This window comes from Paraburkholderia heleia NBRC 101817 (genome assembly GCF_000739775.1).
Lineage (GTDB): Bacteria > Pseudomonadota > Gammaproteobacteria > Burkholderiales > Burkholderiaceae > Paraburkholderia > Paraburkholderia heleia.
The window spans coordinates 1-56,276 of sequence record NZ_BBJH01000054.1 but is presented as its reverse complement, the minus strand read 5'-3'; the positions used below and the strand labels follow the sequence as shown (position 1 = coordinate 56,276).

Here is a 56,276-nt window from a genome sequence, read left to right as displayed (position 1 = left end):
CTGCGCGAGCCAGGTGGGATACCAGAACGAGCGGATCTCGCGCTTTGCCTGGTAGCGCGAGCCCGCGCCACCGTCGAAACCGTCATACGACGGGGCCTGCAGAAACAGCGTTTTCATATTCCTCGTTTGTCCACGCAGTGTGGTGAAACCCGGTTTGCTATCGCGTGCGCCCGGTGGCTTGTCTCGTCGGCGCCCAGCGCCGCGCAAATGCCTCGAAACGCATTACGCAAAACATTCGATCGGCATACCGGTTCGCACGTTTGTTATCGAATTGAAGGACTAAGCGCCGCGGGTGAACCCTAGGATATTAAGCTGAAAATCCGATGCTGACCTTAAGCGCTTTCCCTTCTTCCGAAGTATTGAAACATGCCAAACCCCCAGTATGACAAATTGATATGACAGTTTTCATCGCAGCGCGCCAATTGATGTCCATTGGCATGACAATCGGCCACAAGTCTGGCATAACCCGCCCTCTTGCCCCCGAAAGTCGTGTCAATCGGCCAAAGCTAAGCAATTCGTGTGCCATCGGGTGCATATCGCTCGCGCATACCTCAGAGGAATCGCCCGGTGCGTTGGCATCGCTTCCGCCATATCGGACAAGTTTTCGCTGATCGCCGACATTGCGTAAAAACACCTCACAATCGGGTTACGATGCAGCAAACGGCGTGACTGCGGGTCCCCGCCGCGAATGTGCGAGCGATGCGGCGCGGCCAACGCTGCCCGGCAGGTCCGGACGACTGTCCGGGTTTTCATGCAGGCCAGGCACCCGGCGTGCGCCGCCTGCTCAACCAAGCGCCACCGTGAGCCGTCATTGTCCATGCGTATCCTCTTCGTCATCGGCAACCTGGGCGACTATCACGTCCCTCGCTACGAGGCTCTCGTCAGCGCGGCCTCCAGTCGCGGCCACCAGGTGGCACTGCTCGAGGTCTTTGCCCGCTCGGGCGTCTACGGCTTCCCTCAGGAACGCCGCGCCGCATTCTTCGCGAACCGGCCGCGCATGGCGGAAACGCTGGTGGAGAACGGTGCCGACAGCGACGGCCTCAGCGCGCGCGACACCGCACGCCTCATTGCGAAGGTGCGCAACTTCGAGCCCGACGTGGTCATCACGCTCGGCTACAACACTGGCTATTCGGCAGTGCTCTGTTTCCTCAGACATCTCACGCGGCGCTTCAAACTCATCTATATGTCGGACTCGAAGGCCGACGACGGACTGCGCCAGCGCACCAAAGAGCGGCTCAAGCGTTTCATCGTGAGCCGCTTCGACGGCGCGCTCGTCGCGGGCGAGAAGCATCGCCGCTACGCGCAATCGCTTGGCATACCGAAGGAACGATCCCGCATCGGTTTCGACGTGATCGACGTAGACTATTTCTCGGATCTCGCGCAGGCCGCGAGCGATAACCCCGAGGCCGTGCGATCCCGCTTCGGCCTGCCGCAGCGCTACGTGTTGTGCGTGAGCCGCTTCGTTGCGCGCAAAAACGTCGACGTGCTGATCGACGCCTATCGTAAATCCGGCGTGTACAACGAAAATATCGGCCTCGTTCTGGTGGGTCAGGGTCCGCTCGAAGGGCAACTGCGCGCGCGTATCGCGTCGCTCGGCCTGATGCCGCATGTGACGATACTCAATTCGCTCGCCAACCAGGACATGCCGAATCTCTACGCGCTCGCGGAATTCGTCGTGCTGGCGAGCGAATTCGATCAATGGGGCCTGTGCGTGAACGAAGCCTTCGCGGCCGGGTGCCCTGCCATCGTCACGCGCACATGCGGCGTGGCTGGCGAAGTGGTGATCGACGGCGTGAACGGTTTCGTGGTCGAACCGCGCGACGTCTCGACGCTCGCGCAGCGCATCGGCGAGCTGGGCGGCAAGCCCGCGCTGCGCGAGCGCCTCGCCGCCGGCGCGCAAAGCACGATCCGGCGCTGGACGCCCTTGCTCTTCGCCTCGAGCGCGCTGGAGCTTGCCGAGGTCACAACCCGCCGTACTAGCGACCCCGCACGGCACGAACTCGTGTAGCGCTCCCTTTAGCTCTATAGCGCACTACACGACGCCCCGCCGCTCAGAGATTGGGGGCGAACACGCGCCCGGGCGCAAACTTCCGCTTGAGCGTACGCATCAGCAAATAAACCGTGCCGTGGCGCTCGACGCCCAGCCGCTGCGTGAGCGTCGCGCCGAATCCGTTGAGGAAGCTGAATGTCGATGGGCTCGAAAAACCGTCGAAGTCGAAGGTGAGCTTGCGCTCCAGCGCGCGGCCAATGCCGGTCCACAGCAGCAGGCTGATCGAGCCGCTGTGCGCGTCCTGCGCGCGCGACGAAAGCAGGTAATACATCGCCTGATGGTCCCAAACGAGGCCCACCGCCGCCACGAGCTTCCCGCCTTGCCCATAGGCACCGAGCAACATCCCCGCCTTGCGCTCGACGAACGCGTTGACGAGGTCGCGCATGACCGCATCCCCGTAAGCATTGGTACGCGAACGCGCCGCAAGATTCGCGTCGTAGAACGCGATGAACTCGTCGGGCGTGATGTCCGGCACGATGGTCAATTCGCGTGAGGCACTGCGGATCACGTTGCGCGTCTTGCTGTTCAAACGCTTCCATGCCTCGTCGGCCGTGGTGTTCCAGTCAATGCGGAACGTGTAGCGCGCCGACACCGTGAAGCCGTGCAGTGCGAACGCAAGCGCGTCGTCGATGCGCGGGTCGAGCACCTGGAAAAAGCTGTCGCAGTCGGGCAACTGCTCGATCAGTTTTCCGGTGATGTCGAGTTCATGATGCAGTTGGCGAGCCTCGCTGCCCGTCACGGATTTGATGACCGGCCCGAGCGTGCGCGTGAGCGGCGGCAGGTGCGAGACACGCCACAGTCGCGTGCGCTGCATCGCGTACGGCATCTCGCCAATGACCTCGTCGTTCTGCTTCACCACCGCAAGCTTCCAGTCGCCTTGCGTGGCGATGTCGAGCCACCAGCGCTCATGAAAGATCGAAGGCGCTGCGCGTACCGGCACCGGCGTAGCAGCCGGTGCCTCGATAACGGGCAACGTCCGGTCGTTTATGGTCGTCATCGATCACCGGTATATTCTGACTGCAAGCGCCGCGGGGTCCCACATGCGCTCCACCTCCCCCAGCACCCATGCTCCTAAATGACTTCTCGTCGACGGGGCAACGGCATGTACTCAATATGCACATTTCACGCGGCGGGTTGCCTTTGTCCCTCCCGGGTCCTGCGACGCTACACACAAAATGGCGCTTCGAGCGCTTCTGTTTTCGTTTCCGGGATCACCTGCTCGCGCTGCGATGGATTGCGTAGTTCCGCGGCGGCGAACTGCCATTCGTACATCGACTCCAGTCTACGAACAGCAACCTGCCCGTTTACGCCAAAACCAAGACGCATGCGGATAGGTTATCTCCCTGGTCGTTTTTTTCCGATCATACTGCTCGATTTTGCAATGCAGCAATGCACGGACCTGCCGCACATTTGCATACTGATTATCTAACGCGAACGATTCGCGATCAGGCGTTTAGTTAGGAATCCATTCAACCTGATCAACCCCGCTCATCATCGTTCAAGCCAGTGGTTGTGTCGTCATGGCCCGCGTGAACCCGTGCATGGGGCGGCGCACCGCCACATCGAACGGGTTCGTTTGCGGCCCGATGATTCCGGCCTGCCGCTTGAGCAGTTCGACGATCGTCGGCAACCGGTCCTCCGTGAGACGCGCAGCCAGCGTACCTACGCTCAGCGCGCCCACGGCGCAGCCGTTGTGGTCCAGAATCGGCACGGCCACGCCCGCCATGCCTTCGAGCACGCCGGTATTGCGCCCCGCGTAGCCGAGCTTGCGCACACGCTCGATTTCCGTGCGCAAATACACCTCGTCCAGCACGCCGTAGCTGCGCAAACGCGGCACGTTGAAACGAATGATCTCTTCGCGCTCGGCCTCGGGCTGGAACGCGAGAATGGCAAGACTGCCCTGACCCACGCCCAGCGCTACGCGCCCGCCAATATCGCCCGTGAACGAGCGGATCGGAAACGGACCTTCGCACATGTCGAGGCAAACCGCGTCGAAGCTGCTCTTCACGAGCAGGAAAATGGTGTCGCCAAGGCTTGCGCACAGCCGCAGCAATGCGGGCCGGCATAGCGTGCGCATGCCGCTGGGATTGCCCGCCTGCGCCGCGAGCGCAAAAAAATCCACGCTCAGCCGATAGCGCCGCGTGCCTTCGTCCTGCTCGACCACGCCTTCGGCGATCAGCCCCTGCAGCAACCGATGCACGGTGGCCTGGGTCAACCCCACGGCCTTGGCGAGTGCCGTCACGCGGCTGCCTTCCGCCTGACTTGCCCCCAGCGCGCGGATCACCGCGAATGCGCGCTGCAACACGCCAGCGCTGCGTGCGTCGTCGGCCGGCGTTCCACTTTTCTCTTCCACTGACGTCATATCAACCTCGATTCATTCCATTCAGCGGAATACCCGCCGAGAGCTCGTACGAATTGGCACACTGATCGAAAGATCGAACTGCCACACCGCATTACCCTGTCGCTAGCCTGCTCAGGGATTTCCCGAGGTTCGCCGGGTGAAATAATCCATAAGCTAGGCCAGTCGCATATTCCGTTAAACGGAATATAAGACAGATTCCTATCGTATGATGGAATTTTAAATTGACGACCAAAAATTTGGCTAGCTACAGTCGGCTTCAACGCCCCGCACTGCAATTCGCTTAGCGGGTGCCGGCGCAACCCAAGCACTGGAAGGCCACACCATGTCGTTCCTCACCCTGACCGATGTATCGAAATCGTTTGGCGATCTGCAGGCGGTCGCGGGCGTCAGTTTGTCGGTGGAAAAAGGCGAGTTCGTCTCACTGCTCGGCCCCTCGGGCTGTGGAAAAACCACGACGCTGCAGATGATCGCCGGCTTCGTCGAAACCACGCGCGGGCGCATCACGCTCGATGGGCGCGACATCACGCATACGCCGCCGAACAAGCGCGGCCTCGGCATCGTGTTCCAGAGCTATGCGCTCTTTCCGCACATGAGCGTGGAGCAAAACGTGAGCTTCGGCCTCGAAATGCGCAGCGTGGACAAAGCCGAGCGCCGGGATCGCATTCGCGAAGCACTCGCGCTCGTGCGCCTCGACGCTTACGCGCAGCGCTTTCCGCGCGAGCTTTCGGGCGGCCAGCGCCAGCGCGTGGCGATTGCGCGCGCCATTGTGATCGCACCGCCCGTGCTGCTGCTCGACGAGCCGATGTCCAATCTCGACGCCAAGCTGCGCGAAGACATGCAGTTCGAACTGCGCGCCATCCAGCGCAAGATCGGCACGACCACGCTGATGGTCACGCACGACCAGTCCGAAGCGCTGTCGATCAGCGACCGCGTGGTCGTGATGGAAAGCGGCCGCATCACCCAGGTCGACACCCCTTATCGCGCGTATGAGCGGCCCGAGAACGACTTCGTCTCGCAGTTCATCGGCAAGGCCAACATGCTCGCGGGCCGCGTCGTCGCGCGCGAGGGCGACACGATCCGCGTGGACCTCGGCCACGATCTCGCGGAAACGGGCTCGACGGCGCAACTGCCCGAGCGCAGCCGCACGGTGGGGGTGGGCGACGCGATCACGCTGTGCATCCGCCCCGAAAAGCTCAAGCTGTGCGCAAGCGGCTCGGGCCGCCTCGCCGGGCGCGTGACGAGCCGCTTCTTCCTCGGCAGCCAGTGGCTCTACCGGCTCGACAGCCGCGCGGGCGAAATGCTCGTGTGCTGCCAGAACGAGGGCAAGGAGCCGCTTGCCGAAGGCGACCACGTGGGCATCGACTGGCATAGCGACGCCATCCGCTTCATCCATCAGGAGGGCGCCCATGTCTAGCACGCTCCGCGCTTCGCAGCCGGCCGCGCGCGCCACCCTGCGCGCCGGCTGGCAGGCTTACATGCCGCTCTGGCTCATGAGCGGACCCGCGCTCCTGCTGTTCGCCGCGCTCGTGCTCGTGCCGCTCGCCATGACCGTCGCGCTCACGTTCTACCGCTTCGATCCGATGAGCGGCCCCATTGCCGCATTCGATCTGCATAACTACGTAGAAGTGCTGGGCTCGTCGTACTTTCACACGATCTTCCTGCGCACCTTCGGCATTGCCGCCCTCACCACGCTGCTGTGCGTCGTGATCGGCACGCCCGAGGCGTACATCCTCTCGCGCATGCGCGACCCGTGGCGCTCGCTGTTCCTGCTCGTGATCCTCGCGCCGCTGCTGGTTTCCGTGGTGGTGCGCGCGTTCGGCTGGAGCATGCTGCTCAACATGAACGGCCTCGTGAACCAGTTCTTCGGCCTGTTCGGCATGGGACCCTTCAAGCTCGAATACACGACCTTCGCCATCGTCATCGCGCTCGTGCATGTGATGCTGCCGTTCATGGTGATTCCGGTGTGGACCGCACTGCAAAGGCTCGATCCGCAGACGGAAAACGCCGCGCTGTCGCTCATGGCCTCGCCCTTCACCACCATGCGCCGCATCGTGCTGCCGCAACTCATGCCGGGCATTCTCTCCGGCAGCCTCATGGTGTTCGGCCTGTCGGCGAGCGCCTTTGCGATTCCGGGCCTGCTGGGCGGCAGGCGCCTGAAGGTGGCGGCCACCGCGGTGTACGACCAGTTCCTGAGTTCAATGAACTGGCCGCTCGGCGCGACCATCGCCGTGGTCCTGCTCGTCGCCAATCTCGTGGTGATGCTTACCTACTACCGCGTGCTCGAACGGCGCTACGCGCGCAGCATGGGCTAGGCCCGTTATCCATGTGAACAGGCATCCAGGACACACCATCATGCACAAAAACGGACCGCTCGCCCTCACGTTCCATAGCTTCGTCATTCTGTTCGTGCTCGCGCCGCTCGTCATCGTCATACTCGTGGCCTTCACGCCCGACGAAACCTTGACGCTCCCGACGCACGCCCTCTCGCTGCGCTGGTTCCGCGCGATTCTCGACTATCCGGACTTCATTACCGCATTCCTCAACAGTCTCAAGCTCGCGTTCGCCTCGGCCACGCTCTCGCTCGTCATTGCATTGCCGGCGGGACTCGCAATCGGCCGTGCGCGCTTTCCGGGCCGCGGCTTTCTCAACGCGCTGCTGCTTTCGCCGCTCGTGATTCCGGGGCTCGTGCTGGGCATCGCGCTGCTGCGCTTCTTCGCGCTGATCGGCGCGACTGGCTCGTTCGCATGGCTGATCCTTGCGCACATGATCATCATCACACCGTTCGTCATGCGGCTCGTGCTCGCCTCAGTAAGCGGCCTCGACCGCAGCATCGAGCATGCAGCCGCGTCGCTCGGCGCGAGCGCGTGGACCACCTTCCGCCGCGTCACGCTGCCGATGATCGTGCCCGGCATCACGGGCGGCTGGCTGCTCGCGTTCATCAACAGCTTCGATGAACTGACGATGTCGATCTTCGTGACCTCGCCGCAAACCGTCACGCTGCCCGTGCGCATGTACATGTATGCGACCGAGTCGATCGACCCGATGATGGCTTCCGTTTCCGCGCTCGTTATTTTCATCACGGCAGGCGCGATGTTCCTGCTCGACCGCGTGTATGGACTCAACCGCATTCTGATCGGGCAGCATTGAACGCCGCCCGCCTCTTTCGATTCCTGTTGCCGCACCACCGACCTCCCATGAGCACCGTCACGCCGCTTCCCGTTGCCCAGTTCGTCCGCATTGCCGAAACCGCGCGCGCGAGCGTTTCCTTCGTTTTAGACGGCGTCGAACTCAAAGCGCTCGCGGGCGATACGCTGCTCACCGCGATCCTCATGCACCAGCAGCACGTGCGCCGCAGCGAGTTCAGCACGAAACCGCGCGCGGGCTTCTGCCTGATCGGCGCTTGCCAGGACTGCTGGGTGCGCAGCGAAGACGGTACGCGCCTGCGCGCCTGCTCCACGACACTGCGTGAAGGCATGCGTGTGCTGACACAACCCGTTTCGGATACCGAATCTTATGACGGAGGTGCGCGATGAGCACGGCCAGGCTCGATCGCATCGTGATCGTCGGCGCCGGACCAGCCGGCATTCGCGCCGCGCAAACGCTCGTGGCTGCGGGACTGCGCCCCACCGTGATCGACGAAAACGCGCGCTGGGGCGGCCAGATTTATCGCCAGCCCGCAGCCGATGCGGGCTTCTCGCGCACGAAAGCCGCACTCTACGGCTTCGAGGCGAAGAAAGCCGACGCGGTCCATCGCGCCATGGCCGAGCTGCTCGCGAAGGTCGACTATCGGCCCGACACGCTCGCGTGGTCGTGCGAGCCGGGCCGGCTCGATACTCTGCGCGAGGGCCGCGAAGCAAGCGTGCCCTGGTCGCGCCTGATCATCGCGAGCGGCGCGACCGACCGCATCGTGCCATTGCCTGGCTGGACGTTACCAGGCGTGTATACGCTCGGCGGCGCGCAGGTCGCGCTGAAGGCGCAGGGCTGCGCAATTGGCCGGCGCACCGTGTTCGCCGGCACCGGGCCGCTGCTTTACCTCGTCGCTTATCAGTATGCAAAAGCGGGCGCGCACGTGGCCGCCGTGCTCGACACGAGTCCGTTCGCGCGCCAGGCGGCCGCCGCGCCGAAGCTGCTCAACCAGCCGGGCACCTTCGTCAAGGGCGTGTATTACGTCGCGTGGCTCAAGGCGCATGGCGTGCGCATGGAGCATGGCGTTTCGCTCGCTGCGATCGAGGGAGACGAAGCGGTGCAATACGTCCGCTGGCACACAAGCGATGGAAAGGAGCACGCTCTCGCTTGCGATGCCGTCGGCCTCGGCTACGGCTTGCGGCCAGAAACCCAGCTCGCCGATCTCGCGGGCTGCCGCTTCGCCTTCGACACCCTCAACCGCTGCTGGCTGCCCGAGCGCGATGCGGCAGGCCGCAGTTCCGTGCCGGGCGTCTATCTGGCCGGCGACGGCGCGGGTATCGCAGGCGCCGATGCCGCCGAACTCGCGGGCCGCCGCGCAGCGCACGCGGTGCTCGAAGACATCGGCATCGAAGTACCAAAGCACGATGCCGATATGCCTGACGCGGCAACGCTCGAAAAGCGCCTCACGCGTATTGCGCGCTTTCGCGTGGGCATCGAGCAGGCGTTCGCCCCTCCGGCCAACTGCGCCGCCAGCTGGCCCGATGATCTGACCGTCTGCCGCTGCGAGGAAGTCGATGCAGGCACACTGCGCAGTTGCATACGCAACGGCCTCGTCACCGAAGTCAACCGGCTGAAGGCGCTCACGCGCATCGGCATGGGTCGCTGTCAGGGACGCATGTGCGGCGAGTCCGCCATGGCGCTGCTGAGCGCGGAGACCGGCAAACCGCTGCACGAGGTGGGCCGTTTGCGCAGCCAGGCGCCCATCAAGCCGATTCCCATTTCACCGATGCTGTTCGACGACGGCGTGCAGGTCGTCGAAGAGGAAGCCCACGATGAGTGACACGCGCCACTTCCAGGTTGTGGTTGCGGGCGGCGGGCTCGTCGGCGCATCGGCGGCGCTCGCGCTCGCGCGCAAGGGCGTGAGCGTCGGCTTGTTCGAGCGGCGCTTTTGCGGCGCCCAGGCGAGCGGCGTGAACTACGGCGGCGTGCGCACCCACGGCCGCAGCGCCGAGCAACTGCCGCTTGCGGTGCGCGCCCGGCGTGTGTGGAGCCGCTTGCCCGAGCTGATCGGCATCGACGGCGAATTCGTCGTCTCGGGGCACTTGCGCCTCGCGCGCCGCGACAGCGATCTCGAGGCGCTTCACGCATGGTCCGCCATGGCACGCGATTTCGGCGTGGAGTCGCGGGTCATGAGCGGCGAAGCGTTTCGCCGCCGCTACCCCTGGCTCGGCAAGGCCGCCATTGGCGGGGCGCTATGCGCGAGCGACGGCCAGGCGAATCCGCGTCTCGTCTCGCCCGGCTTCGCGGCGGCGGCGCGGCGCGCTGGCGCGCACGTGCAGGAGCAGACCGCGCTCGGCGACCTGAGCTTCGACGGCCGGCGCTTCCAGATGCGCGCGGGCGACGGGCGCATCAGCGCCGACTGGCTCATCAACGCGTCGGGCGCCTGGGCCAATACGGTGGCGGGCGCGTTCGGCGAAACTGTGCCGATGAAGCCGATCTACCCGAACATGTGGGTCACCGAGCCACTGCCGCGCTTTATCCGGCACAACCTGGGCGTGTATGGCGGCGGCGTCTACGCGCGCCAGGTCGAGCGCGGCAACTGCGTGATCGGCGGCGGGCGCGGACACGGCGACGGCGAGTACGCGCAGCCCTCCACCGCGACCACGCGCGCTGTCATGCGCGACGCCTGCGAACTGCTGCCCGGCCTGCGCGATGCACTGCTCATCCGCACATGGAGCGGCGTGGAAGGCGAAACACCGGACAGCAACCCCATCATCGGTTTCAGCAACACCACGCCGCGCCTCTTGCACGCTTTCGGCTTTTCCGGCGGCGGCTTCCTGCTGGCGCCCGGCGTCGGCGAAGTCCTCGCGGAACTCGTCACCGAAGGCACGACGAGCACGCCCATCGAAGCGTTCGCTATCGGCCGCTTCACGCAGTCTTCCGTTCATGCCGCTCTCCCAATCAAATAAGGAATCCGCAAGATGAAACTCACACGCCCCCTGGTCTCGCTAGCCGCGCTCGTTGCCTTGGGCGTCTCGCCCGGCGCCTGGTCGCAAACGAAGACGATCTACATCGGCATGAACGGCGGTCCGATGGAGAAGGCCTACACGAGCCAGGTCCTGCCCGACTTCGAGAAGGCCAACAACGTAAAGGTGGTGGTCGTGCCGGGCACGTCGTCCGACGTGCTCGCGAAGCTCCTCGCCAACCGCAACAGCCCGCAGATGCATGTTGCCTTTCTCGACGACGGCGTGATGGCGCGTGCCGTGAGCATGGGCGTGTGCGAGAAGCTCGACGATTCTCCGGTGCTCAAGGAGCTTTATCCGTTTGCGCGCATGAAAGGCGACGTGGGCGCAGGCGTGCAGCTCGGCATGACGGGCATTGGCTACAACACGAAGGTGTTCGCGGATAAAGGCTGGGCGCCGCCCACTTCGTGGCTCGATTTCGCCAATCCGAAATACAAGGGCAAGGTGGTGTTCCAGTCGGCTTCTAGCAGCACCTTCGGGCTGCATGGCTTTCTCGCCATCAACCGTCTGATGGGCGGCAGCGAGAGCAATGTCGAGCCAGGCTTCACGAAATGGGCGAGCACGGTGGGGCCGAACGTCGTCGAATACATACCGAATTCGGCCAAGCTCTCGGAAATGATCCAGACCGGCGAGGCCGGCATCTTCCCGCTCACGCCAACCGCTGTGGGCGACCTGAAGGACAAGGGCCTGCCCGTTGCCTATGCCAACCCGAAGGAAGGCGCCGTGCTGCTGCTCGTGGACCTGTGCGTGGTGAAGAACAATCCCGATCCGCAGATCGCACAAAAGCTCGCGCAGTTCCTGCTTTCGGCGCCTGCGCAGAGCAAGGCGGCCGTGGCCGGCAAGCAGATCCCGACCAACCAGAACGCGACCATGCCGGCCGACATGCAAAAGAGCCTGGGCAATCTCGACCAGCTCGTGAAGAAGGTGACGGTGGTGGACTGGGACGTGATCAACGAACACCGCGCGCAGTGGGATTCGCGCTGGAACCGGCAGATCGAGCAGTGATCGTTTGATTATTCGAAGCAGCGTGCCGTGCTGCGCCACACAGCGCTCGGCGATCAATTGCGCGCCGATGTGGCATGCAGGAACAGGCGCGTGTGATGCTTGAGCGGAAAAGCCCCGCTGAAGCGGAGTTTCGATCGGCACCCGGCGAACCCGCCCGCGAGTTCACCGGGGCTTTGCCATCTAGACCCACGCAGTCATGTCGCGGTCTGAAGCGATCAAGCGTGGTGGCGGATCGCACCGGCATTTGCAGATATCGAATTCAAGCGCTGTCTGCTTGCCCCCCCAAGATCGTCTTTAGGACGACTTCCAGATGGTGCGATAAAGCCGTCTGTCTTGCATACGAAGCATCGAACCTTCGCGAAAAGGTAGCTCAATTCTCTCCCCGGGCTTTCCGTACCCTCGATGCCCTCGATGCCCTCGAGCACGTACCCGCCATTAGTCGTGCTGTCCCCTTGCCGGATATAGGCGCGCTGCTGCATGTTATGCCCCGAGCCAATGCCACGTAGCGTATGGCACTTCGCTAACACCGTAACCTGGGTCGCGCGTGCGGCTTCGTGGCGTAGCGTGACTTCTTCTTCGGCGGCTTGTACGTCGCTATACGGCATCCCCCATGCGTAGGCTTCGCCATACGTCGTGTGGTCGGCAACCCAGTCCTTACCCCTTCGCACATGCTCGCTTTCGCGCTCAGCCTCGATTGGCATCCCTAGCGGTTCATCAGGGCTGAAACTGCGCACGACCTGACTCGCCGCCATCGTCGCACTGCGCGTAAGAAGCGACTTCACGAATTCCCTCCCGCTCGTGAGCAATCCGCCTGGTTCGTGATACGGTCGCTCGAATCGCTCCCGGTCTCGCGTGTACTTCGAGAAGTCATCCCCAAAGCGCACGCGGCCGCATAGCTTCCCTTCTTCACACGCGAACCAGATACCGCTTCGACGGCATAATCGCTGGATGAAGGTCAAGTCATCTTCGCCCCACTGCATCACGATTGGCCGCTTGCGGTACTGGCGATAAAGGTCGAATACGGCCTCCGCGAATATCTGGTTGAATTCGTGTTCCTTCAGAATCTGCTGGATGATTTCGGGGTCTTTCTTCTCCAGAAAGTGGCGATACCGCGGCGTATTGCGCAGAAGTGCCAGGCGCGATTCAAGCGTGACTTCGTATGTCGTTTGATCTGGCGAGCCGGGGAACTGCGCGAATGCCGTAATAACGCCTTGAACGCGGCGCGGTTCTTCGGGCTCGCTCCAGCGGGTAGGCGGCGGCTGGATGACGAACGCGGCCATGTGGTTGAGGAAGTCCGAGCGCGAGAGGTCGGGGTTTGGGTGAGTGAACTGGATCGTGTACATGTCCGGTTCGCCTATGGCGCGGTGGCCGGTGAAGGAAAAAATATCGGCTCTGGCAACTTCGGCCACGTGTGGCATGTCGAGGCTATAGAACTGGTGAACGTCGATGCCAGGACGCACCAGCGGGTCGCGTGAACTCAAGTAACGTTCCTCTTAATCTGCGGCGGTAAAATAGCCCAGATAGACTATCCACTTAGCCCGATCAGGCGATATTCAGGCGAGGCATCGACGCGCGATATGGGAATAATCCGAAAATGCCTGGCAATTCCGGGCATAACGATTCGCAGCGCATTTGAGTTCGCATTGATTTGACATTCGCCAAATTCTGGCCAACCTGGCGATTAACTTTGGTTGTCCGCCTCCCGCCTCGCCTGCACTGGCGGGTTTTCCTTCTTATCGCTTTGCACCACAGCCCGTCCTGTATCATCCACGGGTTGTCGAACCGCCCGCTCGCCCATGCGCTCCGCCCTCGATTCTTCCTTGCGCCTTTCCGTTTTCGTCCGCGCGCCGCGCGCCCGCATTCTCGCCCTGGCGCTAGCCGCTGCGTGCGTGCTGCCAGGCTGTGCAACCGGCCCAGCCTCGCAAAGTCAGGCCGGGCAAGCGCTCCCGCCCGATACGGTCACGCTCTTCCCGATCGGGCACTACGACCAGAACGTCGATCACTGGATCGATCCGGCCAGCGCCGATTACGACAAGCCTTTCCTTTCGCCCGAAGTCCAGCGCGCGCAATTCGATGCGCTCGTCGCGCGCTATTTCGGTGCGGGTCCAAACGATCCCTCGCCGTGGAATCGCGCGTTCGTCGAGCAGCGCGTGTACCGCGACGGCGGCAGCGATATCGCCGCGCTGCAAACGCGCCGCCTCGCCGAGTTCGACAACACCGGCAAGCCGCCGCGCCGCGTTGGCTACGGCATGAATTTCCGGCCGCACACCAAGGCGTGGATCGACGCGATCGAGCGCAACGCCAACGTCAACCAGTTCGAACAGACCAGCGGCTTCGACGCCACGCGTCGCGCCATTGCCACGACCGCGCTGTACGTGCGCGAGCTGCCCACTATCGACCCGTCGTTCTACTCACATCGCATCGCGGGCGAAGGCTATCCCTTCGACAACCTGCAGGTGAGCGCCGTGCGGCCGGGCACGCCGCTCTACGTGCTCGGCACGACCGCCGACGGCGCCTGGCGCTATGTGCAGACGCCGGACGTGCAGGGCTGGGTGCGCAGCGACGGCGTAGCGAGTGTCGACGATACCTTCGTTTCGACATGGCGCGCGGCGGCGCACCGCTCGCTCGGCGTCGTGGCCGTGGCCTCTGCCGCGCTGCGCGACGACGCCGGCGTGTTCCGCTTCGACGCGCCCGCCGGCACGCTGCTGCCGCTGCTGCCGGCTTCCGGCGCGACGCCTGGCGAAGTGCTCGTTCCTGCACGCGACATCGACGGCCGCGCGCAGATCCGCACGGCCCCGCTCGATTCGAACGCCATCGTGCCCGCGCCGCTCGCAGCCACGCCGCGCCATCTCGCGCAGTTGATGAAGGCGCTGATCGGCCGCCCCTACGGTTGGGGCAACACGAACTTCGACAACGACTGTTCGGCCGAACTGCAGAGCATTTTCGCGGCGTTCGGCGTGTGGCTGCCGCGCCATTCGTCCACGCAAATGAACGCCGGGGAGATGACCGATCTTTCGGCATCGACGCCCGCGCAACGCCTCGACTGGCTCGTCCAGCATGGCGCTCCGATGCGCACGCTCATCTATATCGGCGGCCATGTCATGCTCTATCTGGGCAACACCGAGCGCGGCGGCAAGACGGTGCCGCTCGTCTATCAGGACGTTTGGGGCCTGCGCCCCGCCGACAACAGCCGCCGCGCCGTGATCGGCGGCTCAGTCGTGTTCCCCTTGCTGCTCGCCTACCCCGAAGACCCAAGCCTCGAATCGCTCGCAGGCACGCCCGTGTTCCAGGTCAGCATTCTGGGCGCGCCTGCAGGGAGCGCGCCGCCGCAGGACGAGGAGAATCCGGCGGGGTAAGTCAGGCGCTCGCGCGCAAAGTCATGCACCGGATGCATCAAATCGATGCGTAAATGTGATCGTTTCTCCCAGGGTGACAAATTCCGCACGGTCGTACAAAAATAGCCTCCATCGAACGTAGCATTCCGTCAACGTTGCACACCTCTCATCAGGGGAGAAGCGATCGGTGAACGCGCATTCAGTCCGGCCCATGCCTTGCCGCAGGCCCACGATGATCACGCGCTCGTCCACGCTGCTCCTGCGCACGCGAGAAGACCCCGGCCGCCGCGCCAGACAGGACTACGCGCAGCACTCCGCGTAGCACTCCCAGCATTGCGTTTCGTGCGGTTCCGCGAGGAACCCGCCTCCCCTTTTGCCTGAAGCTTTTATCCGTGGCTTTGCCTGAAGCGTGCGCAGCACTCTGTCACACCAATCCCAATCCATAAATAACGCTAAGGATGACGAAATGTTACAACGCGATAACCTCGACATGAAATGGCTGCTTCGCTGCCTCGCGGCGGCCGGTTTGATGGGCGCAACGGGTGTCGCAAGCGCGCAGAGCAGCGTCACCTTGTATGGCATCGTCGACGGATCGATCCTCTACACGAGCCATACGTTGAACACGCAGACGGGCCAGAACGCCGGTCACCAGTTCTCCTTCACGGACAGCGGCATGTCCGGCTCGAACTTCGGCATGCGCGGCGCGGAGGACCTGGGTGGCGGGATGCGCGCGGTATTCGCGCTCGAAAGCGGCATTAGCATCGCGAACGGCCGGTTCAACAATTCCAACGGCAACTTCTTCGGGCGTCAGGCATGGGTCGGCATGGAAAGTCCTTACGGAACAGTCAAGGCTGGTCTGCAGTACTCACCGTTCTTCCTCTCGCTCTACCAGACGGACCCGCGCGGCATGTCGTACTTCGGCAGCGGCCTCGTGAGCTACGTGAACAACGTCTATGTGACCGGGCTCTTCAACAGCAACGCGCTCACGTACACGTCGCCGGAAATCGCCGGCATCCAGGCAATGGGCATGTTCGCCATGGGCGGCGCAGCCGGCAACTTCCAGGCTGGACGCCAGTATTCGGCGAGCCTGCGCTACCACATCGCAGGCTTGACGATCACGGGCGCGCTGTATAGCGGCAACGCCGGAGGCAGCGCTGCCTCGACGCCGGTGCCGAGCACCGTGGAGTTCGTGGGCCGCACGATCGGCGCGAGCTACCGCTTCCCGAACTCACTCACGATCTCCGCTTCATATGCGCTTTACAAGGTTGCGCAGTCGTTCGACAACAGCGTCTACTCCGGCGGACTCAGCTATATGATCGCGCCCTATCTCGACGTCGACGCGGGCGTCTGGTACACGCGCGACGGCAACGACGGCAGCAACCACTCGCTGATGGCTTCGAGCGGCGTGCAGTTCTTCCTCTCCAAGCGCACGACGCTCTATGGCCAGGTCGGCTACGTGAATAACCACGGGCGCATGGACACGGGCTTGTCGATCAACAACGCGCTCTTCGAAGTCTCCGGCTCGACGGTGGGCGCGAGCATCGGCATCCGGCATCTGTTCTGATACGCACGGGTGTTCCGCGGCGCGCGCGCAACGCGACGCGGAACGCGCGCTCGGGCCCGACCCTGCGTGCACCAGACCGCGCTCGACAGGTGCGAGCGAAGCGCCGACAATGAACGCCCTTTACGACGCGCGCGTCCCGCTCAGCGAGGCGAGGCGCGTACACGTTCGCGCCGCGGCGCACACGGGGCAATCCATGCAGGACACAAACGCAGGCAATCGACATTTCGATACGCTCATCGTCGGTGCGGGTTCGATGGGCATGGCGGCAGGCTATTATCTGAGCCGCCTCGGCAACAAGGTGCTGCTGCTCGACGCCGGCGATCCGCCGCATGATCAGGGTGCGCATCACGGGGCTACGCGCCTCATTCGCCACGCCTATGGCGAAGGCGCCGCCTACGTGCCGCTCGCCTTGCGCGCGCAGCAGCTTTGGGAAGACCTCGAGCAGCAAACGCAAACCGCCCTCTTCGTGCGCACGGGCGTCGTCAATATCGGCTCGCCCGACGACGCGTTCATGCGCGAAGTGCTGGTGAGCGCCGCCAGCCACGGCATCCCGCTGGAAACGCTCGACGCCGCCGCTGCCGGCAAACGCTGGCCAGCGTGGCGGCTGCGGCCGGAACAGATCGCGAACTTCGAACCCGGTGCGGGCGTGCTCTATTGCGAGCGCGCGATCGGCGCTTACCGCCAGCTCGCGACCTCGCTCGGCGCAACGCTGGGCACGAATACGCGCGTCAGGCGCATCGAGTGTCACGGGCGGGAAAGCGTCAACGTCTGGACCGACACGAACGACAAGTTCACCGTGCGCGACCTGATCGTGTGTGCAGGCAAATCGACTCGCGATCTGCTCGCGCCGCTGGGCCTCGAGATTCCGGTCACGCGCGTGCGCAAGAGTTTCGCGTGGTTCGGGAGCGCGCCCGGCCTCTTTGCACCGGAGCGCTTCCCGGGCTTTTTCGTTGCCTCGGAAATGGGCGGCTATTACGGGTTTCCCGATCTCGACGGCAACGGCCTGAAGCTGGGCCGCCACGACGCCGGCGAGCCTGTTGCAGCGGACGCACCGCTCGCGCCATTCGGCGCCAGGCCGGGCGATCTCGGCGATCTGCAAGCCTTCCTGCAACGCTATTTACCGGGCGCGGGGAAACTGCGCGTGGGTCGGGTCTGCGAATACGACATGACGCCGGACGAGCATTTCATCATCGACCGCGTGCCCACCTGCCCGAACGTGCACATCGCAACCGGCTTTTCCGGGCATGGTTTCAAGTTCGCCAGTGCGATTGGCGAGGCGCTCGCCGAGCGGATCACGCAAGGCGAAAGCCGCATCGACCTTGCGATGTTCGCGCGCAAGCGCTTTGCATGACAACTCGCTCAGGCCGCCCGGTCCATGACGCGCTGCATCACTTGATGCAGTTGACTGGTCGTTATCGGGTCGGGAATCAACCGTCCGCTCCCGGTCAGTCAGCCGCCAGATCCGGGATCAGCGAGGAACCGCGCTCGAAGGCATCTTCGAACCGGTCCAGCCCATTCGTGCCGCCGTTGACCAGTTGCCGTGCCATAGCCATGTTGCCCGCCAGCAAGGCTTTCTTGATCGCGAGTTCGCGGTCTGCGAGGAACAGCGCGAGCAGTTCCGCGGCGACAGTGGGATCGGAAGCGCGATCGGGATCGCTCACGAGGTCAATGGGCGTAGAGAGTTTCGGACCGTAGGTCTGGTAGTTGAGCCGCCCCGTCAGCTGAATGTATCCACGGCCCTTGAAGGCGGCGCCATCCGGCGCGCCGCGGTTTCCGAGGTCCTTGCGACTGTCGTAGAGGTCGAAGGGGTGTCCGGACGGTGAAGTGTTGAATCTCGACTCCCCCTCGGCAATCGGCTCGAAACACTCCACTTCGGCGCGCACTGTCGCGAGCGCCATCAAGACCATAGGCTTGTCGGAGATGTGCGACTGCACCAGCGCTGAGAGCACCGAGGGCAAGTTCGACTTGATGTTGCCTATCGGCGTAACGGGGAAAATCTGGCTGACGATCTGGACGCTCACCGCGGGAATGGCGCTCGGCAACGTGGTCGAATCGGCCAGACCGAGCGCCGAGAGCGTGCGCGGACCGGCTACGCCGTCGGGCAGCAGGCCCTCGCTCTTCTGGAACGCCATGACCGCTGCCACCGTTCCCTGTCCGAACAGGCCATCGATAGCGCCTGGACTGAACCCGTGTGTCGTCAAGGTTTGCTGTAACGTCTTCACATCATCGTTGTTGTCTCCCTGCTTCAACGGGCCCGCAATCATGACGGTCTCCTCAACATGGTTGCCATTCCTGGCGGCACGAAAATCGATGCTCGCGTCTCGCACCCATTCGTCTGCATCTCGCTCAGAGAGAGGGATCGAGAGGCGTGATTCTTGCGAGCATGACGGTGAATTCTTCCGCGGCGATCTGCCGGAACTTCATCTTGACCACGGCCATGCGCTGTTGGGGTGGATCGTCCGGGAGGAGCCGGTTCGCGGCATCTTCGAGCACGCTCCCGCTGTCGTCGACCTTCGGCATGTTCGCGGACGTTTCACCATCCTCAGCCTTCATCAGTAGCCAGATCGGCACGACGTCGGCGAGTCCGATGGGAATCAGCGACGCCGCGCTTTCGCCGAAGTGGCGGCGCACGATCGCCTGGGAACAGAGCCGGAGCGTGAAACGGAACGGGAAGCCGGTTCGGATGGAAAGAATCACAGGGTCCGCCGATGCGACCTGCTCGACGGAATTGATGCCTTCTGATTCAAATACGGAAACAATGGGAATGGTGACGCCGGTTAGCGAAAGCAGCTTGTCGGGCGGGTTCTCCGCTTTCTCGAACGGCGTGAGTTGAGGAAATCCGAAGCGGCGAACGATCTTGAGCAAGGCTTCAACGGGAAACGTGCCCAGTGCGAAGACGAGCGCCGCGCCAGTGCCGTCAGTTCCGCCCATCACCATGGCAAGCGGAGTCGCGAGGAACACGCGCAGCGCGTACCAGTACACATCCGAAACGTTCAATGCCCTACGGCGAATGCTGAGCACCGAGTCGCTCACGACGAACATCAGTGCGCCGCCGAAGGACGCGACCAACACCTGTTGCGTGATGCCGTAAACGCCGGTTCGTTCAGCCGCAATGCCGCTCTGCCCGAAGTCGTAATTGCAGCCGACAAGCGCCGCCGCGGCGTAGACCACACAGAGCATGATGACGAAAGGCGGCACGAACGCGGGCAAGCCGTATTGCTCGTGATAAATGCGGGCGAACAACCGGTCACACAGGTCGAGCCTCTGGTCCGCTGCCTCCCGCCATTTTTCGTCGCCGGGGAACAGGCCATCGGAAATGTTCGGGACTGCGCGCTCGGCGAGCAGCGCATGAATGAGGCGCTTGGACCAGTAGCGCTGCAGATAGGCTGACAGCGCCTTGCCTTTGAGGCTGTTTTCGAACTCGCGATAGCGCGCGTACCAACCAAGACACAAGAACGCGATTTGCGGTGCGCCAGTCAGGACGGTCACGAACGCCGCGAGCGTGACGGCCGTTTCGATCTGCGCCAACGTCCGGCCGGTCAGCTTCCAGAGAAAGACGCCACCCGCGATGTTGATGCCCACCAGCACCGCGCTCAATAAAAACGCACGCGAAAGCGCTCTGAGATGCCCCTCATTCGGCGTTCGCGCGATACGTCCGGGTAGTGTTCCTGCGACTGTGACCATGGCAAGACAAGCCTCCGCTAGCGGTATCGGAGCCAGCTTTGAACAGAACGCTTGCGCGAAATACGCCGACCGATTGCGCAAAATTCCCCGCATAGTTCGATATAAATGTGATTTTCCCTTGATGCGTCTGTGGGCTGGCAAACACTATCCGCTGCTTTTTCATGCGATAAAACCCGCACTGATTTTCGTGAAATTTGCTCTAATTTAAGGGCAGGCAGGCGAACCCTGGGGAGGCGATACATGAGCGACGAAAAGAGCCCTCAAGGTTGGTGGACCACGCTGCCCGGACTATTGACCGCCTCCGCGACGGCGATTACCGCTGTTGGCGGTCTGATCGCGATTCTTGGCCAGCAAGGTCTCTTTCACAAGCCAGCGCCCGCAACGCCTCCCGCCGTGGCCTCGGTGGCTTTGGCGCCGGAGGTCGCGTCAGCGCCGCAAATCGCGCCGCCGGTGAAGGACGTTGCGGATGCTCCCTTAACGCACCCACAGACTGAAAACGCCCCGCCGCTCGCTTCCGCCGTGCCGGCTTCCGCCTCTTCGACGCATGGCGACATCGGCAGCAACATGACTTACTTCGCCGGCAGCTGGCAGAACATCCATCCCGCGACGGCGGGAATCCTGAAGATCCAGATTCGCATAGCGGATTCCACGATGTTCGTGCATGCTTGGGGCAAGTGCCGCCCTACCAACTGCGATTTTGGCGAGGTGCAAGCGCAAGGAATCGGGAGCAACATGGACTCGCAGCCGGGCGCGGGCGTGCGTGAGGTCACAGCGCAATTCAGGAACAACGTCCGACAGCTCGCGCTCACCATCCGCCCGGCGCCGAACGATCATATCCGCGTGGAAGCCCTGACGAACTTTATCGATCAAAGCGGACGTGCGCCGCTAGCGAAAGTGCTTGTGTTTCAGCGCATGTGATGCCGACGGCTCGATGAGAACCATGCAGCGCCCCACCGGGCCTCATGCCGCGTCAGCGTTTATAGCTCGATCTGAACGTTGGCTGCCGGGCCGGTCCAATCGAGATTGATATAGCTCGTGAAAAGATTGGCGGGCCGATAAAGACCTGGCGCCCCGCCCTCTACCGGCACCGCGTTCGCAGCGAGACGCTGCATTACGTGCTGACTCAGTCCGAGGGCCGCGGGAAATTTGCGCAGGCCGGTCGCGAAAAGCGCGCCGGCCCATGGCCGATGCGAGATATCACACGCATTCGGCTGCCACGGCGCCGGGCGTTCGAACACGACCCCTGCCGCCGCGAGACGGTTCGCCATCCAGACAAGCGGACCATTCGACAGCCCCGATTCGCCGAGACCGTAGCCGCCGCCCACATCGGCATGCGCGCCGGGAAACAGGACCTGAACGACATTGGCGCGGGCATTCCACAGCGTCGGAGTGAAGTCGACGCGCTCCTCGTCCACCGCGAGCGCCTGGAACCCGTACTTGACGTGCGCGCTCAGGTCGTTGTTGCAGAACTGGAACGCATCGAGCCGCACGGGTGTGCCGTCGTCGTTGCGAATGGCCGGTATGCCGAGCGCACCGACCGTGTCCCACACGGCAACCGCCTCGACAGGCACATCGCTGACGAACTTCAACGGGGGCGACGGATGTAGCCCGAGTTCGACATAATCGGAAAACGAAGTCACGCTGTCCGCCAGTGCACGCAGGAGACCGGTTGCACTCGCGTGCATCGTCTGCTTGTATTCGTGCCACGCGGCAAGCCCCGCGCTATAGCTGGATTCGGACCCCGCCAGGAGTCCCATCGCGGTCCAGTCGAGCAAGCCCTTGTTCGTCACGAACCCCGCGAGCGAGCGCGCCGTGTAGGCGCCGCGGCTGAATCCGACGATATAGATCCTGTCGCCCGGTTGATACTGCCGCGACAGGTACGTATATCCGCGAACGATGCGCGCGATGAGTCCGAGCCCGACTGCGCCGCCTGCCACTTTATCGAGCGGGTTGTCCCCGTTTCCTACGCCGTGAATATATTTGGCGACCTGCGCGGGCCCGCCTGCGGATTCGGGGGCCGCGATTTCGAGCTCGTTGTCGTTCGGTCCGAGCGGCGCCGAGCCCTTCAGGTTTTCAAACAACTTTTCCACGTTCGTGGGAGTCAGACCGCCCGTTCGGTCCTGAGAGTTGGGACCGTTCCAGGTACCGTCGAGACACAACACAATATTCTTGCTCATCACGGGACTCCTCGCAGGTTCGAGTGCGCTTACTTCGATCCTCGAATCTAAGGTGTCCCACGTAAATCGCCATCAATATTCGAAAACCGAATGTGCGCTACCGAACATTTGTGGGGAATCCCATCGACGCACGTGCGCGATGGCGCCTCAAATCCGCAGATCCGAACTCAAGTGTCGCGAGCTGGAAATTCGGGAACGGCGTCGTCAATAGCGCGGCAGTATGGATGCCCATGGCATTCATCCCGATGCTGTTTATACGCGTGCGCAAAAGGCACCCGGACGCGGCGCGTCGAGCAGACCATCGAGCCGGTGCGTCAGTTCGCGGGAATCGTCACGACCGGCGCCTTGCTGCTCGTATCGGCCTCGGCGAGCGCCATGAGGTTCTGCAGGACAGTGAACGCGTATTTCGAGTCGAAGTCGGCACGTTCGACCCAGTACGCCGTGCCGTCGTAGTCGATTGCGACATAGGCGTCCGCGGGCGCCCTCGGCCCCTGGTGCACGATGATGATCGGCCGCGTTTCGCCACCAATCAGCCCGACCGTCGGTTTCGTCGCGCCGCTGTGCACCTGGGCGTCCGGCACCTGGACCTGCGCGCCGATATTCGTGAGAATGCCGAGCACCGAGCGCGTCACCATGGGAATGCGATTGCCGCCCTGCGCCGAGGGTCCGTAGACGATCTCGTAGGTGCGCGTGTCCGCCGCGAGATGGAGCAGTTCGCGCACGCGCGCGAGGTCCGCCGAAACTTGCGGCGACTGCGCGCTGTTCGTCGCGCCGAGGGCGAGATACACGCTGTTCATGCCGTTCTCGCTACGCGACTCCACGTTCAGTTCGCCGGCCAGCTGCAGACGCCGCAGCGTCTGCAACAACTGGAAGAAACCTGCCGAGCCCGCGCTGCCCTCTCCGCCGAGCGCGCTGCCGTTCTGCAGCCCGCCGATCGATTGCGCGCTGATACGCAGCAGCAAATCGACCGGTATGCCGCCTTCGGCGAGCGGCATCACGAGTTCCGGCGCGAGCGGCCGGATATACGCGTTAGCGAACGCTTCGCCCGTGGTCGGCGAGAACGTGAAGGTCGGGCGATTCGACCAGGAGACGCTACCGGTCGCAAGCGCATAATTCGGCTGCGAGCCCGAACCGACATTGCCGGTCGCGCCCGCTGTGGAATCGAATTGATACGCGGCGATGATCGAACTCACCGTGAGAAAGGCGGGCGCATCGCCGTAACGCAGCCCGACCACGGCCGCGAGTATTTCGCGCTTTTTTGCATCGCCGAGCGCTCTTGCATAATCGACCTGATCGGCGCGCAAGCGCGTTGGGCCGAGATGCACACACGCCGTGCCCAGCAAGGCCGAGCACGAAACCGCCAGAATCGTCGCTTTTGAAATCATCGGGAGCCTGCGCGCCGGGCCGCGCCAAGAGAATGGGTTCGCGCGCACAGGTAGCAAGCGTTGTGCCCCGATATTTCAGAAGCGCAGGCGTGACGCTTCCGGCGATGACGCTCTCAGGTGTGCGGCGCGCAAGATTGTGCCCGTGCCAGCAGCACTTCGCGGTCGCGCGCATTGTGCGTGAGCGCCGCCGCGCGCTCGAATTCCGCGCAGGCTTCGGCATGGCGCGCCAACTTTTCCAGCAGATCGCCGCGCGCGGCCGGCAGCCACGGATAGTGGCGCAGCGCGGGCTCCGCGCACAGCGCATCGACGAGATCAAGCGCCGCTTGCGGCCCCTGCACCATGCCCACCGCCACGGCGCGATTCAGGCGCACGACGGGCGAGGCATCGAGTGTGAGCAGCGCGTCGTAGATCGAGACCATCTCCGCCCAGTCGGTCGCCGCCGCACTCGGAGCGCGCGCATGGCAAGCCGCCAGCGCCGCCTGCAGCGCGTACGGCCCAGGTGCACCCGCACAGGCCGCACCGCGCGCGATCGCGGCAAGCCCGCGCCGGATCAGGAGCGCGTCCCAGCGGCTCCGGTCCTGGTCGGCGAGCAACACGGCGCGCCCGGCCCGGTCCACCCGCGCGGGCAGACGCGAAGCCTGCAGCTCCATCAACGCAACGAGGCCGTGCGCCTCGCCCTCGCGCGGAACGAGTTCCGCCAGTATGCGGCCCAGGCGCAGTGCTTCTTCACACAGCGCGGGCCGTGTCCAGTCCGGGCCCGCCGTGGCGGTATAGCCTTCGTTGAAGATCAGATAAATCACTTCGAACACCGAAGCAAGTCGCGGCTCGAGGTCGGCGCGGCGCGGCACTTCGAATGGAACTTTCGCGGCCGCGAGCGTGCGCCTCGCCCGCACGATGCGCTGCGCGACGGTTGCCTCGGGCACGAGGAACGCACGCGCGATCTCAGCCGTGGTGAGGCCGCCCAGCAGACGCAGCGTCAGCGCGGCACGCCCCTCCTTCGGCAGCACGGGATGGCACGCCACGAACACGAGCCGCAGCAAATCGTCGCCGATCTCGTCCTCGCGCGCGGCGTCGAGCGCCTCCACGAAGTCGGGCGCGAAGTGCGCTTCGAGCGCTTCGAGATCCGCGCCCATCGCCTCGTGCGCGCGCGCATGCGAGGCCGCGCGACGCAGCCGGTCGAGCGCGCGATGTTTCGCGGCGGTCATGAGCCAGGCTCCGGGGTTCTCGGGAATGCCGCTCGCCGGCCAACGCTCCAGCGCGGCGACGAACGCGTCCTGCGCGATTTCCTCGGCCACGCCCACGTCGCGCACGATGCGCGCGGCGTGGGCGATCACCTTCGCCGACTCGATGCGCCATACGGCCTCGACCGCGCGGCGCGTCGCCGTGACTGGGTCGTGAGGGTCGCGCGCTTGCGTCACGAGCCGTGTGCGCCTTTTTCAATCGCGGCCGGCGACATGTACATCAGTTCCCAGATGTGGCCATCGGGGTCTTCGAAGCTGCGGCCATACATGTCGGTGCCGCACTCCATCGGCGGGCGCCTGGACGTGCCGCCCGCCGCGAGCGCCTTGTCGACGAGAGCGTCCACTTCCTCGCGCGACACGCACGAGAGACAGGTCAGCACCTCGGTGCTTTCGCGAGCGTCCACGAGCGCCTTGTCGGTGAAGCCGCGCATGAAATCCGTGGTGAGCAGCATGGCGTACATGTTCTCGCCCAGCACCATGCAGGCAGCCTGGTCGTTGGTGAATCTGGGGTCGAACGCGAAGCCGAGCTGGCCGAAGAAGTCCATCGAGCGCTTCAGGTCGCGCACGCCCAGATTGACGAAAATGTGCTTATGCATGTTTGGAGCCTCATGGTTATCGAGTAAATACTCAGGATGCCTTATGTTGTTCCTGCAGCTGGCGAAAACGCTCGACGCCTTCGCACTGCGGAAGTTCGTCGAGTTCATAGAGCTGCCGCACTTCGACCTCGCCTTCGGCGTGCTTGCCGAAGGGCGACGGAAACCGGCGCGCCCATTCGAGCGCTTCGTCGCGCGAGCGGACCTGGATCAGCGTATAGCCGGCGATCAGCTCCTTCGTCTCGGCGAACGGACCGTCGAGGATCGTGGGCTTGCCGTTGGTGTAATGCACGCGAAAGCCACGCGAGCTGGGTTGCAGGCCCGAGGCGTCGAGCAGCACGCCGGCCTTCGCCAGCGCCTCGTGATAGCGGGCCATCTCGGCGAACACTTCCACGTCGTCGGGCGGCTCGCCCGCTTCGGTCAACGCGTTGGCGCGCACCATGATCATGAATCGCATTGTCTTCTCCTGACTGTGACGTTCGGGGACACTCGAAGCAAGCGGCACCCGTGGGTGCGCTCATGAACACGACGCGCGGGGCGCACGGAAATCGACAACCGGCAGCGAAATTTTTACGTGCCTGGGGAAAGTACCTGGTGAAGCGCCGCTCAGCGGAAACAGGGACCGGTTTCGCGCACTTCGACGCTCGCCCATTGCGCCGCGGGACAGCGCCGCGCGATGGCGAGCGCCTCGTCGCGCGTTGCGCAATCGACGAGGAAAAAGCCGCCGATCATTTCCTTCGCTTCGGCGAACGGGCCGTCGACGATGCTCGCGCGGCCTTCGCGCACCTGCACGCGTGCGCCGCCGGAGTCGGAGGTGAGCGCGTGCGCGACGATCAGCTTGCCCTCGGCGGCGAGTTCATCCGCGAACTCGACCATGCGCGCGTAGAGCGCCTCGCCTTCGGATGGCGCGCGCGCCTCGCGCTGGCCGCGCGGCTCGGCGATGAGCAGCATGAATGGCATGAGCGTGTCCTCTCAGTAAAGCCTGCGATCCTGAAAGGCACGAGTCTATTCCAGAAGAACCGTTGCGCGTCGGGGCCGCGCGCGCCGTCAGGCGCTCACGCGTAGCGTGCGAGGAAAAGATCGGCGGACGACTCGGCGACCTGGCGCTGCTGCGCCTCGTCGAGCAGGGGCTGGCCCATCGCGACCTGCGGCCAGAAGGCGAATGCTTTCACGATGCCGTGCAATTGCTGCGAGGCGAATGCCGGATCGGATGTTTTCAGGCGGCCATCGGCGGCGGCAGCGCGCACCCAGACCGTGAGGTCCTCTTCGCGCTCGCCGATGCGGGCCACCATGTCGCGCGCGCGCTCCGGCGAATGGATGCCCGCCGCGATCGCCACGCGCGCGAGCTTGAAAAACGCTTCGTCGCTCAAGAGCCGCAGCTTGCGCATCAGCAACTCGACGAGCTGCGCACGCAGCGGCTCGCCCGCGCGGTAGGCCGGCGCGTCGGCGGTCGCACTCGCGTCCCAGAGCTGGCACAGGATCGCCGCGAACAGCGCCTCCTTGCTCGGGAAATGGTTGTAGACCGTGCGCTTCGAGACGCCCGCGCGTGCCGCAATACGGTCCATGCTCGTGGCGTCGAAGCCGAAAGCCAGAAATTCGTCGATGGCCGCCGCGACGATGGCGGCGCGCTTGCGGTCGGTCAGACGCTGAGGGGTGGGCGGGGTGCAATCCATTTCGAAATTTTACACCATGCAGTTTACTTTTCTCCAGAATAAACTACACTGTGCAGTCTACTTCCTGTTCTCAAAGGCAGCCGCCGACATGACCTCGCCTTTTGCATCGCTGAGCCGTACCTTGGGCCTGAACGCCGCACAACGCAGCCGCGAGCTCTCGTCTACCTCGCCGCAACACGACGGCGAGCGCTTTCGCAACGTGCGTCCGCGCCCGGCCGAGGGGCTTGGCAAGACGCTGAAGATCATGTGGAACATGATCTTCCATAAGCCGGGCGGCACCACGCCCGCGGGCGCGCTGCCCGTTCACGCGCTCACGCGCGAACAGCTCGAGGCCGCGCCCGATCGCAGCGTCTACCGGCTCGGCCATTCCACGCTGCTCTTCAAGCTGCGCGGCCACTTCTGGCTCACCGACCCGGTATTCGCCGAGCGCGCCTCGCCGTTCCAGAACCTCGGGCCGAAGCGCTTTCATGCGCCGCCCATCGCGCTTGCCGACCTGCCGCCGTTGCGCGGCGTGGTCCTCTCGCACGACCATTACGATCACCTCGACCGCGAAACCGTGCTCGCGCTCGCCGCCACGACGGGCGTGTTTCTCACGCCGCTTGGCGTGGGCGACCGCTTGATCGAATGGGGCATCGACGGTGCGAAGGTGCGCCAGTTCGATTGGTGGCAGGGCGCGAATGTCGAGGGCGTCGAGTTCACGGCCACCCCCGCGCAGCATTTCTCGGGGCGCAGCCTGTTCGACGGCAACAGCACGCTGTGGGCCTCGTGGGTGATCGCCGACGCCGAAATACGCGTGTTCTTCAGCGGCGATACCGGCTACTTCGACGGCTTTCAAGCGATTGGCAAGCGGCTTGGCCCGTTCGACGCGACCTTCATCGAGACCGGCGCGTACGACCCGCAATGGCCCTACGTCCACATGCAGCCCGATGAAACCGTGCAGGCGCACGTGGACCTGCGCGGCGAGTGGCTCGTGCCGATTCACAACGGCACGTTCGATCTCGCCATGCATCGCTGGCAGGACCCGTTCGAGCGCGTGACCGGCCTCGCGCTCGCTCGCGGCGTGACGCTCTCCACGCCCCGCATGGGCGAGCGGCTCGATCTGGCCGAGCCGCACCGTGGGGAGCGCTGGTGGCGCGAGGTGGCACAGAGCGCCGAGCCGCAGCGCACGGCGCGCCGGTGGTTCGCTTGCCGCGATGCGGGCGAAGCACGGTCGTAACCCCAGTCACTCCTTTCTCCCCGCAGCCCGCGCGCCACATGAGCGCGCGGGCACGCCTGCTGCCCGCTCCCCGCTTCTTCCCCATCGCTGCAAAAGTCTCCTAAGCTTTTGCATCAGGACCCGCATCGCGCCGGGCCCCTGCATGCCCCTTCCTTACCCTTAACGGGATTTCCCCAGGCTGACAGCCTCCGATTTCTGGCATTAAATAAATCAACTTGATTTATTTAGTCGGCCACGCCGTTTCAGGGGCAGCCCCTCGACCAGCTTGGCATAGGACCGGAGCCAGCGCTAAAGCGACAACTCTGGCGGCTCGACAGGAGGAGACACGTGAGAAGTCCGCATGTCGGTCAGGGCAGCAATTCCGCCAATGTCCGCCGCTACAACGAACGCCTGCTGCTGCAGGCGCTGCGTCGTGCGGGCGAGGCGTCGAAGGCCGATCTCGCGCGTCTCGCCAATCTCACGAGCACCGCGGTGGGCACCATCATCACGTCGCTCACGGCCAATGGCCTGATCGAGGTGAGCGGCCGCCGCGACGGCCAGCGCGGCCAGCCCGCCTCGCTCCTGCGCCTCTCGCCGCGCGGCGCGTTCGCCATCGGCGTGCGGCTCGACCGGACCAACATCGAAACCGTGCTCGTGGATTTCGCGGGCCAGATGATCGAGCGCCGCTCGCGCGACATGCTGCTGCCGCAACCCTCGGTCGCTCAGGAAATCGTGCAGCGCGACATCGCCGAGCTATTAGGCATCCTCACGACCGAGGAACGCAGCCGCCTCGCCGGCATCGGCGTGGCGCAGCCGTACAACCTCGGGAGCTGGCTGCGCGAACTGGGCCTGCCTGCCGATACCTTTCGCGTATGGAACGACGTCGACTTCGCGGGCGAACTCGCCCGCGCCACGGCGCTGCCCGTGTTCAGCGAAAACGACGGCAACGCGGCTGCCATCGCCGAACTCTTCTACGGCTGCGGACGCCAGCGCGACGACTTCCTCTACCTGTTTCTCGGCCCGGCAATTGGCGGCGGCATCGCCATTGACGGAGACTGCGTGCGCGGCCTCACCGGCAATGCGGGCGATTTCGCTGTGATGCCCGTGCCGCCGAGCCGCCTGCCCTCGGCGCACAAGCCGCCCGGTCAATGGGACATCCTGCTTTCGCGCGCGTCGCTCATTGCGCTGCGCCGCCATCTGCAGTATCGCGGCGAGACGATCGACAGCCGCGCCGATCTGGAAGCGTGCATCGAGCGCGGCCACCCCGGCGTGCAGGAATGGCTCGACGACTGCGTCGACGCGCTCGCCCCCGCGCTGCGCTCGGCGTTCTGCGTGCTCGACGTGCCGGCAGTGGTGCTCGACGCCGACGTGGACGCGGGCCTGATCGACACGCTCATGCAGCGCCTGCGCCTCGCGGTCGCGGCCACGGCGCCGGAGGCGCGCGGCACGCCCACCCTGGTGCGCGGCACCTTCGGTCCCGACGCCGGGGCGCTCGGCGCGGCCACGCTCCCCATGTTCTTCAACTTTTCGCCGCGCGCGGGCATCCTCATGGGCGCCGGCGCACAAACTTACACACAAGCGCAGGAGGAGAGCCATGTCGCCCTCTGAGTCCACGCCGCCGCTGCTGGAAATGCGGGGCATCACCAAGACCTTTCCCGGCGTGCGCGCGCTCGACAACGTGCGCCTCACTGTCTACCCCGGCGAGGTCCACTCGCTCATGGGCGAGAACGGCGCGGGCAAGTCGACTTTGATGAAGATCCTCTCCGGCGCCTACCAGGCCGACCCCGGCGGCGAGATTCTCATCGAGGGCAAGCCGGTCGTGATCGACGGACCGCATGCGTCGCGCGAGCTGGGCGTGGCCGTGATCTATCAGGAACTGAGCCTCGCGCCCAATCTCTCCGTTGCCGAGAACATTCATGCAGGCCGCGAACTGCGCCGTGGCGGTCGACGCTTCGGCACGGTCGACCGGCGCGCCATGGAGCGCGGCTGCGAAGACGTGCTCAAGCGCCTCGGCGCGAACTTCGGGCCCACGACGCTGGTCGGCTCGCTTTCCATCGCCGAGCGCCAGCTCGTGGAAATCGCGCGCGCCGTGCATAGCGACGCGCGCATCATCGTGATGGACGAACCCACCACGCCGCTCTCCTCGCGCGAAACGGAGCGCCTTTTCAAGCTCATCAATCAGCTGCGCGACGAAGGGCTTGCGATCATCTACATCAGCCACCGCATGGCCGAGGTGTACGAGCTGTCGGACCGCGTTTCCGTGCTGCGCGACGGCAGCTACGTCGGCACGCTCATGCGCGACGCGCTCAACGCGGAAAGCCTCGTGAGCATGATGGTGGGCCGCGATATTTCGGGGTTCTACAAAAAGGCGCACGCCCCTTACGATCCGGGCAAGGCCGTGCTCACCGTGCGCGATGTGGCCGACGACAAGCGCGTGCGCGGCTGCAGCCTCGACCTGCACGCGGGCGAAGTGCTCGGCATTGCGGGTCTCGTGGGCGCGGGCCGCACCGAGCTTGCGCGCCTCATCTTCGGCGCGGAGCCGCGCGTGCGCGGCGAGATCGCCATCGACGGCAAGCGGCTCAACGTGCACACGCCGCGCGACGCGATCAACGCGGGCCTCGTGTATCTGACCGAAGACCGCAAGCATCAAGGCCTCTTTCTTGACATGAGCGTACGCGACAACATCAACATCGCCGTGGCCGGGCGCGACGCGCGCCTGGGTGTGCTCGATCTCGCCCGCGGCGGTGAGCGCGCGAAGGAAGCCATCCGCTCGCTCTCCATTCGCGTGCCGAGTGCGCGCGTGAACGTGGGCGCGCTCTCGGGCGGCAACCAGCAGAAGGTGCTGCTCTCGCGCCTGCTGGAAACGAAGCCGCGCGTGCTGATCCTCGACGAGCCCACGCGCGGCGTCGATATCGGCGCAAAGTCCGAGATCTACCGCATCATCAACGACCTCGCCAGGACCGGGGTAGGCATCATCGTGATTTCGAGCGAACTGCCCGAGATCATCGGCGTGGCCGACCGCGTGCTCGTCATGCGCGAAGGCGTGTTCGCCGGCGAGCTTGGCGGCTACACCGGCAAAGCCATCACCCAGGAAGCGATCATCGAACTCGCCACCGGCTCGCAGCACCCGCTCGACGAAGCCGCTTGACCTTCACCGCATACGCAAGAAACGTCCCTCAGGAGTACGACATGAAAAGCATTCTTCCCCGGCACGGTGTCGCGGCCTCGCCCACGCAGCCCGCGCAAGGCGCTCAACCCGCACGCAGCGTCGCGGTCGACGGTCATCGCCAGCGCATGAAGTCGCTCATCCGCACCGCCGGCATGCTGCCGGTGCTGGTGCTGCTGTGCATCGGCTTCGGTCTGCTCACCGATGGCTTCTTCACGCTGGAGAATCTTTCGATCGTCACGCAGCAGGCGTCGATCAACATCGTGCTCGCGGCCGGCATGACCTTCGTGATTCTCACGGGCGGCATCGACCTTTCGGTGGGCTCGGTGCTGGCCGCCGCCGCCATGGCCGCCATGATCGGCTCGAACATCGTCGGCTGGGGCTGGCTCGGCGTGCCCATGGCGCTCGCGGTGGGGCTCGGCTTCGGCCTCATCAACGGTGCGCTCATCTCGCTGCTGCGCCTGCCGCCGTTCATCGTCACGCTCGGCTCGCTCACGGCGGTGCGCGGCATTGCGCGCCTCATGGGCCACGACACGACGATCTTCAACCCGCAACTGCCGTTCGCGTTCATCGGCAACGGCACGGTGCTCGGCGTGCCCTGGCTCGTGATCATCGCGCTCGTGGTGGTGGCCGGCTCGTGGTTCGTGTTGCGCCGTACCGTACTCGGCCTGCGCATCTACTCGGTGGGCGGCAACCCGGAAGCGGCGCGCCTCTCGGGCATCAAGGTGTGGGGCATCGAGATGTTCGTCTATGCCGTCTCGGGCCTGCTCGCCGGCCTCGGCGCGGTGATGTCGGCGGCCCGCCTCTACGCGGCCAACGGCCTGCAACTGGGCCAGTCGTACGAACTCGACGCGATCGCCGCGGTGATTCTGGGCGGCACGAGCTTCGTGGGCGGCGTGGGCTCGATCATCGGCACGCTGATCGGCGCGCTGATCATCGCCGTCCTGACCAATGGCCTCGTGCTGCTCGGCGTCTCGGACATCTGGCAATACATCATCAAGGGCCTCGTGATCGTCGGCGCCGTGGCGCTCGACCGCTACCGCCAGCGCGGCTCGGCCCGCACGTAAGCGGCACCGCATACAGCATCAGCCAGAAACAGGCGCGAGCGCAGGCGGTCCTGCTGCGCTCGCCGGTAAAGCACCCAAACAGGACCCAAGCAGGCCCCCTCAGGAGACAACCTCATGTTCAAGAAAAAAGCCCTTCTCGCCGCTGCCGCCCTCACGTTCGGTTTCGCACTGCAAGGCGCGCATGCCGCCGACAAACAGCTCAAGTCGATCGGCATTACCGTGGGCTCGCTCGGCAATCCCTACTTCGTGACGATCGTGCAGGGTGCGCAAGCGAAGGCGAAGCAGATCAACCCGAGCGCCAAGGTCACGGCCGTTTCCGCCGACTACGACCTGAACAAGCAGTTCACGCAGATCGACAACTTCATTTCGGCGCACGTGGACATGATCCTCCTGAACGCGACTGATCCGAAGGCGATCTTGCCCGCAGTGAAGAAGGCCCAGGCAGCCGGTATCGTGGTGGTGGCCGTGGATGTGGCCGCCGCGGGCGCCGACGCCACCGTGCAGACCGACAACGTGAAGGCAGGCGAGATTTCGTGCGAGTATCTCGCGAAGAAGATCAACGGCAAGGGCAACGTGATCATCCAGAACGGCCCGCAGGTTTCGGCCGTGATCGACCGCGTGAACGGCTGCAAGCAGGTGCTCGCGAAGTCGCCTGGCATCAAGATCCTCTCGGATGACCAGGACGGCAAGGGCTCGCGCGAAGGCGGCATGAACGTGATGCAGGGCTACCTCACGCGTTTCCCGCAGATCGCCGGCGTGTTCACGATCAACGACCCGCAGGCCATCGGTAGCGACCTGGCCGCGAAGCAACTGCATCGCGGCAACATCGTGATCACCTCGGTGGACGGCGCGCCCGATATCGAAACGGCGCTCAAGACCGACACGCTCGTGCAGGCCTCGGCAAGCCAGGACCCGTACAAGATGGCGCAGACAGCCGTGCAGGTGGGCTACGAGATCATGAACGGCAAGAAGCCCGCCAACCCGATGATCGAAATGACGCCGCAGCTCGTCACGCGCGACAACGTAGGCAGCTACAAGGGCTGGTCGTCGCACTAAGCGTTGCATGAGCACAGGCGCCCGTGCTCGCGGCGGTCATGCGAGCACGGCGTCCTTCGTCACCACGCGGCGCGGAATGATTTTCAGGTCGTAAAACGTGTCCGCGATCTTCTGTTGCTGCGCGATCACCGCGGCGTCGATCGGCCGGTATTCATGCGCGTAGTGCGTCAGACCGGTCTGGATCGTCGCCGCATCCAGGCCCTGGATCGGTGAGAGTTTCGCGGCCGCGGCCGCCGTGTTGGCGCGCACCCACTGCCCCGTCTTGCCGAGTTCGTCTAGCGCGATCGCGAGCGCGTCCCTGCGGTTTTGCGCGAATTCGCGCTGGCTCAGGAAGAACTGATGATGGCTCGCCACGCCGCTGGCGTCGGCAAGCAGGCGTGCGCCGTCCTGCGATTCGACGGCAGCGAGGAACGGGTCCCAGATCGCCCACGCGTCGATGGCGCCGCTTTGCAGCGCCGCGCGCGCGTCGGCGGGCGCCAGAAACACAGGCTGCACGTCGCCGATGGAAAGGCCCTGCTTTTGCAGCAGTGCGACGAGAAACCAGTGCACGTCCGAGCCGCGATTCAGGCCGATCTTCCTGCCCTTCAGTCCTGCCACGTCATGGATTGGCGAATTTTTCGCAACCACCACGCCTTCCGCGTGCGGCGTGGGCAATTCATATGCCGTATAGACGAAATCCGCGCCCGCGGCCTGCGCAAACACGGGCGGGGCTTCGCCCACATAGCCAAAGTCGATCGCGCCCACGTTCAGGCCTTCGAGCAGCTGCGGGCCGGCCGGGAATTCGGTCCACGACACCTTGATGCCGAGGGGCGCGAGGCGCGTTTCGAGCGTGCCGTTGGCCTTGAGCAGCACGAGCGTGCTCGCGGCCTTCTGATAGCCGACGCGGAACTGGCCGGGCTGATACCTGGCAAACGCGGTTGCGGGCAGCGCCGCGCCGGCAAGCGTCGCGCCGAGCGTGGCGAGGAAATGTCGGCGGGTATATCGGCGGGTATAGGGTCTGGGCGGCGTGGTCATCTTCAGCGCTTGCGTGTTGGCATGGGGCATGCACCCACACGGCGCAGCCATCGAAGCGATGATGCTACCGGGCCGCGCGCGTTCGCAGAACCGACGATTCGCGCTAAGCAAATCACGCCGGCAGGAATACGCGGGCGCGCTGCGCGAGCGACCTACGCGCCAGCCGTCGCGCGCGGATCGGGCGACATGTGCGCCCCGTTCGCGCGATACCAGCGCACGAACGCCTCCGACGGCATGGGCTGCGCGTAGAAGAAGCCCTGGATATACGTGACGCCGCGCGCGCACAGATAGTCGCGCTGCACCTGCGTTTCCACCCCCTCGGCCACGATCCGCGCGCCAAGGCTATGCGCGAGATCGATAATGGCGTCGAGCACGGTTGCCTTGCTGCCTTGCGCATCGATGGTCAGCACGAAGCCTCGATCGATCTTCAGGATATCGAACGGAAATTTCTCGAGATACGAGAGCGAACAATATCCCATGCCAAAATCGTCGATGGCGACCTTCACGCCCTCGCGCCGCAAAGTCACCAGATTGCTGCGCGCCTGCCCGGTATTGCGCACCAGCGTGCGCTCAGTGATCTCCAGCGTGATCGCCGCGCCGTGCGGCGCCACGGCCGCGCGCAGCGCCTGCACGTCGCTCACGAGCTGGACGCCCGACAGATGCTCGGGCGCGAAGTTGACGCCGAGGTGAAAGCCCGGCGTGACGTCCCACGTGGCCACGTCGCGACCGATGAGCTTCAGCAGATGCTGCGTGAGCGGCACGATCACTTGCTCTTCTTCGGCTACCTGAATGAACTCGTCCGGACGGATCGCGCCTGTGCCTGGCCGCACCCAGCGCAGCAACGCCTCCACGCCCTCGCAGCGCCCCGTCTCGACGCCGTAGAGCGGCTGGTATTCGACATGAAATTCGTTCGCACCAATGGCCCGCAGCAGTTGTTCGCGGCGCGACTGCCCGCTTTGCTGCAAACGGCGCACGAGCCAGACGAGCCACGCGGAGAGGGCAGCCGCCCACGGCAGATAGCGCAGCAGCAGGCCGCGCCAGGCTTCGAGAATACGCTCGGGCCGCCCGTAGATCTTCAGATCGATCGTGGCGCCCGACAGGCGCTTTTGCACATCGGCCAGCAACGGCGCGCCGCGCACGTTGACGAGCGCCATGGCTTCACGCAACACCGTGCCCTCGCCCACCCTCAGTTCGGCCTGGCGAAACACGGCGAGCGGCGCCGCCCCATGCAGCAGGTCCAGCAGATACTGCACGTCCACCACGGCCACCACCGAGCGCCCCGCTTCGCCCGCGACGCCAACCAGCAGCGAGGGACGGTTGCGCACCATCGGCGTGTCCTCGACGATCATGAGCCATTCGCCCTGCGCGGCCGGCACGCCGCCATTGAGCCAGCCGCCATTCGGAACCGCCTGTTGCGAGAACGCGGACGAGCAGTCGACGCGGCCCTCGTAAAGAATGTTGAGCGTGCGCACATAGGGCACGGCGGCGGCCTTGCGCGTGAGGTCCGGCGAGAGCGTGCCGCACGCTTCGTTCGCACGCGGCGCGAACGAACGCGCCGCGCTCTGCGCCGTCTCGACGATCGAGACAACCTGCCCGACGATAATCGCGGAAGCGAGGGTCGCCTCGCGCTGCGCAAAGCGCTCGGCCTCGTAACGGCCGAGCGCCACGCACAGCAGGATCGGAATCAGCGCCACGACCAGCAGCACGAGCAAACGCGAAACTCGCGAGCGGACCGCGCCGGGGTTGGGCGAGACTTCGGGCAAGGCGTCCTCCGCACCAGGGCCGTCACGGGGGCGGCTACGGTATGACGCCAACATACACCAACGCGCCGGCAGCGGGCGCGCGCGGTGCCCGGCGCACGCCAACGTCAGCTAACGTGAACGCCCGTCATGCGCATTCGATGCGGTTGCGGCCGCCCTTTTTCGCGCGGTAGAGCGCGAAGTCGCTGCGCGTGAGCGCGGCTTCGGCGTTCATGTCGGCGGCATGCATGAGCGTGATGCCGATGCTCACGGTCAGCGCCGCCACATCGCCCTCTACGCCGAGCGGTTGCTGCGCGAAGCGTTCCTGAATGCGCCGCGCGACGCTTTGCGCGCCTTCGAGGTCGGCCGCTGCGAGCAGGATCGCAAACTCCTCGCCGCCGATGCGGCCGGCCATGTCGCCCGCGCGCAACTGCGTGCGCACGATCTCGGCGAAATGGCGCAGCACCTCGTCGCCGATCGCGTGACCCCAACGGTCGTTGATCGACTTGAAGTGGTCGAGGTCGCACATCATCACGGCTGCGCCCGCCTCGCCATGCCGCACATGCGCGAGTTGCGACTCGACACGCGCCATGAAATGACGGCGGTTGGCCAGACGCGTGAGGCCGTCGGTGCTCGCGAATTCCCGCAGCTCGGCTTCGATGCGCTTGCGCTCAGTGACGTCCGTGATGAAGCCGTGCCAGACCGTCGTGCCGTCGGCGAGCCGCTGCGGCCTCGCATCGCCCTGGCGCCAGCGCAGACCCTGCTGCGGCAACAGCACTCGAAACTCCAGATGCCACGGCGTGAGATTCGCGGCGGAGTGCTCGAACGAAGCGCGCCACGCGTCGAGATCGTCGGGATGAATCAACGCGTCGATGCACGCCGTGTCGTGCGCGGCCTGCCCGGGCGTGAGTTCGTAGATTTCCGCAATGCCCGCGCTCGCATAGGAGAAGAACGCGCGGCCGCCGGGCAACTGGCGGCGCTGGAACACGAGGCCCGGCACTTCGTTCGTGAGGTTCGTGATGAGCGCCGCGCTCTCGCGCAAACGCTCGGCCATCTCGCGCATCGAGGTGATATCCGTGGTCGTGCCGATCATGCGCAGCGCGCGCCCCTGCGCGTCGCGGCTCATGACCTTGCCGCGGCTGCAGATCCACTTGTAGCGGCCGTCCTTGCAGCGAATGCGATGCTCGACCTCGTAGGTGGGCGTGCGGCCTTCGAAATGTGCCTGCATCGCAGCCAACACGTACTCGCGGTCGTCGGGATGCAGCCGCAAATAGCTGTCTTCGATGCGGCTCGTCAACTCGTGCTCCGCGTAGCCGAGTATCGCCTTCCAGCCCGCCGAATAGCGGATCTCGCCCGTCACCACGTCGCGGTCCCAGATGCCCGTGCCGCTGCCCGCGATCGCATGCGCGAGCAGGCGTTCGTGCTCGCGCAACGCTTCGAGTTCGGCATGAGGTGCCGGTTCGTCAGCGGCGGGCGCTGCGGGGTCGCGGTTCGTGGCGAGCGTGGGCCGCCCGTCGATCAGCGAATCTGCAGGAGCGTGCCCGGCGGCGAGCGAAAACGCATGATCGTGCGAGCACAACGGTCCACCCGGTTCGGCGGCGGGCTCACGCACCCCGGCGCAGCCGGCAACGCTGATGGACGGTACGGCCTCGGGCATCGACGAGGGGACGGTCATGGCATGCGCTCAAGCAGGAAATCCGAGCGCCTAGTATATAGCGCGCGGACAGTCCGGCGGCGCCCCGCAAGTCTCAGGTGTCGCCGCGCCGGCGGAATACCCACCAGCCCAGCAGCGCCGTGAAGGTCGCGACCACCACCACCATGAGCCAGAAGCCGTGGCGGTTTTCCGCGAGCGGAATGCCGCCCACGTTCATGCCGAAAAAGCCCGCGACGATGTTGATCGGCAGCGCGAGCACGGTGACGAGCGTGAGCGTGAAAAGCGTGCGGTTGTTCTGCTCTTCGAGCCGCGCGGCAATTTCTTCCTGCAAGAGCTTGATGCGCTCAACGAGTCCGGCCATGTCGCCCAGCACGAGCGAGAATTCTTCGGTCGCCTCGCGCAGGTCCTGAATGTCGGGTGTCTGGAGCCAGCGCGGCGGGCGCGCGAGCAGACGGAAAATCGAACCGGGCTCCGGCGCGAGCATGCGTTGCAGGCGTACCAGGATGCGCCGCATGGCTGCGAGTTCATGGCGGCTCGCCGAGCGGCGCGAGGCGAGAAACTGGTCCTCGGCGCGATCGACGTCGACACTCGTGCGCCGCACGATCTCCACCATGAGGTCGGCCTGGTCGCGCATCAGGTGGATGAGCAGTTCGGCTGGCGAGCGGAACGTCTCGCCGTTGCGCACGTAACCACGCAGACGGTCGATGGAGCGCAGCGGTTTCAGGCGCGCCGTGACGAGAATGCGCTCGTGCGTGTACGACCAGAGCGTCGCGATCTGCGAGGGCGTGAGTTCGAAATCGAACATCACGTCGTTGACCACGGCGAATAGCCCGTTGTCCACGTGTTCGATACGCGTGGAGTGCGAACCTTCCACGAGCATCTCGAAGAAGGCGTCGGGCAGGTCGAGATGCGCGCGCATCCACGGTTGCGCCGCGGCATGGGCGAGATTGAAATGCAGCCAGTAAAACGTGTCGTCGCGCGCGGCTTGCGGCTCGCCGCTCTCGTGGGTATGCCGCAGCGCCTCGAGGACGTCGTCGCACGTGACGGGCTGCCCAGGCTGCCCCGGTGTGAAGCGAAAACCGCAAATGAGGCCCGACAGGTCGGCGCCATACGTTGCGACGGACGAAGCGAAATCCATGGTCGTCATGGCCGGTTGATCGGCGCACAGCATGCCATACGCGTGCTTTTACAGGCAAGCGCACGAATCGATGCGCCGACACACGCCGGTCATGTACGCATGTTAAGCAACGCCTGGCAAGCCGAGCTGCGTGCGGCCGAGCGGCGTGAGATCGGCCACGCCCGCCCGATCCGCCAGATCGGCTTCGATATGCTCGGGGGGAAAGTCGGGCGGGCTGCGGCCTTCAAGAAAGCTCGGCAACTGGCGCTGCAAATACGCGTCGTTCTTCGCGCAACCCGGTGTGGCCGGAATATACATCACGTTGCTGTAGCCGCTGCCGCGGTGCTCGTCTTCGACGGAGTGAATCACGTCGCAGTGCCAGAACACGGCGTCGCCGGCCTGCATGGGAGGAATCGATATCAGCGCATCGCACAGCGGCGCGTGCCACTCGGGGCTGATCGGCAGCCCACGGCCCGGCTGCGCGCCGCACAGGTCGTCCTCGGCCACGTCGTCCTGCAGCGCGCGCAAGAGGACGTACGCCATAGCGTTGGCGATGGGCACGATCTGCAGCGTGCCGTCGCCCGGGCCCTGCGGCGTGAGCGCGGTCCAGCCCTGGAAGGTGCGGAACATCGAAGAGGCGATGCGCGAGGGAATCTCGCTCGCGTGCGTGCGGTACGCGCCGTCGAAGGGGTCGTAGCGCCGCCAGTCGCCCGAGAACACATGGCGATAGACCTGACGGAAATTCTCGTCGACCCAGCGCTCGACCGCGCCGCCGTCGCAATGCGCGGCGAGGCCGGGCGCTGCCGTTCCGGGCGGGCGGCGCCGCAGACGGTCGGCGTAGGCGGGCACGACGTCAGGATCGAAATGCACGCGCCCCTCGCTCTCGTGGCGCCACAGCCGGTTGAGGAAGACGCGCGCGGCCGTCAGTTCGTCGGACTCGCGCGCCTGCACCTGCGGGCGCGACCAGTAGACGCCATAAATCAACGGGCGGCTCGCCTGCGGCGGGAGGGCATTGCGCTGCGCGGCGCGTTGGGCGGCGCGCGCGTCGAGATCGTTGCGCGCCACGTATTCGGCAATTTCGGCGTCCCAGCGCGCGGCCTGCTCCGGCGCGAACACGCGGCGGATCACACAGGCGCCACGCGCCTTCACGAGCGCGATCGACTCGGCGCTCACGCGCTGTGCGGCGATGTCGGCAAACGCGATCTCCGGGATCACGGCTTCGCCCGCCTCGCGCAGCCGGGCGATGTGCCGCGCTTGTTCGCCTATGGCCTGCGCGACCTCCTCGAACACTTCGCGATAGTTCGGCAGTTGCGCGCGCAACATGCGCTTGGCCTGCCGGATCGCGCCCGGGACGTCGTCGATTTGAAGTGCCGCCATGCATGTCTCCATCGGGGTTGAATGCCGTCGTTTGATGGCAAGCATACGCCTCAATGGCGAGGTCAGGGAACCATTAGCATTCCTTCGATTTCCGCCGCGTATGCCCGCGTGCTGCTACCGGCGAGCGTGCGCCGCGCAAACGACGGCTCACGCACCGGTCACATCCTTTCACCTGCCGCACTTCGGCGCTGCCGCCGGAAGAACTGCCACATCATCGCCATCGCGTCGGGGCCGCGGTCCGAATGAAACGCTTCGCGCGGATCGCCGCCGCTCCATGCATGTCCGAGCCCGCGAATGACACACACCCGCACGGCAAGCCTGCCCGCCCTGACATAGTCGGTGTACGCCACCGCGTCGCGGCTATAGGTCCGGATCTCGCCAACGCGCAATGCGCCCTGCGCGTCGAGCAGCCGGTTGACACGCGCGAACTGCATGCCGAGTTGCGCGGCGTTGCGCTTCGCCACGACCGCGTCGATTTCGCCGTGCACGATGAAGGCCGGCATGCCGGGATGGACGGCGACGTCGAGCGCGGCATCGACCAGATGCACCGCGTCTTCGCGGCTGCCGTGGCGCATGACGCTCATCGCGCTCATCGTGGAACTGGCTGCGCCGAAAACCGGTCCCGAGTGCAGGGCCACGGCCGCGAAGCGCCACGCATAGCGCATGGCGAGCACGGACGCGAGACCCGCCCCCGCCGAGATGCCCGCCAGGTACACGCGCTCACGGTCGAATCCGTGCTCGCGCACGATGGCATCGACGAGCGACGTGACCGCCGGCGCCTCCGACTGCGCATGATCGCCGTGCCAGTGCCAGCATCGCTGTGCGTGCGCCGTTTTCGCCTGCTCGGGCAGCAGCACGGCGAAACCTGCGCGATCCGCCAGCCGGCAAACCCGAGTGCCCGCGGCGAACGACTCCGCCGTCTGCTTGCAGCCGTGCAGCATGACCACGAGCGGCAGGTCCGTGCCCGCGGCCGCGCCGGCTGGCATATAGAGCGCATACGCGAGATGGTTGACGAGATGCCCGGCCCTGGGCGGCGCGGAGTGCCAGGAGCGGATCCAGCAGCCGGCCGTGCCCGCCGGCTGCACATGGCCCACGTGCGCCTTGCCGGCGCGCCTCGCGGGTTTGGCTGCCGGCCGCGCGACCGGCGCGGCCTTGGCAGGCGCTGCTTTGCGTGCCGCGGCCTTTTTCTTCGGTCGCGTTGCGCTCATGCGGGTGAGCAGTTCGAGACCTTTGAGCCAGACGCTGGTCTTTTTCCTGGGCATGAGCAATGGCGACAGGGCGTTTGGTTCACGTCACGCCAGGCGGCACACGGCGGACAGCGCAAATACAGCGATCGAACCGCTGCAACAGTCCGACCATCATAGCGGCCCGGACCTCGCACTGAATTCTGCGTGATCGCGCCGCCAGCCGCGCGGCGTCACAAGGACCGCGGCGCTATAATTTCGGGAATCATTGCTGCGATGCCCATTCGAATACCGGTAAAAGATCGGCTCAATCGCGCTGAAACCGGAAAGAAAGGCCGCACGAGACGATGGCCGAACTGTTCGGCATTTACCCGCTTCCCGTCATCCCCGTGACTGCTTCCACGCCAAACGCATCGCCGCGCCCCACGCTGTTCGGGCTCTTTCTGATCTTCAGCCGCATCGGCATGACAAGCTTTGGAGGCGGCTTGAGCGGCTGGCTGTTGCGCGAATTCGTCCAGGACCGCAACTGGATCAGCGAAGAGGACTTTCTCAACGGCCTCGCAATCTCGCAGGCGCTGCCCGGCATCAACGTGAAAAACATGGCGATCTGGATCGGGCACCGGCTGCTGGGCTGGCGTGGCGCCGCCGTGGCCGTGACGGGCATCGTCGTGCCGCCCGCGTGCCTGATCGTCGTGATCGGCAGCGTGGTTGGCGCGCTCATCTTCCACCCGCTCACGCAGATTCTGATCGCTGGCGCCGCCGCGGCGGCCACGGGACTGTCGCTGTCGATGGGCGTCGTCACCGCGCGGCGCGTGCGGCGGCAGGCGCTGCCGCTGCTGCTCATGGCAGCGACATTTCTTGCGATCGGCATTCTGCGTTTGTCGCTCGTGTGGGTGGTCGTGGCAGGCGGCGCCGTGAGCGTGCTCTGCGAATACGTGGCGATCCGCCGGGGTGCGCGATGAACTCACGCCTGCTCGGTCAGCTAGCCGCCATTTTCGCGCCACTTTCGCTCGTGACGATCGGCGGCGGCCAGGCGATCGTCGCCGAGATTCAGCGCCAGGTCGTCGAAGTGCACCCGTGGATGACGCATTCGCAATTCGCCGCCGACTTCGCGATCTCGCGCATGGCCCCGGGTCCGGGCTCGCTGCTCGTCACGTTGATCGGCTGGCAGGTTGCCGGCTTCTGGGGCGCGCTCGTGGCGACCGCCGCGCTCTTGCTGCCTACCGCTGTCCTCATCTACGGCGTCACGCATGTCTGGGGCCGTTATCAGGGCGCCGCGTGGCAGTTGGCGCTCGAGCGCGGCCTGCGCCCCATCGCGGCCGGCATGATGCTCGCGGCGGGCTGGGTACTGCTCAAGTCGCTCAACGGCGGCCTTCCCGCGAAAGCCATTGCCGTCGTGTCGCTTTGCGTGCTGCTCAGAACGCGGGTCAGTCCGCTCGTTCTTCTCGTTGCAGGCGCGCTCGCGCTCGTCGGCGTCAGCCTGATCGGCGCAGGCCTGCCGCATTGGCTCCAGGTGCAGCTCACGTAGAAAAACATCCCGCTGCGACAACTTCACGGGAATAGCAGCCCACCTTCGGCGGTATACCCATTGCAGTCTCCGTTGATGCGACCGTGCTCCAGGCGGTCGCCGAACCATGCTATTTCTTCAGGAGTTCGAAATGATCATCCGCCGCCCGCTTTTCGCCTTGCTCGTCGTGACGGCCTGCATCGGCGCCGTATCCACCGCATCCGCGCAGGGACTCACGCGCGCCCAGGTGCGCGAACAGTTGATCGAAGCGCAGGCCAACGGCTCGCAATTCGTGACCGATAGCTCGTATCCAGACGTGAGCCCTGTCTTCGCGCAGCAAGTCGCGCGTGCAAAGGCACAGCATCAACAGCAGCAGCAACCGAGCGGCATGGGCGCGCCCATGCCGGGCACGAGCGACGCTGGCGCGCCGCACACAACGTGTGTCGGTCCGGTGAGCTTCTGCAACCTGTATTCGGGTAGCTGAAAGCGATCGCGAGATTCCACTAGCCGCCCCCGCCACAGCCGAATGCCCCGCTCGCGACGAGCGGGGCATCTTGCGCGCCTTTTCGGCGCCCCTGCCTTCCCTGAGCGTCCTCGCCAGACGCAGCCTCTGCAAGGCGTCATCTTCGATGCGCCGCGCATGCACCGTGACGCCTGCACGCGCATTTACGTGCGCTACAGGACAAACCCTGCCCCCCAATTGTCTTGTGGCGTGACTACACTATGGTCGTCGGCATTCGTTTGCTATCCGCGTTCGTGTGCCGCCCGCCAGCACGATGACCACTGGGAGGTGTGCTGTGCTCCGCCTGAATTTCGCCCGCACTTCGCGCCCTGCGGCGGCGCTTGCCTTCGCGCTTGCCAGCGCTTTCTGTTACGAGGCGAATGCCGCAACGCCGCCTCCCGCCGCCACCAGACCGCCAGCCAGCAAGCCGCCCGCCAACAAAGCCGCCGCCGACAAGGCCGCCAGCGACAGGGCGGCTGGCGACAAAGCCGCAGCTTCGCCGAAGACCACCGCCGAGGCATCCGCTCCGGCGGCCATGGCCACACCCGACTTCTTCTCGCTCGCCGAGCGCTATGGCCCCGCCGTCGTGCACGTGATCGCGCGCAGCGCCGACGACCCGTCCGCGCCGCCCGAGCAGGAGGCCATCGACACCGACGATCCTTTCTTCGCATTCTTCAGGCGCGCGCCGAAGCCGGCGTCCGAAGCCGAGGCCGGCGGACCGCGCGTGATGACGGGCGCGGGCTCCGGATTCATCGTCAGCCCCGATGGCGTCGTGCTCACCACGGCGCACATCGTCGACAACGCCGAGCAGGTGACCGTGCGGCTCACGGACAAGCGCGAGTTCAAAGCGGAGGTCGTCGCCGTCGACCCGCAAAGCGACGTTGCCGTGCTGCAGATCGACGCTCACGATCTGCCGTTCGTGAAACTCGCCGAGAAGGCGAAGGTCCACGCCGGCGAACCGGTGCTGTCGATCGGGTCGCCGGACAGCTACCAGAACACCGTGACGACGGGCATCCTCAGCGCGACCTCGCGCACACTGCCCGACGGCAAGGCGTTTCCGTTCCTCCAGACCGACGTGGCGGTCAACCCGGACAACTCCGGCGGCCCGATCTTCAATCGCGCGGGTGAGGTCATCGGCATCGACGTGCAGATTTACGCGGACGGCGGCCGCTACCAGGGCCTGACCTTCGCGATTCCGATCGACGCCGCCAACCAGTTCCGTGCCCAGTTGCAGGCGCGCAAGGCGGCGCCCGCCGCCAGCGCCAACGCCTCGAGCGCAACAAACTCGGGCAATGGCGGCACCATCCGCGCCTTCGGCATGCAGGTCGAAGACGTGAGCCCCGGGCTCGCGGCAGCGCTCGGCTTGCCGCATGCCGGCGGCGCGCTCGTCGACGCCGTCGATCCCGCCTCGCCGATCGGCAAAGCGGGCATCCGGACCGGCGACGTGATCGTGCAGGTCGGCACCCAACCCGTCGACCGGGCCGCGACGCTCGCCGCCGCGCTCGCTGCCGTGCCGCCCGCCACGCCGGCTTCGCTCAAGGTGATCCGCAACCGCCAGCCCGCGGTGGCCGGCTTCTCGAACACGGCGTTCGATCCAAAGGCGGCGGATGCGCCTGCGGCGGCTACTGGAGCAGCTGGAGCAGCCGGAGCAGCCGGAGCAGCCGGAGCAGCCGGAGCAGCTGGAGCAGTTGGAGCGGCAGGACCGACCGCAGCACAGGCAACCGCAGCCGCGCAGGCGGCAGAAAAGACCGATGCGCCAGTCGCGCCCGCCGTTACGGAGGCAGTGGGCAAGGCGCCATCGTCCGACGTGCACGCCGTCAAAACGGTGATGACGGACCCGGGCGCGCAGCCCGCCGCAACGGCAGCACCGGCCCCGCGCCATGCCGCCGACCGCCTCGGTCTGATTGCACACGCGCTGAGCGCCGAGGAAAAGCGCTCGACCGGACTGCCGCTCGGTTTGATGGTGGAAGCCTCGACGGGACCCGCTGCAAGCGCGGGCGTGCGGGCTGGCGATGTCGTACTGTCGCTCGACGACACGCTGGTCGAATCGCAGGAGGAAGCGGTCGCGCTCGAGGCAAAGGCGACGAAGAGCATGTCGCTGCTGATTCAGCGCAACAATGCGCGTAGCTTCGTTGCGGTGAAGCTCAGGTGACGGGCGCTGCACGCGTTGGGTGGAGTGCTTCCACGTGCGGCGTGTGCTCGAGGGTTGATTCTCGGTTCCTGGCGGACATGGCCGCTTTGGCAACCAGAAAACCAACCCTCACCGCGGCGTCAGCTGCGCATAAACATCATGCGCAAGCTGCAGCAGCGCCTTGCGATCGATCCCACCCGAAAGCGCATAACCGAAGTCGCCATCCACCCAATAAAACACATTCACAGGCCCATCCTGATAAAGCTTGAACGCGGTCGTGCTGGCGCTCGTCTTGCGGTGCGAGATACACAGCGTCACGCGCTCGCCGCGCGCGTTGTGATACATGAACTGGGCGACCTGGCCGCCGTCGTCGGCCGGCAACAGGCGTCCGCCCGAAAGCTCGAAGCCGCTCTTCGAAAGCATCGGCGCGCGCACGTTGGTGCCGAGCCGGTTGGCGAGCCACCTGACGAAGTCCTGCTCCCCGCTGTCGTCCATCGTGTCGGGCCGCGCCACCGTTGGCATGTAGACCACATGCGCGAGCGCCGCTTGCTGCGCGAAGCGCATGGAACTGTCCGCGCTCACCGCGCGCAGTTCGCCGCCGCCAGCCGCGCCTGCGGGGCCGCCCGTGGCGCTCATGCCGTAGTGCATGCCCCACCCGATTCCCACGCCCAGCACCAGCGCCGCCGCGAGGCCCGCGAAACGCGGCCAGTTCGCCGCCGCGCGCGCGTTTCGCACCGTTTGCGTCCGGGGCCCAGGGTCGGCCATGCGCAGCCGCGCGGGCAGCGGCTCGTTGAGCACGCGGTCGTAACGTTCGTGCAGCAGGTTGTTGAGCGCGAAGAAGTCGCTCGCGCGCGCGGCGAGCTCCGGGTTGCGCTCGAGCTCGCGTTCCACGTCGGCGCGGCGCGCCTCGGAAAGCGTGCCGTCCACGTAAGCGTGGATCTCGTCTTGCGTGACTGGATTTTGTTCGTCGCTCATCGCACCACCTTCAGATTCGCACGCGGGACGGAACCGGCCATGAGCGCCCGCAAGCGCTCACGTCCCCTCGACAGACGCGACATGACCGTGCCGATCGGTATGTCGAGCGCCAACGCGACATCGGCGTAACTCATCTCCTCCAGTCCTACCAGAAGCACCACCTCGCGCTGCTCCGCGGGCAGGCGCTGCAGCGCGAAGTCCAGATCGCGCACTTCGAGTGCGCCCGTCTGTGTGGCGGGCACGGCGTAGTCGGTTTCGGGCACGCTGTCGTCGTCGACGGAAACGTGCGCCCCGCGCGCCGCCGACTTGCGCACCTGGTTCACGAACAGGTTGTGCATGATCGTGAAAAGCCAGGCGCGCAGGTCGGTACCCGCACGAAACAACTCCGTGCGGGCGATTGCGCGTTCGAGCGTGTCCTGCACGAGGTCGTCGGCGAGCTCGCGGTTGTTGATCAGCGCGCGCGCATAGCGTCGCAGGCGCGGCACGTGTTCTATCAGCTCGTCACGGATGTCCATGTTTCATCCTGGATTGCCGCAAGGGTCATTGTACGGTCGGCATCGTCGGGCAGGTTCACGATCCCTCGCCTTCGCGCGCCGGCTGCGTGGTGAGCGTCGCGAGGTCCGCCGCGCGCATCAAGCCGCGCGTCTGGGCGTTGCCCGCGAGCACCCAGCGCGTGCCGTGCTCGCGCCACATCAGGAGCCGCAGCGGACCCGCACGGTGGGCGCTCCACTGCGGCGCCGCGCCGGCCAGCCAGGCGCGAGTCGCGAGCAGCACCACGCGCTCGCCCTGGTCGTTCTCGTAGACATAACGCTGCGCGTTCGCGAACGGGCCAACCCGCACTGCGCCGCCGCCGAGAAAATGCAGGCCCGCCGCGCCGAAATCGAACGGCGCACGCGCCGCACCGGCGTCCAGCGCCTGGGGCTGCGCGTTTTCAGCTTCCATCAGCGCCATCACCGCGGCATTGTTCAACACTTGCTGCGACGGCTCGGTCACGCCGATCCACGCCAATGCGGCGCCTGCCATCGCCAGCGCGGCAGCGAGCGCGATAGCGTAGCGCAACGCCCGTCTGCTTCGGGCTGGGGCGGTGCGCGTGTGGGGCGTCTGCGCCGCCGGCGCCGGCGCCGGCGCCGGGTAAGCATCGCGGATCTGGGCGTTCAGGCGCCGGTAGAACAGGATGCGATGCCATTCGCCGGGCGTACCGGCGAGGTAGCGCCGCACGTGCGCCGCCCGCGCGCCGGCGAGCGTACCGTCGCTATAGGCCTGGATATCGGCTTCGGAAACCGGCGGCTCGTCGAGCGGCCCGCGAAACTTCATGGTCGTGAATCGATGCTGATTGGGTGGCGATGCGGGGACTAACACGCGGCGGGCGTGGATTATTCCACCGGGCGGCGAAATTCCTCTTTTTGCGCGGCGCTCGAGCGATTTTGCGCCCTGCGGGCGCCCCGTTCATCGCATCCGCATAAAAAAACGCCACATTACCCGCACTGAATAATATTTGAATTATTTCCTTAAAAGTGCATGCGAGCATCACGCCCAACTGCCGCGCACCCTGCGGCAGGTTCGTGATTGATGGAAATTCAAGTGAAAAATGCTGCTCGCCTCATTGCCTTGTCATTCGCGCTGCAAGGTCTCGCCATTCAACCCGGCGTTGCGCAAGGCACGCTCAACTACACCACGTCCTGGATCGGCAACAGCTTCGGTTTCGGCGACGGCAAGTGGATGCAGCAAGACGTCCAGGCCATCGCCGTCGCGCCGGACGGCACCGTCTACGCGAACGCGCCCTGGGACGAAAGCGGCAGCGAGATCGGCGTCTACCGCGGCGGCGACAAGCTCGCCGTGGCCGGCAACACGCACGGCTGGGGCAATGCGGGCGGCGACGCCATCGCGGCGAACAGCACCTATGTGTATGCCGCGATGTCGATCGGCAACCAGAACAACGGGCTCGTCGGCGCGGACTATCCGCCCGCCAACCAGACGTGGTTCGGCGTGACGCGGCGGCTGCGCTCGAACGTGGCGCAGGGCGCGCCCTTCGCAAGCGGCATCGGCAACAGCGCGAACGCGACGAAAAACAGCTTTTTGCGCGTGCTCGCCGCGCCGGACGGCAGCGACGGCGCCGTGCGCGGCCTCGCCGCCACCGATGCCGAGCTGTACGTTTCCGATACCGCCGACAACCGCATCGTGGTCTACGACGCGCAAACCATGCGTCAACTGCGTGCTTTCACTGTGCCCGCGCCGGGCCGCATCGCGCTGGCCGCTGACGGTACGCTCTGGGTGATCCAGGGCATGCGGGACACGAACGGCCCGGGCATCGGTCACTACCGCAAGGACGGCACGGCGCTAAACGATGCGCCCGTGCTGCCCGCGGGCAGCGTGCCGGCCGACCTCGCCTTCGCGCCTTCGGGTCAGCTCGCGATTGCCGACAACGGCCCCTCGCAGCAGATTCTGCTCTATGCCCGCACGTCGGGCGGCCAGATGGCGGCCGCAGGCACGCTGGGCACGCGCCAGGGCATCTTCCACGTCGTGGAGGGCACGCCCGGCGACTGGCGCTTGAACGGCATCACCGGCATTGGCTACGACGCGGCGGGCAACCTGTACGTCGCGCAAAACGGCCAGGGGCCGCGGCCGTACGGCACCGCGCTCGTCGGCCAGGGGGCGGTGCTCGAAAGTTACGCGATGGGCACGCGCACGCTGGGCTGGCGCCTCGATGGCCTGACCTTCGTCGATGCCGCCGCCTTCGATCCCGCCAACACCGCCAACGTCTTCACCGGCTCGAAGCGCTTCACGCTCGACTACAGCCAGGCGCCCGGCAAGCAATGGACCTATGCGGGCTTCACGCTCAACCGCTTCGCCTACCCCGACGATCCCGCACTCCACTCCACGCGCGGCGTGCGCGGCTCGCCCATGGTGCGCCGCTTCAATGGCCAGACGTTCCTCTATACGCTCGATCAGTACGCGCACTACCTGAACATCTACCGCTTCTCGCCCGCAACCGATGGCGAAGTTGCGATTCCCTCGGGCCTGCTCGCCCAGAATCCGATGCCGGGCAACTGGCCCGCCGGCCAGCCGGCCTACGGCGAGTGGATGTGGCGCGACGCGAACGGCGACGGCCATGTGGACGCAAGCGAGATCACCTCGAACCCCTCGACCGGCGCAAGCGTCGGCAACGGGTACTGGTGGGTGGACACGCCCGGCAACGTGTGGCTCGCCACACCCCTTTCGGGCATTCGCGAGATGCCGGTTCAAGGGCTCGACGCCCAGGGCAATCCACAGTACACCTATGCATCGTCGAAGATGTTCCCGATGCCGGCGCCGTTCAACCGCATCGCGCGGATCGTCTACGTGGCCGAAACCGACACGATGTACATCACCGGCTTCACCGCGAACCTTCCGTGGGATGCGTCGCACTGGAAGGAAGCCGGACCCGTGCTCGCGCGATACGACAACTGGTCGAGCGCTTCGCCCACGCTCACGTGGCAGGCATCGCTGCCCTGGAACACGGGCAGCAACCCGCAGGTGACGACGGTGGGAATCGCGGTGGCCGGCAACGATGTGTTCATCGCGGAGCTATACACGCAGAAGATCGACGTGTACGACGCGCGCAGCGGCCAGCTCGCAGGCTCGATGACGCCCGGTGCCGACGTGGGCAACACGAGCGGATGGGTGGACATCTATATGGGCATGAGCGCGGCGCAGCGCGATAACGGCGACTACGTGGTGCTCGTGGAAGACGACGCCCGCGCGAAAATCCTGATGTATGTCTGGACGCCGGGTTAAACCTCGACGCGTTATCCGCGCCCCGACACCTGCGTGGAAAACGCCACGCGATTGCGCCCGTCGCGCTTCGCGCGGTAGAGCGCGGCGTCGGCTTCCTCGATCAGCGCCGTTTCCGCGAGCCCCGGCGCGGGCGTGAGCGTCGCCACGCCAATGCTGATCGTGAGGTGCTCGCTCACCGCCGAGCCCACGTGCGGCAATGCGAGCCCCACCACGTCGCGGCGCATTTTCTCGGCGAGCAGCCGCGCGCCCGCGCTGCCCGTGCCCGGCAGCACCACGGCGAACTCCTCGCCGCCAAAGCGCGCCACGAGGTCGCGCGGCTGACGTATCTCGCGGCGGATCGTCGTCGCCACCGAGCGCAGCACGTTGTCGCCTGCCACGTGGCCGTAGGTGTCGTTATAGGGCTTGAAGTAGTCCACGTCGATCATCAGCAGCGAGATTTCGGTACGTTCGCGCTCCGCCCGTTTCCACTCGGCACTCAGGAATTCGTCCAGATAGCGCCGGTTCGAGAGGCCGGTCAGGCCATCCGAATGCGTGAGGCGGCGCAGTTCCAGGTTCGCGCGGAGCAGTTCCTGCTGCGAGCGGCGCAGCGCACGATAGGCCTCGTCGCGCTGAAGCATGTTCAGGTAGGACCGCGAATGGTATTTCACGCGCGCGATCAGCTCGACGCTGTCCGGCAGCTTGACGAGGTAATCGTTGGCCCCCGAGGCGAACGCCGCGCTCTTGATGGCGGGTTCTTCCTTGGTGGAAAGCACGATGATCGGCACGTCGCGCGTCGCTTCGTTCGCGCGGTAGCCGCGCACGAGCGTGAGGCCATCGGTACCCGGCATCACGAGGTCCTGCAGGATCACGGTCGGGCGCACTTGTTCGGCGGTGCGCACGGCCTCATCGGGATGCGCGCAATAGTGGAAGTCGATCTCGCGTTCGCTGGCGAGCGCCCGGCGCACCGCCTCCGCCACGATCGCCTGGTCGTCCACCAGCAGCACCATCGTCGGCAGGTCGGCAGCGGGCAGCGTTTGCGCAAGCGCGCTGCGCACGGCCTCCAGCGCAACGGCGAGCGAAGCGTCGTCGGCGCTGCCGGGGTCGAGACCCGCGTCGAGCCCGGTGGGGCCGACAACGTTTGCGCTGGTTGGAGGAGTAGGCTTCTCGGTCATGATATCGGTCGCGTCTCACGATGGCCGGCGGCTAGCCGGCAGGTTGATGCGGTGGTTTCACCCGGCTCACGAGCTCGGGGGCGATGGCGCCAAGCGGCAGGATCGCGCGCGCGGCGAAGAGCGCCGCCGCCGCCTTGGGCATGCCGTATACGGCGCTCGTCGCCTCGTCCTGGGCGATGGTGTGCCAGCCCCTGGCGCGCATCGCCTTCAGGCCGATGGCGCCGTCGCGCCCCATGCCCGTGAGCAGCACGCCGATCGCCTCGCCCGTCCAGCACTCGACGAGGCTGTGAAAGAACGTATCGACGGAGGGACGGTAGGGTGTGTCGGCCGGCTCGCGAGTGTAAGCCAGCTTGCCGCCCGCTGTCATGCGCAGATGATCGTTGGTCGCGGCAAGGAGCGCGCAGCCAGGCCGGGGCTGCTCGCCTTCGAGCGCGATGCGCACCGTGAGCGGCGTCTGGCCGTCGAGCCAGGCGGCCATGCCCGCGGCGAACGACTGGTCCACGTGCTGCACGATCACGATGCTTGCGCCGAAATCGGCGGGCAGCGCGCCGAGCACGGTGGCGAGCGCACCGGGTCCGCCCGCCGAGGCGCCGATCGCGACGAGCGGCGCTTGCAGCATGCCGCAAGGCGTGAATGCCGGTGCGCGCGCGGCGAGATCGAGCGCGCCCGAAACGCGCCCGATCTGCTCGATCTTCGCGAGCAGCAAACCCATGGTGCGGCGCGTGTCGGGCCCGGCGAGCGTGGGGGTATCGACGGCATCGAGCGCGCCCGCGCCCATCGCCTCGTACACGCGCCAGGCGTTCGCACCCACGCTGCTCGTGACGATCAGGATGGGGCACGGCGAGCGCGCCATGATCTGCCGCGTGGCCTCCACGCCGTCGAGCTTCGGCATCACGAGATCCATGAGGATCACGTCGGGCACCTGCGCCGCGCAGAACTGCACGGCGTCCTCGCCGTTCGCGGCAACCCACAGCACGCGATGGCCCGGCCGCGTCGCGATGGCCTGACGCAGCGCCTCGACCGCTAGCGGCATGTCGTTGGCGATACCGATTTTCATCCCGTCGCCTCTCCGATCAGGTCGTTCACCGCGTCGAGCAGCGCTTCGTCGTGGAAGCTGCCCTTGGTCAGATAGTAGTCGGCGCCTGCGTCGAGCCCGCGCCGCCGGTCGTCTTCACGATCCTTGTACGAGACGATCATCACCGGCACGCTGCGATGCATCGCGTCGCCCTTGATCATCGTGACGAGTTCGATGCCGTCCATGCGCGGCATGTCGACGTCGGTGATGACGAGGTCGAAGTGCGCGTTGCGCAAGGTGCTCCAGCCGTCCATGCCGTCCACCGCCACCGTGACGTCGTAGCCGCGTTTTTCGAGCAGCTTGCGCTCCAGCTCCCGCACCGTCAAGGAGTCCTCGACAATCAGAATGCGCTTGCGCGCGCTCGCCCCGTCGTGCGCGCCGCCGCGCGCCACGCCCGTGAGCTGTCCCTCGCGCACGAGACGCCCAACCGACGTCACGATGTCCTCTACGTCGACGATCAGCGCGATTTCGCCGTCGTCGAGCAGCGCCGCCGCCGAGACGTTGCGCACCCTGCCCAGACGCGCGTCGAGCGGCTGCACGGCGAGCGTGCGCTCGCCCGCGAAACGGTCCACGGCCACGCCATAGAGACCCGCCTCGCTGCCCACCAGCACGACGTTCAGGTCTTCCGCGGTCGTCGTTTCGGCGCTCGCGCCGAGCAGCTGGCGCGCCGTCACGAGCCCCACGGGCCGCCCTTCGAAGGCAATGTGCTGTTGGCCTTCGAGCATCTCGATCGTGCCGCGCGGCACGCTGAGCGCGCGGCGCACGTGCGCGAGCGGAAACGCATAGGCTTCGCCCGCGACCTCGACGATCAGGCTGCGCACCACCGAGAGCGTGAGCGGCAACTGCAGCACGAAGCGCGTGCCCTGTCCCGCCGCGCTCTCGATGCGCACCGTGCCGCGCACGGCCTTGGCGAAGTTCTGCACGGCGTCGAGGCCCACGCCGCGCCCCGACACGTCGGTGACGGTGTCGCGCAGCGAAAAGCCCGGCAGCAGCAGGAAGTCGAACAGTTCGGCGTCGGACATCGCGGCAACGGCCTGGGGCTGCGCGAGCGCGCGAGCGACGATGCTCGCGCGCAGTGCGTCCAGATCGATGCCCGCGCCGTCGTCGGCCACGACGATCAGCAGCTTGCCGGCGCTATGGCGTGCTTCGAGCATGAGACTTGCCTCTTCGGGCTTGCCCGCGCGCCGCCTCGTTTCGGGGTCCTCGATACCGTGATCGAGCGCGTTGCGCAGCAGATGGCCGAGCGGCGCGTCGAGCATTTCGAGGATGTCGCGGTCCACTTGCGTCGACTCGCCGGCAATCGTGAAGCGCACGCGCTTGCCAAGCGAGCGCGCGAGGTCGCGCACCCCGCGCGGATAGGTGTAGGCCGCGTCGCCGAACGGCCGCATGCGGCACTGCAGCGCCTCGTCGTAGAGACGCTGCGCGAGCTGCGTGCCGCGCCGGTCGATGCGATCGAGGTCGTCGAATCGTTCGGATAGCTGACGATCCAGCGCCGCAACCGCATTGCGGATATCGGCGAGCGCGGCGCGGGCGTCGGCGTCGAGCGCATCCCCGTGGCGTTCCTGAAACTGTCCCAGCGCCGCAAGCACGCCGCCCTGCGCGCGGCGCGTGCGCAAGAGACCCTCGGCGAACGGCCGCATGCGGCGCGACTCCACCAGCGATTCGCCGGCGAAGCCGAGCAGGCGGTCGAGCGTGCCGGCGCGCACGCGCAGCATGCGCTCGGGGTCGGCTGAACGGGGTTGCGAGGGTTGCGCCAACGCTGCGGGTTCGACGTCGTCCGACGCCGCCGCCTCGCGCTCCGGCTCGGGCACACGCAGCGACGCCGCCAGCGCGGCGAGATCGTCGGTCCCGGGTGGGCTCGCGGCCGCGTCGGGCTGCGCCCCGCTCTCCAGGCGCGCGACGAACGCCTCGACTGCCTCGTGCGAAAGCGGCGCCGCCGTGGCATCGCCTGCCGCGGTCAGCAAGTCGATGCCGACGAGCAGTGCATCGATGCGCGCCGCGTCGATGCGCAGCTCGCCGCGCTGCGCGGCCACGAAGCAGTCCTCCATCGCGCCCGCCACCGCGACCGCCTCCGGCAGGCCGACGATGCGCGCCGCGCCCTTGAGCGAGTGTGTCGCGCGCATGCAGGCTTCGAGCGTGGCGGCATCCGCGGGCGCGGACTCCAGCGCGAGCAGGCCCGCGGAAAGCGTCCGCGTCTGTGCCGCCGCCTCCTCATGGAAGAGGTCGAGCAGCGAGCGGCGGCTCAGTTCGTCGTCGCTCATCGCAGACTCCTTGCAAGCGCATCGAATAGCACCTCGGCATCGAGCACGCCCACCGAACGCCCGCGCCAGTGCGCCACGCCGCGCACGTGCCGCCCGGCCGACTGCGCGAGCGTAGCCGGCGCAGGCAGGAGCGCGTCGGCGCCGAAGCTCGCCACGCCTTCCACGGCATCGACGGGAAACGCCGTCGTCGCGCCCGCCCATTCGGTCACGAGCAGACGCGGCGTGGCGGCGCGCGACGGTGCGCCGGCCGCTGCGGCATCGATGCGCAGCAGCGCGGCCAGCGACACCGCCAGCGTGAGCACGCCGCGTACGTTCACGACGCCGAGCACGGCCGCGCCGCGCCGGTGCGGCAGCGTGTGGATGGCACGCGCCTCGTGCACCTGGCGCAGCACGGCAGCGGGCAGCGCGAGCCACTCGCCGCCCACGCGAAACACGAGCGAGCCTGCGTGGCGCGTCTGCGTGCCGGCAACGTCAGGCGCACGTTCGGGCCCAGGCGCGGATGACGCAAGCGACGCGGGACGATCGAGCATGCGCGCCGCCGCTTCTTCGAAAACCGGGCAATTCAGGCAGCGCACGCACGCCTCGAGCCGCGGGCACGAGTTGTCGCCCAGCGTGCCGATGGTCTTCCAGCACGGATTGGGTGGTTGCGCTGCGAGCACCCGGTCCTCCGTCAAGCCGCGCTCAGGCATGCGAGCCTCCTGCGTCCGGTTCGCCGCGCTGTCCGGTGTCCTGCGCCGCGCGCTGCGCACGGCGCATCAGCCGGCGCGCGCCTTCGGCGTCACCCTGTACTTCGAGCAGCGCCGCCAGATGCGTGAGCGCTTCGTAGTGCGAAGGCTCCAGATAGATGGCCTTGCGATAGTGCGCGAGCGCAACGGCTGCGCGGCCCTGCGCATCGGCGATCAGGCCCAGCAGGTACCAGGTGTCCGGGTTCTGCGCCAGCGCCTGCGCCGCTTGCGCGGCGAGGCGTTCGGCCTCGTCGAGCGCGCCGGCGTCGGCGAGGCGCCGCGCGTCGGCGAGCGCGGCTTCGGGCGTGGAGCCGGCGGACTGGCAGGGAGCCGCGTGGGCGTTCACCACGGCCGCCGCGCGCGGAGCAGGCGCACCGTGCAAGGGCCG

Annotated in this window: 50 protein-coding genes; 22 read left to right on the top strand and 28 right to left on the bottom strand. The window is 66.0% G+C overall.

All coding sequences use genetic code 11. From position 1 onward, the window contains the following. Positions 1 to 817: 817 nt before the first annotated feature. Positions 818 to 2,008, top strand: a complete 1,191-nt coding sequence (locus tag BHE01S_RS32455) for a glycosyltransferase family 4 protein (RefSeq protein ID WP_042271524.1) — start codon at positions 818 to 820, stop codon at positions 2,006 to 2,008. Between the two features lie 43 nt (positions 2,009 to 2,051). Here BHE01S_RS32455 and BHE01S_RS32450 read toward each other — a convergent pair whose 3' ends face one another. The 3 genes from BHE01S_RS32450 to BHE01S_RS32445 form a co-directional block, all read right to left on the bottom strand. Next, positions 2,052 to 3,047, bottom strand: coding sequence for a GNAT family N-acetyltransferase (locus tag BHE01S_RS32450; RefSeq protein ID WP_042271522.1), 996 nt, complete (start codon positions 3,045 to 3,047; stop codon positions 2,052 to 2,054). A gap of 167 nt (positions 3,048 to 3,214) precedes the next feature. After that, entirely contained in the window at positions 3,215 to 3,376 is a 162-nt protein-coding gene (locus tag BHE01S_RS38175) for a hypothetical protein (RefSeq protein WP_157025778.1), read from the bottom strand. Positions 3,377 to 3,548: 172 nt separating this feature from the next. Next, entirely contained in the window at positions 3,549 to 4,412 is an 864-nt protein-coding gene (locus tag BHE01S_RS32445; RefSeq protein WP_042271519.1) for an IclR family transcriptional regulator, read from the bottom strand. 322 nt (positions 4,413 to 4,734) lie between these two features. On the opposite strand from BHE01S_RS32445, the gene BHE01S_RS32440 reads away from it, so the two are divergent. From BHE01S_RS32440 to BHE01S_RS32410, 7 genes are read left to right on the top strand one after another with little or no spacing between them, the layout of a single operon-like run. Next, positions 4,735 to 5,826 carry an ABC transporter ATP-binding protein gene (locus tag BHE01S_RS32440; RefSeq protein ID WP_042271516.1) on the top strand — a complete coding sequence of 364 codons (1,092 nt, stop codon included), beginning with the start codon at positions 4,735 to 4,737 and terminating at the stop codon, positions 5,824 to 5,826. Then, on the top strand, positions 5,819 to 6,724 hold the full coding sequence (locus tag BHE01S_RS32435; RefSeq protein WP_042271513.1) for an ABC transporter permease: 906 nt from the start codon (positions 5,819 to 5,821) through the stop codon (positions 6,722 to 6,724). Before BHE01S_RS32440 ends, BHE01S_RS32435 begins: the two co-directional genes overlap by 8 nt. 40 nt (positions 6,725 to 6,764) lie before the next feature. Further along, entirely contained in the window at positions 6,765 to 7,559 is a 795-nt protein-coding gene (locus BHE01S_RS32430; RefSeq protein ID WP_042271510.1) for an ABC transporter permease, read from the top strand. 47 nt (positions 7,560 to 7,606) lie between these two features. After that, positions 7,607 to 7,945, top strand: coding sequence for a (2Fe-2S)-binding protein (locus BHE01S_RS32425; RefSeq protein ID WP_042271508.1), 339 nt, complete (start codon positions 7,607 to 7,609; stop codon positions 7,943 to 7,945). Next, entirely contained in the window at positions 7,942 to 9,378 is a 1,437-nt protein-coding gene (locus BHE01S_RS32420; RefSeq protein ID WP_042271505.1) for an NAD(P)/FAD-dependent oxidoreductase, read from the top strand. Before BHE01S_RS32425 ends, BHE01S_RS32420 begins: the two co-directional genes overlap by 4 nt. Then, positions 9,371 to 10,507, top strand: a complete 1,137-nt coding sequence (locus BHE01S_RS32415; RefSeq protein WP_042271502.1) for an NAD(P)/FAD-dependent oxidoreductase — start codon at positions 9,371 to 9,373, stop codon at positions 10,505 to 10,507. The genes BHE01S_RS32420 and BHE01S_RS32415 overlap by 8 nt, the downstream gene beginning before the upstream one ends. 12 nt (positions 10,508 to 10,519) lie before the next feature. Then, a complete protein-coding gene (locus BHE01S_RS32410) occupies positions 10,520 to 11,566 on the top strand; it encodes an ABC transporter substrate-binding protein (protein WP_042271499.1) in 1,047 nt (348 codons plus the stop codon). Between the two features lie 215 nt (positions 11,567 to 11,781). Here the strand turns inward: BHE01S_RS32410 and BHE01S_RS32405 are convergent, their stop codons facing one another. Next, positions 11,782 to 13,047 carry a contractile injection system protein, VgrG/Pvc8 family gene (locus BHE01S_RS32405; RefSeq protein WP_157025776.1) on the bottom strand — a complete coding sequence of 422 codons (1,266 nt, stop codon included), beginning with the start codon at positions 13,045 to 13,047 and terminating at the stop codon, positions 11,782 to 11,784. Positions 13,048 to 13,362: 315 nt separating this feature from the next. Here BHE01S_RS32405 and BHE01S_RS32400 point away from each other — a divergent pair, with 315 nt between their 5' ends. Further along, positions 13,363 to 14,922 (top strand): SH3 domain-containing C40 family peptidase, encoded by a 1,560-nt coding sequence (locus tag BHE01S_RS32400; protein ID WP_084069501.1) that lies wholly within the window; start codon positions 13,363 to 13,365, stop codon positions 14,920 to 14,922. A gap of 21 nt (positions 14,923 to 14,943) precedes the next feature. On the opposite strand, the gene BHE01S_RS38575 is transcribed toward BHE01S_RS32400, so the two are convergent. Continuing rightward, positions 14,944 to 15,153 carry a hypothetical protein gene (locus BHE01S_RS38575; RefSeq protein ID WP_167337729.1) on the bottom strand — a complete coding sequence of 70 codons (210 nt, stop codon included), beginning with the start codon at positions 15,151 to 15,153 and terminating at the stop codon, positions 14,944 to 14,946. 214 nt (positions 15,154 to 15,367) lie between these two features. Between BHE01S_RS38575 and BHE01S_RS32395 the strand changes: the two genes are divergently transcribed. Further along, positions 15,368 to 16,465, top strand: coding sequence for a porin (locus BHE01S_RS32395; protein WP_407669578.1), 1,098 nt, complete (start codon positions 15,368 to 15,370; stop codon positions 16,463 to 16,465). Between the two features lie 193 nt (positions 16,466 to 16,658). Beyond that, the gene (gene solA / locus BHE01S_RS32390; protein WP_042271549.1) at positions 16,659 to 17,816 is read left to right on the top strand and encodes an N-methyl-L-tryptophan oxidase; all 1,158 of its coding nucleotides are present in this window, start codon (positions 16,659 to 16,661) and stop codon (positions 17,814 to 17,816) included. A gap of 94 nt (positions 17,817 to 17,910) precedes the next feature. Here solA and BHE01S_RS32385 read toward each other — a convergent pair whose 3' ends face one another. Both BHE01S_RS32385 and BHE01S_RS32380 read right to left on the bottom strand, forming a co-directional pair. Further along, entirely contained in the window at positions 17,911 to 18,729 is an 819-nt protein-coding gene (locus BHE01S_RS32385; RefSeq protein ID WP_042271496.1) for a peptidoglycan-binding protein, read from the bottom strand. Positions 18,730 to 18,811: 82 nt separating this feature from the next. Then, positions 18,812 to 20,149: a hypothetical protein gene (locus tag BHE01S_RS32380; protein ID WP_042271494.1), complete on the bottom strand. Its 1,338-nt coding sequence runs from the start codon at positions 20,147 to 20,149 to the stop codon at positions 18,812 to 18,814. Positions 20,150 to 20,389: 240 nt separating this feature from the next. On the opposite strand from BHE01S_RS32380, the gene BHE01S_RS32375 reads away from it, so the two are divergent. Next, entirely contained in the window at positions 20,390 to 21,067 is a 678-nt protein-coding gene (locus BHE01S_RS32375; protein ID WP_042271491.1) for a hypothetical protein, read from the top strand. A 59-nt stretch (positions 21,068 to 21,126) separates the two neighbouring features. On the opposite strand, the gene BHE01S_RS32370 is transcribed toward BHE01S_RS32375, so the two are convergent. The 7 genes from BHE01S_RS32370 to BHE01S_RS32340 form a co-directional block, all read right to left on the bottom strand. Beyond that, a complete protein-coding gene (locus BHE01S_RS32370) occupies positions 21,127 to 22,326 on the bottom strand; it encodes a DUF2235 domain-containing protein (RefSeq protein WP_052406212.1) in 1,200 nt (399 codons plus the stop codon). Positions 22,327 to 22,640: 314 nt separating this feature from the next. Then, complete coding sequence (locus BHE01S_RS32365; RefSeq protein ID WP_042271488.1) at positions 22,641 to 23,711, bottom strand: hypothetical protein; 1,071 nt, start codon at positions 23,709 to 23,711, stop codon at positions 22,641 to 22,643. A 113-nt stretch (positions 23,712 to 23,824) separates the two neighbouring features. Then, positions 23,825 to 25,129: an RNA polymerase sigma factor gene (locus BHE01S_RS32360; RefSeq protein ID WP_042271485.1), complete on the bottom strand. Its 1,305-nt coding sequence runs from the start codon at positions 25,127 to 25,129 to the stop codon at positions 23,825 to 23,827. Continuing rightward, on the bottom strand, positions 25,126 to 25,548 hold the full coding sequence (locus tag BHE01S_RS32355; protein ID WP_042271482.1) for a VOC family protein: 423 nt from the start codon (positions 25,546 to 25,548) through the stop codon (positions 25,126 to 25,128). Before BHE01S_RS32355 ends, BHE01S_RS32360 begins: the two co-directional genes overlap by 4 nt. Positions 25,549 to 25,579: 31 nt before the next feature. Beyond that, positions 25,580 to 26,002 (bottom strand): YciI family protein, encoded by a 423-nt coding sequence (locus BHE01S_RS32350; protein ID WP_042271479.1) that lies wholly within the window; start codon positions 26,000 to 26,002, stop codon positions 25,580 to 25,582. Positions 26,003 to 26,151: 149 nt separating this feature from the next. Further along, complete coding sequence (locus tag BHE01S_RS32345; RefSeq protein WP_042271476.1) at positions 26,152 to 26,505, bottom strand: YciI family protein; 354 nt, start codon at positions 26,503 to 26,505, stop codon at positions 26,152 to 26,154. Between the two features lie 95 nt (positions 26,506 to 26,600). Further along, complete coding sequence (locus BHE01S_RS32340; RefSeq protein ID WP_042271470.1) at positions 26,601 to 27,218, bottom strand: TetR/AcrR family transcriptional regulator; 618 nt, start codon at positions 27,216 to 27,218, stop codon at positions 26,601 to 26,603. Between the two features lie 88 nt (positions 27,219 to 27,306). Between BHE01S_RS32340 and BHE01S_RS32335 the strand changes: the two genes are divergently transcribed. From BHE01S_RS32335 to BHE01S_RS32315, 5 genes are all read left to right on the top strand, one after another. Further along, complete coding sequence (locus tag BHE01S_RS32335; RefSeq protein WP_042271466.1) at positions 27,307 to 28,434, top strand: MBL fold metallo-hydrolase; 1,128 nt, start codon at positions 27,307 to 27,309, stop codon at positions 28,432 to 28,434. 327 nt (positions 28,435 to 28,761) lie between these two features. Continuing rightward, the gene (locus BHE01S_RS32330) at positions 28,762 to 30,021 is read left to right on the top strand and encodes an ROK family transcriptional regulator (protein ID WP_042271463.1); all 1,260 of its coding nucleotides are present in this window, start codon (positions 28,762 to 28,764) and stop codon (positions 30,019 to 30,021) included. After that, positions 30,008 to 31,561, top strand: coding sequence for a sugar ABC transporter ATP-binding protein (locus BHE01S_RS32325; protein WP_042271460.1), 1,554 nt, complete (start codon positions 30,008 to 30,010; stop codon positions 31,559 to 31,561). The genes BHE01S_RS32330 and BHE01S_RS32325 overlap by 14 nt, the downstream gene beginning before the upstream one ends. Positions 31,562 to 31,602: 41 nt before the next feature. Continuing rightward, positions 31,603 to 32,646: an ABC transporter permease subunit gene (locus BHE01S_RS32320; RefSeq protein ID WP_042271457.1), complete on the top strand. Its 1,044-nt coding sequence runs from the start codon at positions 31,603 to 31,605 to the stop codon at positions 32,644 to 32,646. 114 nt (positions 32,647 to 32,760) lie between these two features. Beyond that, positions 32,761 to 33,702: an ABC transporter substrate-binding protein gene (locus tag BHE01S_RS32315; RefSeq protein WP_042271454.1), complete on the top strand. Its 942-nt coding sequence runs from the start codon at positions 32,761 to 32,763 to the stop codon at positions 33,700 to 33,702. Between the two features lie 36 nt (positions 33,703 to 33,738). On the opposite strand, the gene BHE01S_RS32310 is transcribed toward BHE01S_RS32315, so the two are convergent. The 6 genes from BHE01S_RS32310 to BHE01S_RS32285 form a co-directional block, all read right to left on the bottom strand. Then, a complete protein-coding gene (locus BHE01S_RS32310) occupies positions 33,739 to 34,716 on the bottom strand; it encodes a sulfonate ABC transporter substrate-binding protein (protein WP_042271542.1) in 978 nt (325 codons plus the stop codon). Between the two features lie 152 nt (positions 34,717 to 34,868). After that, a complete protein-coding gene (locus BHE01S_RS32305; RefSeq protein ID WP_042271451.1) occupies positions 34,869 to 36,479 on the bottom strand; it encodes an EAL domain-containing protein in 1,611 nt (536 codons plus the stop codon). A gap of 124 nt (positions 36,480 to 36,603) precedes the next feature. Next, positions 36,604 to 38,130 (bottom strand): sensor domain-containing diguanylate cyclase, encoded by a 1,527-nt coding sequence (locus BHE01S_RS32300; protein ID WP_084069497.1) that lies wholly within the window; start codon positions 38,128 to 38,130, stop codon positions 36,604 to 36,606. A gap of 73 nt (positions 38,131 to 38,203) precedes the next feature. Beyond that, positions 38,204 to 39,247, bottom strand: a complete 1,044-nt coding sequence (locus BHE01S_RS32295) for a transporter (protein ID WP_042271536.1) — start codon at positions 39,245 to 39,247, stop codon at positions 38,204 to 38,206. Between the two features lie 102 nt (positions 39,248 to 39,349). Continuing rightward, positions 39,350 to 40,603, bottom strand: coding sequence for a DUF1479 domain-containing protein (locus tag BHE01S_RS32290; RefSeq protein WP_042271448.1), 1,254 nt, complete (start codon positions 40,601 to 40,603; stop codon positions 39,350 to 39,352). 158 nt (positions 40,604 to 40,761) lie between these two features. Then, entirely contained in the window at positions 40,762 to 41,865 is a 1,104-nt protein-coding gene (locus tag BHE01S_RS32285; protein WP_042271445.1) for an extracellular catalytic domain type 1 short-chain-length polyhydroxyalkanoate depolymerase, read from the bottom strand. Between the two features lie 269 nt (positions 41,866 to 42,134). On the opposite strand from BHE01S_RS32285, the gene BHE01S_RS32280 reads away from it, so the two are divergent. The 4 genes from BHE01S_RS32280 to BHE01S_RS32265 all read left to right on the top strand — a co-directional run bounded on the left by BHE01S_RS32280 (position 42,135) and on the right by BHE01S_RS32265 (position 45,948). Continuing rightward, on the top strand, positions 42,135 to 42,749 hold the full coding sequence (locus tag BHE01S_RS32280) for a chromate transporter (protein ID WP_042271442.1): 615 nt from the start codon (positions 42,135 to 42,137) through the stop codon (positions 42,747 to 42,749). Then, complete coding sequence (locus tag BHE01S_RS32275) at positions 42,746 to 43,315, top strand: chromate transporter (RefSeq protein ID WP_042271439.1); 570 nt, start codon at positions 42,746 to 42,748, stop codon at positions 43,313 to 43,315. The genes BHE01S_RS32280 and BHE01S_RS32275 overlap by 4 nt, the downstream gene beginning before the upstream one ends. Before the next feature lie 130 nt (positions 43,316 to 43,445). After that, positions 43,446 to 43,778 carry a DUF4148 domain-containing protein gene (locus BHE01S_RS32270; RefSeq protein ID WP_042271533.1) on the top strand — a complete coding sequence of 111 codons (333 nt, stop codon included), beginning with the start codon at positions 43,446 to 43,448 and terminating at the stop codon, positions 43,776 to 43,778. A gap of 313 nt (positions 43,779 to 44,091) precedes the next feature. After that, positions 44,092 to 45,948 (top strand): trypsin-like peptidase domain-containing protein, encoded by a 1,857-nt coding sequence (locus tag BHE01S_RS32265; protein WP_052406211.1) that lies wholly within the window; start codon positions 44,092 to 44,094, stop codon positions 45,946 to 45,948. 108 nt (positions 45,949 to 46,056) lie between these two features. Here the strand turns inward: BHE01S_RS32265 and BHE01S_RS32260 are convergent, their stop codons facing one another. The 3 genes from BHE01S_RS32260 to BHE01S_RS32250 are packed head-to-tail and all read right to left on the bottom strand — an operon-like array spanning position 46,057 to position 48,216. Next, on the bottom strand, positions 46,057 to 46,902 hold the full coding sequence (locus tag BHE01S_RS32260; protein WP_042271436.1) for an anti-sigma factor family protein: 846 nt from the start codon (positions 46,900 to 46,902) through the stop codon (positions 46,057 to 46,059). Then, positions 46,899 to 47,417, bottom strand: a complete 519-nt coding sequence (locus BHE01S_RS32255) for a sigma-70 family RNA polymerase sigma factor (RefSeq protein ID WP_042271434.1) — start codon at positions 47,415 to 47,417, stop codon at positions 46,899 to 46,901. Before BHE01S_RS32255 ends, BHE01S_RS32260 begins: the two co-directional genes overlap by 4 nt. Positions 47,418 to 47,472: 55 nt before the next feature. After that, positions 47,473 to 48,216, bottom strand: coding sequence for a hypothetical protein (locus BHE01S_RS32250; protein ID WP_042271432.1), 744 nt, complete (start codon positions 48,214 to 48,216; stop codon positions 47,473 to 47,475). 255 nt (positions 48,217 to 48,471) lie between these two features. On the opposite strand from BHE01S_RS32250, the gene BHE01S_RS32245 reads away from it, so the two are divergent. Beyond that, positions 48,472 to 50,676, top strand: coding sequence for an NHL repeat-containing protein (locus tag BHE01S_RS32245; protein WP_042271428.1), 2,205 nt, complete (start codon positions 48,472 to 48,474; stop codon positions 50,674 to 50,676). A gap of 11 nt (positions 50,677 to 50,687) precedes the next feature. Here the strand turns inward: BHE01S_RS32245 and BHE01S_RS32240 are convergent, their stop codons facing one another. The 5 genes from BHE01S_RS32240 to BHE01S_RS32220 form a co-directional block, all read right to left on the bottom strand. Continuing rightward, a complete protein-coding gene (locus tag BHE01S_RS32240) occupies positions 50,688 to 51,827 on the bottom strand; it encodes a diguanylate cyclase (RefSeq protein WP_084069491.1) in 1,140 nt (379 codons plus the stop codon). Positions 51,828 to 51,858: 31 nt separating this feature from the next. Then, positions 51,859 to 52,884 carry a chemotaxis response regulator protein-glutamate methylesterase gene (gene cheB / locus BHE01S_RS32235; protein ID WP_042271425.1) on the bottom strand — a complete coding sequence of 342 codons (1,026 nt, stop codon included), beginning with the start codon at positions 52,882 to 52,884 and terminating at the stop codon, positions 51,859 to 51,861. Beyond that, complete coding sequence (locus tag BHE01S_RS32230) at positions 52,881 to 55,163, bottom strand: hybrid sensor histidine kinase/response regulator (protein ID WP_042271422.1); 2,283 nt, start codon at positions 55,161 to 55,163, stop codon at positions 52,881 to 52,883. Before BHE01S_RS32230 ends, cheB begins: the two co-directional genes overlap by 4 nt. Further along, positions 55,160 to 55,852, bottom strand: coding sequence for a chemotaxis protein CheW (locus BHE01S_RS32225; RefSeq protein ID WP_042271419.1), 693 nt, complete (start codon positions 55,850 to 55,852; stop codon positions 55,160 to 55,162). Before BHE01S_RS32225 ends, BHE01S_RS32230 begins: the two co-directional genes overlap by 4 nt. Then, positions 55,845 to 56,276, bottom strand: a 432-nt coding sequence (locus BHE01S_RS32220; RefSeq protein WP_042271416.1) for a tetratricopeptide repeat protein, incomplete at its 5' end; no start/stop codon positions are given. The genes BHE01S_RS32225 and BHE01S_RS32220, both read right to left, overlap by 8 nt.

Excerpts from the sequence above, each read along its gene's own strand:
- BHE01S_RS32455 (WP_042271524.1), top strand. The coding sequence starts at position 818 with ATGCGTATCCTCTTCGTCATCGGCAACCTGGGCGACTATCACGTCCCT.
- BHE01S_RS32450 (WP_042271522.1), bottom strand. The coding sequence starts at position 3,047 with ATGACGACCATAAACGACCGGACGTTGCCCGTTATCGAGGCACCGGCT.
- BHE01S_RS38175 (WP_157025778.1), bottom strand. The coding sequence starts at position 3,376 with ATGCGTCTTGGTTTTGGCGTAAACGGGCAGGTTGCTGTTCGTAGACTG.
- BHE01S_RS32445 (WP_042271519.1), bottom strand. The coding sequence starts at position 4,412 with ATGACGTCAGTGGAAGAGAAAAGTGGAACGCCGGCCGACGACGCACGC.
- BHE01S_RS32440 (WP_042271516.1), top strand. The coding sequence starts at position 4,735 with ATGTCGTTCCTCACCCTGACCGATGTATCGAAATCGTTTGGCGATCTG.
- BHE01S_RS32435 (WP_042271513.1), top strand. The coding sequence starts at position 5,819 with ATGTCTAGCACGCTCCGCGCTTCGCAGCCGGCCGCGCGCGCCACCCTG.
- BHE01S_RS32430 (WP_042271510.1), top strand. The coding sequence starts at position 6,765 with ATGCACAAAAACGGACCGCTCGCCCTCACGTTCCATAGCTTCGTCATT.
- BHE01S_RS32425 (WP_042271508.1), top strand. The coding sequence starts at position 7,607 with ATGAGCACCGTCACGCCGCTTCCCGTTGCCCAGTTCGTCCGCATTGCC.
- BHE01S_RS32420 (WP_042271505.1), top strand. The coding sequence starts at position 7,942 with ATGAGCACGGCCAGGCTCGATCGCATCGTGATCGTCGGCGCCGGACCA.
- BHE01S_RS32415 (WP_042271502.1), top strand. The coding sequence starts at position 9,371 with ATGAGTGACACGCGCCACTTCCAGGTTGTGGTTGCGGGCGGCGGGCTC.
- BHE01S_RS32410 (WP_042271499.1), top strand. The coding sequence starts at position 10,520 with ATGAAACTCACACGCCCCCTGGTCTCGCTAGCCGCGCTCGTTGCCTTG.
- BHE01S_RS32400 (WP_084069501.1), top strand. The coding sequence starts at position 13,363 with ATGCGCTCCGCCCTCGATTCTTCCTTGCGCCTTTCCGTTTTCGTCCGC.
- BHE01S_RS32395 (WP_407669578.1), top strand. The coding sequence starts at position 15,368 with ATGTTACAACGCGATAACCTCGACATGAAATGGCTGCTTCGCTGCCTC.
- solA (WP_042271549.1), top strand. The coding sequence starts at position 16,659 with ATGCAGGACACAAACGCAGGCAATCGACATTTCGATACGCTCATCGTC.
- BHE01S_RS32385 (WP_042271496.1), bottom strand. The coding sequence starts at position 18,729 with ATGATTGCGGGCCCGTTGAAGCAGGGAGACAACAACGATGATGTGAAG.
- BHE01S_RS32380 (WP_042271494.1), bottom strand. The coding sequence starts at position 20,149 with ATGGTCACAGTCGCAGGAACACTACCCGGACGTATCGCGCGAACGCCG.
- BHE01S_RS32375 (WP_042271491.1), top strand. The coding sequence starts at position 20,390 with ATGAGCGACGAAAAGAGCCCTCAAGGTTGGTGGACCACGCTGCCCGGA.
- BHE01S_RS32370 (WP_052406212.1), bottom strand. The coding sequence starts at position 22,326 with ATGAGCAAGAATATTGTGTTGTGTCTCGACGGTACCTGGAACGGTCCC.
- BHE01S_RS32365 (WP_042271488.1), bottom strand. The coding sequence starts at position 23,711 with ATGATTTCAAAAGCGACGATTCTGGCGGTTTCGTGCTCGGCCTTGCTG.
- BHE01S_RS32355 (WP_042271482.1), bottom strand. The coding sequence starts at position 25,548 with ATGCATAAGCACATTTTCGTCAATCTGGGCGTGCGCGACCTGAAGCGC.
- BHE01S_RS32350 (WP_042271479.1), bottom strand. The coding sequence starts at position 26,002 with ATGCGATTCATGATCATGGTGCGCGCCAACGCGTTGACCGAAGCGGGC.
- BHE01S_RS32345 (WP_042271476.1), bottom strand. The coding sequence starts at position 26,505 with ATGCCATTCATGCTGCTCATCGCCGAGCCGCGCGGCCAGCGCGAGGCG.
- BHE01S_RS32340 (WP_042271470.1), bottom strand. The coding sequence starts at position 27,218 with ATGGATTGCACCCCGCCCACCCCTCAGCGTCTGACCGACCGCAAGCGC.
- BHE01S_RS32335 (WP_042271466.1), top strand. The coding sequence starts at position 27,307 with ATGACCTCGCCTTTTGCATCGCTGAGCCGTACCTTGGGCCTGAACGCC.
- BHE01S_RS32325 (WP_042271460.1), top strand. The coding sequence starts at position 30,008 with ATGTCGCCCTCTGAGTCCACGCCGCCGCTGCTGGAAATGCGGGGCATC.
- BHE01S_RS32320 (WP_042271457.1), top strand. The coding sequence starts at position 31,603 with ATGAAAAGCATTCTTCCCCGGCACGGTGTCGCGGCCTCGCCCACGCAG.
- BHE01S_RS32315 (WP_042271454.1), top strand. The coding sequence starts at position 32,761 with ATGTTCAAGAAAAAAGCCCTTCTCGCCGCTGCCGCCCTCACGTTCGGT.
- BHE01S_RS32310 (WP_042271542.1), bottom strand. The coding sequence starts at position 34,716 with ATGACCACGCCGCCCAGACCCTATACCCGCCGATATACCCGCCGACAT.
- BHE01S_RS32300 (WP_084069497.1), bottom strand. The coding sequence starts at position 38,130 with ATGACCGTCCCCTCGTCGATGCCCGAGGCCGTACCGTCCATCAGCGTT.
- BHE01S_RS32295 (WP_042271536.1), bottom strand. The coding sequence starts at position 39,247 with ATGGATTTCGCTTCGTCCGTCGCAACGTATGGCGCCGACCTGTCGGGC.
- BHE01S_RS32290 (WP_042271448.1), bottom strand. The coding sequence starts at position 40,603 with ATGGCGGCACTTCAAATCGACGACGTCCCGGGCGCGATCCGGCAGGCC.
- BHE01S_RS32285 (WP_042271445.1), bottom strand. The coding sequence starts at position 41,865 with ATGCCCAGGAAAAAGACCAGCGTCTGGCTCAAAGGTCTCGAACTGCTC.
- BHE01S_RS32280 (WP_042271442.1), top strand. The coding sequence starts at position 42,135 with ATGGCCGAACTGTTCGGCATTTACCCGCTTCCCGTCATCCCCGTGACT.
- BHE01S_RS32275 (WP_042271439.1), top strand. The coding sequence starts at position 42,746 with ATGAACTCACGCCTGCTCGGTCAGCTAGCCGCCATTTTCGCGCCACTT.
- BHE01S_RS32270 (WP_042271533.1), top strand. The coding sequence starts at position 43,446 with ATGATCATCCGCCGCCCGCTTTTCGCCTTGCTCGTCGTGACGGCCTGC.
- BHE01S_RS32260 (WP_042271436.1), bottom strand. The coding sequence starts at position 46,902 with ATGAGCGACGAACAAAATCCAGTCACGCAAGACGAGATCCACGCTTAC.
- BHE01S_RS32255 (WP_042271434.1), bottom strand. The coding sequence starts at position 47,417 with ATGGACATCCGTGACGAGCTGATAGAACACGTGCCGCGCCTGCGACGC.
- BHE01S_RS32250 (WP_042271432.1), bottom strand. The coding sequence starts at position 48,216 with ATGAAGTTTCGCGGGCCGCTCGACGAGCCGCCGGTTTCCGAAGCCGAT.
- BHE01S_RS32245 (WP_042271428.1), top strand. The coding sequence starts at position 48,472 with ATGGAAATTCAAGTGAAAAATGCTGCTCGCCTCATTGCCTTGTCATTC.
- BHE01S_RS32240 (WP_084069491.1), bottom strand. The coding sequence starts at position 51,827 with ATGACCGAGAAGCCTACTCCTCCAACCAGCGCAAACGTTGTCGGCCCC.
- cheB (WP_042271425.1), bottom strand. The coding sequence starts at position 52,884 with ATGAAAATCGGTATCGCCAACGACATGCCGCTAGCGGTCGAGGCGCTG.
- BHE01S_RS32230 (WP_042271422.1), bottom strand. The coding sequence starts at position 55,163 with ATGAGCGACGACGAACTGAGCCGCCGCTCGCTGCTCGACCTCTTCCAT.
- BHE01S_RS32225 (WP_042271419.1), bottom strand. The coding sequence starts at position 55,852 with ATGCCTGAGCGCGGCTTGACGGAGGACCGGGTGCTCGCAGCGCAACCA.